Below are 57527 nucleotides of genomic sequence, written 5' to 3'. Positions count from 1 at the left end.
GGGCGATTGTCGTCTCCCGGCGAGCCGGCGAAGGACGGGCCGGTTGCCCACCAAGTCGCGCACCGCCTGCGCTGGTGAAAGTCGAAAAGCCCGTACGACCGAACCGGCACACTGACGTGTCTCCCTCGCCTGCCACTGGCTGCGGGCCTTGATTAGCTCCCCCATGGCACCGTACCGGCGTGCCCACTCGAGCCCTTCCCGTGCGGCGTCCGCATCCGAGCCGCGGCCGTTCAGCACCGCCCACTCGAGGTGGACCGACAGGATGCGTTCCAGATTGATGCCTGCCTGGACCTGGTCACCCGACGCATTGGAGCCGTGGCGGCGATACTCAGTCAACACCTCGGCGCAGTAGCCAAGCGTGCTCTCACGCGCGACGCGATAGATCACATCAAGATCCTGACCGGTTCGAAGAGTCGAGTTGAAGGTACCGACCGCTTCGAGCACGGATTTTCGAACCATCAACGTGGGCATCAGAATCCTGACGTCGCCTCTGAGTAGACCAGCGTACTGAACGTCCCCGGACCGACCGGGCTGGGCTTTTGCTCCGTCCTGGTCGATGACGACGAACTGTGTGTGGCAGAGGCCGATCTCCGGCCGCGATCGCATCAGCTCGAGTTGACGTTGAAGCCGCTGAGGCAGCATGCGATCGTCGTCGTCCACGAACGCCACAACGTCCGATCGACATGCAGCAAGGCCGTTGTTGCGCGCCACGGACTCGCCACGGTGCGCCTGACGGACCGTGCGGACGCGAGGATCGGCGAGCCACCGGACGTCCAGCTCCGCGTCGCATCCGTCAAAGACGACAATCAGTTCCCAACTCGTGAGTGTCTGGGCGAACACCGACGCGATCGCCTCGTCCAGGTACGGCCCACCTCGACGCGTCGGTATGACCACGCTGACGTCTGGCGGCTGCTCGTGCTCCATCCGAGATCTCTCCTGTCACGGCGCCTTCGTCGGGGCGCCCTCGTTGTGTGTGGTCCTGTGTGCGCCAGAACCGTCCAGGCTGAACCGTCCGACGCCCAAAGCAGGTGAGGTGGGGTGAGGCGATGGTCGCCGAGTCTGGTCGCACTCGGCGCCTCGGCATGAAGTACTCGCCACCCGCGGTGCCGCCCCAATGGCTGCCGGGAGCCAGACCCCAAACCACGTCTCCGAAATGGGTGATACCGGACGAGCATGTCGCCTCAGGTTCGGTTGAGAACTCACCGCTGACCGCCAGGCGCGGCCTCGGGCGAGACCGAGCGTCCGAGGACCTCATGCCACACCGCTGCGTGGCCCGCCGCGCTGCGGTCCCACGTGAACTTGGCTGCTCGGACACGCCCCGCCTCCACGAGCGGACCGACATCAGCGCCGTCGTCGAGCACGTGGACGAGCCCGTCCGCGATCCCGGGCCCGTCCGGGTCGACGAGCACCGCGCACCCACCGCACACCTCGGGCAGCGCGCTCCGGTCCGCGGCGACCACGGGTGTCCCGCACGCCATCGCCTGCAGGGCTGGCAGGCCGAACCCCTCATGCAGCGACGGCACGACGACGGCGCGCGCCCCCGCCATGAGCCCGACCAGCGTCGCCTCGTCCACCTTGCCGAGCCGGTGCGTCCCGGCCAGCGGACCGAACAGCCGGTCACGGCGCTCCGAGGGAGGCCCGCACAGCACGAGATCGACGTCTGGGTACGCCGCTCGCACGCGCTGCCAAGCCGCTGCGAGGCCCTCGAGGTTCTTTCGCAGCGTCGATCCTCCCGCAGTGAGGATGTACGGACGACTGACCCCCAGCTCCCGGAACCTTGCCTCCGGGAGCGGCCGCGCATCGAAGAACACGTCGTCGACGCCATTGGGCACCACGTGCACGCGGTCGAGCCCGAGGAGCTCGGCGGCGTCGTCCGCGGAGTACTGCGAGACGGCGACGACGGCCGCCGCTGACCGCGTCTCCTCGGCGGCGAACGACGGCGGCGCCGACTCGTCCGGGAAACGCCACGCAACGGTGTCGTGGACGGTGACGATCTCCGGCACCGATGCGGGTGGCAGCGACAGGCTCATCCGGTGCACCACGTCGTTACGTCCGTATACCACCGCACCGATCGCGCGTCGCACCGATCGTGGCGCACCGTCGAGCGCCCAGTGCGGCAGGCGAGCAGTCCCCGGAAGCGGCGAACGCAACGTTCGCACGACAGCCTCGCGCACTTCGATCTCGGGCCCGGCCACTCGGGACGCGCGTTCGGCGATCCGCGCCTCGTAAGCCTGCTGGCCCATCGGGTTCGCCGATGCGAACGTCGCGAGGGCGAGCCGGGAGGTCATGCCGCCACCCTAGGTCGGACAGGCACGCATCCGACCCCCGTGACCGGGCGAAATACTGATCGTTTGGCACCGGCCGCGCATCCGCCCCTCTACGATCGCGAACGTGTCCGTCGTGGCCCTGGTCGCCAGCTCCTTCCTCCCTCGCGTCGGCGGGGTCGAGGAGCACGTTTACCGTCTGGCACCTCGGCTACAAGCCCTAGGGCACGACGTCGTGATCTGGACCGTCGACCGCGGCGACCCACCCGTCACACTCCCCGGGATCACGATCCGCTACCTCCCGACCCCCCTGCCCGCAGCGAACGTCCGGTCCACCGCGCGGTTCGCGTGGGACGGACGACGGGCGCTCGCCGCCTGGATCCGGGCGGCCCGCGCCGACCGCCCCGACGTCCTCCACGTCCAATGCTTCGGCCCTAACGGGACCTGGGCGACAGTAACGTCGCGCCTGCTGGGGATCCCGCTCGTCGTGGGGACGCACGGGGAGACGTTCATGGACGCCGACCGGGTCTTCGAGACATCGGTCGTGCAGCGCCGGGCCCTGCGGTCCGCTCTCAATCGCGCCGCAGCCGTGACCGCGTGCTCGAAGTTCGCCGCGGACGACCTTGTACGGTTCGGCCAAGATCCTGACCAGGTCGACGTCGTGTTCAACGGGGTCGATGCCGACGAGCCCGCCGGTCCCGAACCCGACTGGCTCCCCGCGCGGTATGTGCTGGGAACCGGGCGGCTCGTCCCGGTGAAGGGCTTCGACCTGCTGGTCCGGGCGTTCGCCAAAGCGGACCTCGGCGACGCCGTCCAGCTCGTCATTGCCGGCGCCGGCCCCGAGCAGGGCGCCTTGCTCTCGCTCGCCGCCGACCTCGGAATGGGCGAGCGGGTGGTGCTGCCCGGGTCGCTGCCGCGCGACCAGGTCGTCACCGTGATGCGGCGCGCGGAGGCGCTCGTGGTGCCGAGTCGTGTCGAGGCGTTCGGGATCGTCGTGCTCGAGGGCCTACGGGCCGGGGTGCCGGTGGTCGCCACGTCGCGCGGTGGTGCGGGCGAGATCCTCACCGACGGGGTCGACGGTCTCCTGGTCGACCCCGTGGACCCGCGCGCACTGGCGGGCGCGCTGCGCCGGGCCATCGACGATCCGTCCCTGCGCGCACGGCTCGCTGCCGCAGGGCCCCAGACCGCGGCCCACTTCACCTGGGAGCGTGTCGCACGGCTCGACGACGCCGTGTATCGCAGCCTGCCCTTCCGTCGCCCGCGCTAACCCGCGGCGCGGCTGTGCGCGGTCAGATCACGTCGGCGAAGTTGCGTTCCCAGGACTGGAAGAACAGCGCACCCAGGTAGAACGCGGCAACCGCAACGACAGCGAACCCACCGATCTGCCAGAGCGGCGGCTGGTCGAGCCCGAGCAGCGACCAGCGGAACATCCCGAGCATCCAGGTCAGCGGGTTGGCGTTGAACAGGCCCTGGAGATTCTCAGGGACCACGGAGATCGCGTACGCGACCGGCGACGCGTATAGGAGGATCTGCAACAGCCACGGCAGGACGTACCCGACATCGCGGTACTTCACCTGAAGCGCCGAGGCGATCAGCCCCAGGCCGGAGGCAAGCAGGACGACGAGCACCACCCAGATCGGCACGAGCAGTACCGGCCACCCTGGGTTGATCCCGTACACGATCAGCAGGACGACGCCGAGCACCAGTGCGACCAAGAAGTCGAGCAGCACCGACGCGGCACTTGAGAGCGGCACGATCATGCGCGGGAAGAACACCTTCGACACGAGCGACTGGTTCGACACCAGCGACGGAGCCGAGCGGCCGAGCACGTTGTTGAAGAGGTTCCAGGCCAGCATCCCCATGAACGAAAAGATGAAGTACGGGACTCCGTCCGAGCTAAGGTTCGCGACCTGACCGAACACGATCGAGAAGATCCCCGCGGACGCAAGCGGCTGCAGGACGACCCACGCCACGCCGACCACAGTCTGGCGGTAGCGCAGCAGCACGTCACGCTGCGCGAAGCGGTACGCGACCTCCCGGGCTTCCCACAGCTCCGACCACCGCGGCAGCGAGAAACGGCCCGGCGGAATGATGACGGTGACACGGGAACGACGCGCGGCTGCCCGGGCGGACGCTGCCGTCCCACGCCCGTGCCGTGCTCCCGTGCTCAAGGCGAGCTCGTCACGGTTCACGGGGCCCCCAGCGTGGAGCCCGGGCCCACCTGGTAGGAAAAGTCGGACAGGACCGTGCCGACCGACATCGCATCTTCGCCCGCGAGCTCCGGGTACGGGGAGACAGGCAGTACCTCGAACACCGCGGCGCCCTCCCACGAATCGAGAATCCCGGTCTTGCAGACGTACACGTCAACCGTGTAGCGACCCGGCTTGAGCCACAGGTCACAGATGGAGAGGGTGAGCGACTGCGGCGTGCCCGGTTCCAGCCAGACACCGACGTTGCGCGAGTCGCACTGGACGACGACCACCCCGTTGTCGTCGTTGAGGTGCACGGATACGAAGTACTGCCCGATCATCTCCGGGTTCGCGTCGAGGTCGATCTCAATCAGCTTGTCCTCCGCCGGCTCGTAACTCTCCTCAGACAGGCGAACGACACGCGCCCGCAGCTCGCCCGTGCCCGACCGTCGCGACGCGTCGGACTGCGCCGTGGCGAACGTCGCGAAGCTCGCCCGGTACCGCTCGAGCGCACCGTCGACGCCGCCGTAATACTCCAGGCGGCCCCGCTCGAGGTAGATCGCTGAGGTACACAGCGACGTTACGGTCTGCATCTGGTGGCTCACGTAGAGGACCGTCCGACCGTCCTTCGCGACATCGCGCATCTTGGCGAGCGACTTGGCTTGGAACTCGGCGTCCCCGACCGCAAGGACCTCATCGATTGCGAGGATCTCCGTCTCGAGGTGAGCGGCAACAGCGAACGCCAGCCGCACGTACATGCCGGACGAGTATCGCTTCACGGGCGTGTCGAGGAATTTTTCAACCCCGGAGAACTCGACGATGCTGTCGAACTGACGCCGGATCTCCGCGCGGTTCATCCCCAGCAGCGAGCCGGACAGGAAGATGTTCTCCCGGCCCGTGAGCTCCGGGTGGAAACCCGTCCCGACTTCCAGGAGGCTCCCGATTCGTCCGGCGAGCTCGATCCGACCGCGGGTGGGGGCGGTGATCCGCGTTAGGAGCTTGAGGAGTGTCGACTTCCCCGCCCCGTTCCGCCCGACGATCCCGACTGCCTCGCCCCACGGCACCTCGAACGAGACGTCGTCGAGCGCACGGAACTCCTCGTAGACCGTCCGGCGCAGCGGGTGCCGCAACCGTTCGGTCGCCGCCTCGACCGCACTGTTCGGCCGGTACCCGCGCCGACCGACCCGGTACGACTTCCCGAGACCCGCGACCACGACCGCCTTCCCGACGGCGCGGCTCACGCGCAACCTCGCGCGGGGCGGTTGCGGTCGAGCAACGTAACGGAGAGCATCCGCCCATTATCCGGGCCGGACCTTCCCGGACGGGCACCTCCGTAGCAATTCACCCAGCCGCGCAGGCTGAAGTCTCCGGCCCCTCGATAGGCTCGTGGCCACCGGAACCGGCCTCGGGGACAGGGGGGTGAATCGAATGGCGCGACGCCTCGTCCACGTCATCACCCCCGGCGACCACTTCTCGCCCAGCACCGGCAGCGCGGTCCCGACCGTCGTCCACGGGTTGTCGTCGGCGACACCGGCCGGCGGTCCCCGGCCGGCGGTCGCCGTGGCACGGGGCACCTATTCTGACCGGTACCCGAGCGCCGACGTCCTCGAGTATGACGAACGCCGGCCGCGACGACTTGACCGCTACGGCGACGTCCTGGCGGCCCGGACCATCGGCCGCCGGCCGTTTGTAACCGCACGGTTCGCAGCCGCCCTCACCGACCAGGCCGAGTGGCCTCCCGCCGTCGTGCTCGTCCACAATGGCCCGCAGGGCATCCATGTCGTCGACTCCCGGCACGTCCCGGTGCTCTACGCGCACAACGAGGTCCTGCGCACCTATGGCCGGCGCGAGGTCGCCCGCACCCTCGGCGCGGCGGCGCGCATCGTCTGCGTGAGCGACTTCCTCGCCGATCGCACCTCGGACCATCTGCCGCCCGAGCTGCGTGACCGCGTCGCCGTCGTCCGCAACGGAGTCGACACCGATGCGTTCCAGCCGCCGGGCCGCTGGGAGCGTGGCGACCGGCTCGAGGTCACGTTCGTCGGACGGATGCTCCGCGACAAGGGCGCCGACGTGCTGCTCGACGCCCTCGCGCTGCTCGACCGCCCCGACATCCACGCCACGGTGGTCGGGAGCGCCGGGTTCGACCCTCGAGCGGCCCCCACAGCGTTCGAGACGGAGATCGCGCGCGCCGCCGAAGCGTTGGGCGACCGGGTGACGCGCCGCCCGTTCGTCCCGAGGGCCGACGTCGCGGAACTCCTGCGTAGCGCCGACGTCGTCGTCGTCCCGTCCCGGTGGTCGGACCCTTGCCCCCTCACCGTGCTGGAAGGGATGGGGTCAGGGGCGGCGCTCGTCGCGTCGGCAGTCGGCGGGATCCCCGAACAGCTGGGAGGAGCCGGAATCGCGGTACCGCCCGGCGACGCCCGGGCGCTCGCGGAAGTCCTGTCGGCCCTTGCAGGCGACGCGGGACTGCTCGCGCGCACCCGGACGGCGTCGCGAGCGCACGCCCTCGACCACTCGTGGCAGCGCAGCAACGCCGACCTGGCGTCAGCTCTTGCTGGCGTCGCGTAGATCCCGGCGCGCAGCACGAGACCGTTCTACGCGTGCGCGCAGCGAGGGAACAGCCGCCCCGAGCGCGCCCGCCACAGCGGCTACGGCGTCGGGTGACCCCACTGGCACGTCCTCGTGCTCGGTACCCACCCAAGGACTCGCTCTGTCGCGCACCCGCTCTTGCGGGTAGAGCGCGATCGGGGGGACCGGAGCGGCGCGGGACGGTCGGGCGGCCGGCGCCGCCCCGAAGTGCGGCGCGAGAAGGTCGAGGAGCCGCTGCCCCGAAGCGGTAGGCAGGTGCGCCGTCGGGGTCGCGCGGGGGTTGAGCTCGAGGAATGACATCCGGCCGTCCCACTGGATGTGGAAGTCGAGCCCGCATAGGCCAGACAAGCCCAATGCCTTGACGACCACGCGCGCCGTCTCTCCCATCTCACCGGGTGAGGCCGGCTCCACCACGGTGGCAGGTCCGCTGCCGAGGTCCGCTGTGGGAACAACACGCAATGCCACCTCCCCGAGCACCTCGCCCTCCCAGCACGCCACCGAGATCGTCGCGGGGGCCCCAGGCACGAACACCTGGGCGGAGACACGGGGCTTCGTCCACGGGTCGGCGACGTACCCCCCGTCATCGTCCTTCCACCAACGGACCAGCCCGCGCGGCAGCGACGGGCGGGCACAGAGCCTCGCGAAGGCATGGTGCGCCTCGTCGCGGTCCCGCACGACGGCTACGCCCTGCCCCGCCCAGCTGCCGTCGGTCTTGAGCACCGCGGGAAGCCCGAGCCTCTGCAGGACGGCATCGAGGCGATCTGCGGCCGGCACGGCAAGTGTGCGCGCGGCGCGGACGCCCGCGTCGCGAGCGAGAGCCGAGTTCGAGACCCGGTCGACGCGACGCTCCAGCGTTTCGGAGCTTCCCAGCGAGCGCACGACGGCAACCGCGGCCGCGGGGCCGAGGAGTCCGTCTCGCCAAGCCTCCGCGATCGCGCGGGCCGCGACGTCGTCGACGGGCACCACTGCTGCGCCGTGCCCGATCCCGTCGAGTGCCCGCGCAAGCGACCTGGCACGGCGAAGCGGCGAGAGCAGACCTGGAGTGGCCACCCAGTCGAGTCCCGCCACCGCATGCCCCGCCGGTCCCACGAGCGCCACGTCGAAACCCGCGTCGCGCGCTGCGAGCGCGAGGTGGACCGTATGGAGCCATCGGTGTGCCGTCACGAGCACGAGCCACGGGCGGCCGCCTCTCGACGAGCGCCTCATCCGATCGGCGCTCTGCCAACAGCCCGCGATACGTGCGACGCGACACGCGGCGCAGCGAACTCGGCGCCGACCATGAATCGCATAAGCGGGCCGAACGATCCGGCGGCTGCGTTTCCGACGTAGTACAGGCCCGGGACCGACGACTCGAAGTACCGGCTCAGCTCGGGCATCGTTCCCACGCGCCTCGTCACGGCACGCAGGTCGTCAGCGAGGAATGGTAACCGATCGAGGTCAGCGCGGTACCCGGTAGCTGCGATGACGTGGTCCACCCGCTTCTGGGTGTCGTCGCCGTGGTGTGACTTCAACTGAAGGACCGCCTCCTCGCCGATGAGCTCCACACCCGCGAGGTCGACGCCCGTGACGAGATTCGCCCCACCGAGCACCTTGTCCTTCATCCACGCCCCTGACACCGGCCCGAGAAAGTTCCGGACAATCCCGAGTCGGCGCTCCGGCGACAGCCTCCGAAAAGCGTCCGGAAGGTCCTCGCAGAACTTCTGGCGCCAACCCGGGCCGAGCCCGGTCGACGGGTTCTGTACCCGTTGCCGCACCGTTCTGGGGCGCCCGTCGTCGGCGCCCCAGAACGGGATGTCGGGACGCCGTGTCACGAGGTCCACCTGCGAACCGACATCGATCAGCGACGCCGCGATCTCGACGGCTGACGAGCCCGCCCCCACGACCGCGACGCGCCGCCCCTCGAACTGGTCGAAGCGACGATGCTGGCTGCTGTGGCTGACGCAGCCGCCGAGCGCGCCGAGCTGGTCTGGCACCCATGCGAAATGCGTGATCCCCGCCGCCACGACGACGCGGTGGGCAGTCAGCTCCGTGCCGTCGGCCAGAGTGAGTGCGAACCCCTCGCCAGCACCCTCGAGCGACGAGACGGATCGGGTGTCGAGCCCGGGAACCAACGCCCCTTGAAATGCCAGCCCATACTGCACGAAGTTCTCGAGGCTCACACGAGGGGTGCGATCCCCGTACGGAATGCCCGTCCGCGCCGCGTAATCGGCGAGCCGCCATCCGCCCGTCGGCGCGTCGAGGCTCGACGCGAAACCGTCGGACTTCAGCAGCATCCCCGCAGGCATGTGCTCCCGCCAAGTCACCATCGGATCGCCGAAGATCCTCGTCTCGACTCCCCGGTGGATCAGGTGGGCGGCCGTCGACAGGCCGTAGGGCCCTGCGCCTATGACCGCGACTTCAGCGTCCATCTCATCTCGTCTCATGGCGCGGGGACTCGGCACGATCGACATCCTGCGACCCGTCGTAGACGCCCCGATACCGTCCACGCGCCAGACGCACGGCGTTGCGCTTGACATCGAACGCGAGCAGCCGCCAGTTCGGCGCACTCCAGAGCCGTACGACGGCGACGGCGGCCGCGGCCCGCTGGGCCGCCGAGCCAGGCCCGGCGAGCGCTGCCCCGTACATGCGCGCTGCGACGTACCACTGCGGAAAAGCCACCGGCCTGCGCCACTCGGGGCGGAAGGTCCGTACCTGATCGATGACGTCCTTTCCCTGGTCCTTGCTGAACTGCCCGTCGTGACGACGCGCTTGGAAGAGCACGGCGGGAACCTGGATCCACCTCCCCCGCAGCGCCATCTGGATCCCGAGCACGTTGTCGCTCCCGTAGTAGTTCCCCAGCCCGCCCATGGCCCGCAGTGTCGCCGTCCGCAGCACACCGCCGTATCCAATCGCCTCGTACAGGTCGTCACGGACGAACCGAGCAACCCTCTCGGAAGGTGAGTCCGCCGCGAGCTCGTCGTGGACGTCCCGCGAGAGTTCGATCATCCGGCCGTCGCCGTCGATCCAGCGCACCCGCGAGAAGGCGACGATGGCCTCAGGATCGTCCGTCAGCGCATCGACGCATGAACATAGATGGCCCGGCTCCGCTAGGTCGTCGACCGCATGCCACATGAAGAAGGGCGCACTCGCCGCGGCCAGTGTGCGGTTGAAGTTTCGTGCGATCCCGCGATTCTGTGTTGAGGTCAGTAGGCGGAAACGTGGGTCGGTACCGACGACGTCGCGGATGAGTTCGAGCGAGCCGTCAGTCGACGCATTGTCACTGACGACGACCTCGAGCCCGGCCACGTCCTGACGCTGCAGCGCGCGCAACGCGCCCTCAAGGTACTGCTCGCCGTTGTAGACCGGCACGCCTACCGTGACGCGGGGCGCGCCGGCTGGGACAGCGGTCACCGCAGGACGACCTTGTCCGCGACGAAGCCCTCCGCGTAACGGGTACCGGCCTCGATCCCGCGCAGCCGCAGGATGCTCCGGAACGTTTCCTCGTCCCACCATCCGCGCCCGTGCTGCGACGGGTAGGACCGCTGGAGCAGCTCGACCTTCCGCTGCACGACCTCGTCGGGCAGCGGAAGGTACAGCTGCACGGGCCCAAGGTCGCCGTCCCACTTGGGGATCTCGTATCGCAGGACGTTCGCGCCCCGGAAGACGGGCTTCACGAGCTCCGCGACGACACGATGGTCCTGGTGGGCATCGTCGAGGCGGGGCGCTATGACCAGGTCGGGCTGTCCGACCTCGTCGGCGAGTGCATGGAGGAATCGCTTAGCGTCGTCCCAAGCGGCAGGGAAGCGCCCGTCGGTCAAATCTGCGAACCGCACCGTCGCGCTCGACGCCACCGTCGTGGCGGCCGTGCGCGCCTCGGCCCGCCGGGTGTCGTCTCCGCTCAACACCGCGAACGTGAGCTCGACTCCGGCGTCGGCCAACATGAGCAGCGTGCCGCCGGCCCCGAGCTCGATGTCGTCCGGGTGGGCGCCGACGCACATCACCTTGCCCGCGCCCTGGAGAAGGTCAAGCACGAGGCGCACGCTTGCTGCTCGATCCGCTCATCTGGCCGATGCCGTCGACGCGCGGCAGCTCGGGAGCGTCGACGACCAAAACCGGTCGACGTCCCCGGTTGCCGGGCTCCCAGACGGCCCACGGGCGGTCTCCTCGTCGGTTCATCTCTTCGAGCGCGAACCGCTCCTTGAGCGTGTCCATCGGCGCCCAGAAGCCCCCGTGGCGCCGAGCCCGGAACCGACCGTCGCGCGCGGCACGCACGCACGCGTCCATCACGAGGTCCTCATCCTCCTCCAGGTAGTCGAAGATGCCCTGCCGCAAGACGAAGTAGCCCCCGTTGATGCACATCTCCATGCCGCCGACAGGCTCGAGGTCGGTCATGCGACCCTGGCCGTCTACCCGCACGACGTGGAACGAATCCTGGGGCGGCACGGCGAGCAGGCTCCCGACGGCATCGGTGGCGAGGAACTCGTCGACGATCTCGTCCATCGGCGCGTCCGTGAGCACGTCGCCGTAGTTGGCGAGAAACACGTCGTCCCCGTCGAGGTACTGGCGCACACGGCGCAGACGCTCGCCGATCGCCGTCTCCATCCCGGTGTCGACGAACGTGATCCGCCACTCACTGATGTCGCTCGACAGCAGCTCGATTTCCCGGCCACCCTTGGTGAGTACGAAGTCGTTCGAGTAGGTCTCGCGGTAGTTGAGGAAGTAGTCCTTGACGGCATTCGCGCCGTAGCCGAGGCAGAGGATGAAGTCCGTATGACCGAAGTGCGCGTAGTACTTCATGATGTGCCACAGCACGGGACGCGAGCCGATCGGCATCATCGGTTTGGGCAGGGAGTCGGGGCCCGACCGCATCCGCATGCCGAGCCCACCGCAGAAGAGCACCACCTTCACCGTTACGCCCTCGTCTCTCAGTACTCGAACACCGTCATTCTGGCAGTCAGGCCGCGTCCGCATCACCGCCGTGTGGAGAGTTCACCCGGCCGATCCCTCACGTCCGCCAGGTCCGGACCGCCCGATCTCGAGTTCACCCGGATAGTCCGGCCAACACGGTCTTCGATCTTGCTACAGTCTCGGCCACGACGACCACACTTGCCCCGCCGGTGGTGTCCGGTCCGCGAAGCCAGGAGTCCCATGATCACCGAGGCCAACAGCACCGAGGCACACTACGAGGCGGACGTCTGTCTCGTCGGGTCAGGCGCAGCTGGGATCGCCCTTGCCGTCCTGCTCGCCAGGGAGGGGCAGCGTGTCATTCTGCTTGAGCAGGGCGGCGCAGCAGCGGAACGGAGCGACCGCCCGATTCACCAGGTGCTTCCCGGACAGCCCGTCACACTCGGCCCGTCCTGCGAGTTCGGATCCTTTCTCGGTGGGAACACGAACCATTGGTACGGGAATTGCCGGCCCCTTGATCCAACGGACCTCGAACGACGCGATCAGATCGGCCTCAACGGGTGGCCGTTCGAACTGGACGAGCTCGAGGACGACTACCGGGAGGCGCAGTCGCTACTCGGCCTCGGCAGCGTCGACGCCTACGACGCCTGGCACTCCGCGACATTGCTCGACGCCGAACACAAGCCGATCGACTCCTCGATCCTCGAGACGCGAGTCGTGCAGACTACGCCCGAGTTCAGCATGGCCGTTCGCCACCGGGAAGCTCTCGCCGCTTCGGAGGACATCCAAGTCCTGCTGGGCGTGCGTGTGCACGGGGTTCGGAGTACGGGTTCGACCGTGACCGGCGTCGTCGCCTCCCGAGCCGACGGCACGCCGTTGTCCGTCGACGCGCGCCACTACGTTCTCGCGGGCGGCGGCGTCGAGAACGCACGCATGCTCATGGAGTCCGACGACCTGCTGGCTGGCGAAATGCGTCCATCTGCCGATGTCGTCGGCCGCTATTTCCAGGAGCACTGGTATTACGCGTTCGAGACGCGGCGGACGCATCGCCGACACGGGGGAGGCTCGCTTCGACTGTACGACGTCGGCAACAGCCGCGACCTCGGGTCGCTCGGTGACTACCGGCAGGACGTCGACGGGGCTCACGTGTGGGCGCAGCTCGTACTCTCACCTTCCGAGGCTGAGCGGCTCGCGACACCCGGCCTGGCCCTTTGGTTCCAGCCCAGCTGGATCGCTCCGCCGGAACTGACCGACCTCAAGAACTCCCGTGGAAACCCCGCCGCAGTCTGGGCCGCGCTCAAGAAGGGCGTCCGTCACCCCCTGCAGAACACGGAGTACGTCGCACGCAAGCTGCTGCGCGATCCGAGACCATCTCGATTCCTGACCCTGATCGTCCAGGTCGAGCAGCTGCCTGATCCGACGAACCGCCTCACCTTCTCCGGTAACGACGCGACGCTCCATCTGGACCTGGACGAGCAGCAACGCGACGCCCACGCACGGGCGATACGCCACGCTGCAAACGAGCTCGGATTCGACGGCCCGGCTCTCGCTGCGGAAATGGAGCGCAAGTACCTCCTCGGCGACTTCGACTACTTCTGGCACCACATGGGCACCACCCGCATGGGAGTCGATCCGACGACAAGCGTGGTCGACGCCGACTGCCGCGTGCATGGCTTCACCAACCTCTTCGTCGCGGGCTCTTCCGTCTTCCCCACAAGCGGGACGGCGGGACCGACGCTCACGATCGTGGCGCTCGCGTCTCGACTCACTCGGCACATCGCCTCTCTCGAGGCCGGCGCGGTTGGCGGAGACGCCGAAGCGTCTGCAGGATCGCGGTAGCCGCAAGCCCGCGGCCGCAGACCGACGCATCGATTCTTACGCCGGGGGCTCCTCCACGAAGGACGCCGCTCGGAGGGTGAGCTCCGACAGGTGAACACTGGACGGCAACTCGGCGAGCATGACGATCACGCGAGCCAGGTCGTCGGGCGCCATCGCCTCGACCTTCTGGCCGGTCGCCTCCGCGTCCGTGACCTCACGATGCATGGGGGTCGCAATGCGCCCCGCATGCAGGGTCGTCACCTGAATCCCGTGCCTGCGCTCTTCTTCGTGCAACCCGACGAGGAACGCATCCAGGGCGGCCTTGCTCGCGACGTAGGCGGCCCTCCCGCGCGGCGAACCGTCGACGGCCGTCGAGCTCAGCGCTATCACTCGGCCGTGCGCGCGGCGAAGGTGCGGGAGGAGCAACTGGGTCAGAGCGATCTGCCCAATCACGTTCACGGCCAGAACGTCGGCCCATTCCTTGGGCGTGCCCTCCGCGATCGTTCCCGAGGACCATTTCCCGGCAGCAAGCACGAGGAGATCGACCGGACCGAGATCCGAGGGAGGGGCGAGCTCTGCGAGATCACCCTCGAAGTCCAGGGACCAGTACTGAGCTGCCCGCGGGCCGCGCCCGCGGTTCGGACCGGCCGAGCTTCTCCTGCCCACGAGCCAGATCCGATGAGTGACACGCAGGAGCTCGACGACAGATCGACCGACGCCCCCTGTCGCCCCGACCACAACTGCCGTCGGCAGGCTGGCTCGATCATCACGCGGATCCGGCACGGACATGGCACAATTCTGCCGACTCGGTCACTGGGCGACGCGGCCGGCGCGACAAGTTCACCCGCACGATGAGGCCGCTGTTGGCGAGTTCCAACAAGTACGCTCGGGCCATGGAGATCCGGCCCGCGTCGCTGCTTGACGGCCCGTTCCTCCTCGTCCCCGAGCCGCACCGCGACGAGCGCGGTTTCTTCACGCGCACGTTCGACGCCGACGACGCGCGGCGGGCGGGGCTTGACCCCGACGCCTTCCTGCAGGACAGCCAGTCGCGTTCGGTCGAGGGCGTCGTCCGCGGGATGCACGGTCGGGTGGGCGGGGGCGAGGCGAAGCTCGTGCGGGTCGCGCACGGCGCCGTGCTCGACGTCCTCGTGGACGCCCGCCCCGGCTCGCCGACGTTCGGTCGGCACGAGACCTTCCGGCTCGACGACGAGGACCTCCACGTCCTCTACGTTCCCCGCGGGTTCCTCCACGGCCACCAGACGCTCACACCGACCGCGGACGTCTGCTACCGGATCGACGCGCTGCACGACCCGTCCGAGGACGTGGGCGTCCACTTCCTCGACCCGGACCTGGCGATCGACTGGCCGGCGCCGGTGACGATCGTGAGCGACCGGGACCAGGCCGCTGGTTCCTGGGCCGACCTGGCGGCACGCCTCACGGTGTGAGGGGCTGGACCTCGCGCGGGCGAGGCTCCACGACGACCCACCGACCGCCGCCGGCCTCGACGTCGGGCAGCGCGGCGCGCACCTCGTCGAGCAGGTCGGGGACGAACAGCAGCACCCGGTCGGCGCGCAGCGCGACCACCTCGTCCGGCCCGACGATCGGCACCCGGCTGCCGGGCAGCGCACGTCCGTGCTTCGACGTGGAGGCATCCCCGACCGCGAGGACGTCGTCGCGCGTCACGCCCGCCACGCCGAGGAGGGCGACGGCCCGCGACGCCGCACCGTAGCCCGCGACGCGCAGCCCGCCGGCGCGCGCCCGGTCGAGGTAGGCGCGCAGCGCGGTCGCGGACTCGCCGACGGCGTCGCCCAGCTCCGCGACCCGTCGGGGGTCCGTGACCCCCAGGCCACGCTCCCGGCGCACCACCCGCCGGACGAGGTCCGCCCCGGCCGCGTGCTCCGCGGCGGTCCGCGAGCCCGCCCGCGCGAACGCCACCACGACCGTTCCGCCGTAGAGCCCGTATTCCCACGCACCGACGGGCTGGAGCCCGAGCTCTTCGGCCATGTCGACCAGGACGGGCAGCGAGTAGTACGCGTAGTGCCCGTGGCGCAGCGCGTTCCACGTGCCGTCGCGCAGGATCGTCGCGAGCGTGTGCACGTGCAGCGCGAGGACGCCGCCCGGGGCAAGGCGTGAGACGCGGTCCTCGAGCGCTGCCCGCTGGTCGGCGTCGTGCATCATGCCGAGCGAGTCGACGACGAGGTCCACCCGGCGCGCCGCCGCCCCGGCCGGGAGCCCGCGTTCGACGACCAGACCCGCGTCCTCGAGCAGCCCCAGCCAGGACCCGCCGTGCGGGCTCGGGAACTCGGCGACCGTCGCGCCGGGCCGGGCGAGGCCGGCCCGCACCAGGTCGGCCACGGCCTCGGACGCCTGCCGGACGAGCGCCGCGGGCTCGACGCCTCGCGGCTCCTCGGCGTCTGTCGGGTCGTCCTCGAGCTGGGCAAGCCCGCACGAAGCGCACAGCACCATCCGCAGCGGGTAGACGGGATCGGGGCCGTCGTCGTCGGGCAGCGGGAAGTGGTCCCCCGCCGGCTGCTCCCCCAGGTCGAGCACGACGGTCCCGGCGTCGCCCCGGCACCAGCGGCACCGCCACCCGGCCACCGGCCGGCCCTCGAGAGCCACCGCGTCAGGCACCGGGCTCGAAGACCTCGAGGCTCGGCAGCGCGACGACGAGCTTGCCGCCCCAGTCCGCCACGTACGCGAGCTGGGCAGCGATCTCCTTGCGCAGGTTCCACGGCATGATCACGACGTAGTCGGGCCTCGCATCCGCGAGCGCCTCGACGGGGTGGATCGGGATGTGCGTGCCGGGCAGGAAGCGGCCGTGCTTGTAGGGGTTCCGGTCGACCGAGAACCGGATCAGGTCGGACCGGATGGCGCAGTGGTTGAGCAGCGTGTTGCCCTTGCCCGGCGCGCCGTACGCGACGACGCTCTTCCCCTCACGCTTCGCCTGGAACAGGAAGCCCATGAGGTCCTCGCGGACCTTCTCGACCTGCGGCGCGAAGCCGTCGTGGCCGTCGAGGGTGTCGAGCCCGGCGGCGGCCTCGTCGGCGAGGACCTTCGCGACCGCGGGCGACGGCTCGGGCGCGGTCTCGGTGGGCGCGGACCACGTGCGCAGCGAGCCGCCGTGGCTGGGCAGCTCCTCGACGTCGACGACGGTCAGCCCCGCCGCCGCGAGGACGCGCTGGGTGGTCAGCAGCGACAGGTAGGAGAAGTGCTCGTGGTAGATCGTGTCGTACTCGTTGCCGTCGATGAGGCGCAGCAGGTGCGGGATCTCGATGCTCACGCGGCCGTCGTCGGCGAGCAGGGCACGCAGGCCCTTGCTGAAGTCGACGATGTCGGGGACGTGGGCGAAGACGTTGTTCGCGACGACGAGGTCGGCCCTGCCGTGCTCGGCGGCGACCTTCGTCCCCGTCTCCTCACCCAGGAACTCGACGACCGTCTCGATCCCCTTGTCGATCGCCGCCTGCGCGACGTTCGCGGCGGGCTCGATGCCGAGGCACCGGATGCCCTTCGCGACGACGTGCTGGAGGAGGTAGCCGTCGTTGCTCGCGATCTCGACGACGAACGCGTCCGGTCCGAGCCCGAGGCGAGCGACGGCGTCGTCGACGAACCGGCGCGCGTGCTCGACCCACGAGTCCGAGTACGACGAGAAGTACGCGTAGTCGCTGAAGATGTCCTCCGCCGGGATGTAGGCCGGCAGCTGGACGAGCAGGCACTGCGAGCACACCCGGACGTGCAGCGGGTAGAACGTCTCGCCCTGATCAACCTGGTCCGGCGTCAGGTACGTCTCGCACGGCGGCGACATGCCGAGGTCGACGAACGTGTGCTCGAGCGGGGCACCGCAGAGGCGGCAGGCGGGGGCGCTCACCGGGACGCTCCGTCCGACGACGCCGCCACCGGCGTGAGCCGCAGCGTCGCCAGGTCGAGGCGCCCAGCGTCGGCCAGCTCCTGGATCTTCTTCAGGCGGACGAACCTGGGCCCTTCGAAGTCGTCCGTCGTGAGTCCGCGCTCGTTCGCGTCGCTCCAGATCTCCCTGATCCCGTCGGGGATGGTCCATGCCGGCTGGTAGGCCGGCAGGGTCCGGCGGATCTTCGTGAAGTCGACCTGGTAGTTGCGCGTGTCCGGGCCGGCGCCCGCCGCGAAGGTCACGGGGGCTCCCGTGATCTCGGCGACCTCGTTCGCGATCGTCCGGACCTGGACGACGTCCTCGTCGCGGCCCACGTTGAAGGCCTGGTCGCGGACGACGTCGGCGGGGGCCTCCAGCACCGCCAGGAAGGCGCGCGAGATGTCCTCGATGTGCACGAGGGGACGCCACGGCGAGCCGTCCGACTGCAGCCTCACCTCGCCCTGCGTGAACGCGGTGCCGGTGAGGCTGTTGACGACGATGTCGGCGCGGAGGCGCGGCGACGACCCGTACGCCGTCGCGTTCCGCAGATAGCTGGGCGAGAAGTCGTCGTCGGCGAGCTGGGCGATGCCCTGCTCGGCCAGTACCTTCGACTCGCCGTAGGGCGTCACGGGGTTGAACGCGCTCGTCTCGTCCACCGGCGCGTCGCCCGCCGCGCCGTACAGGGAGCACGACGACGAGAACAGGAAGCGGGGGACGCCCGCCTCTTTCGCGACCCTCGCCATGTGGACGGCGCCGTCCGCGTTGACGGAGTACGTCGCACCCGGGCTGAGGTGCCCGATCGGGTCGTTGGAGATCGCGGCCAGGTGCACCACGGCGTCGAACCCCTCGAGATCCTCGGGCCGGGTGTCGCGGATGTCGCCGGTCCGCTGCTCGTAGCCGCCCGGCTGGGGGCCGAAGTCGCAGCCGTCGTACCAGCCCACGTCGAGGCCCACGACCTCGTGCCCGGCGGCCTGGAAGAACGGCACCAGGACCGCCCCGATGTACCCGCGGTCTCCGTCTACCAGCACACGCATCGACAGCTCCGTCCTTCGCCGCGCACGGTTGGACGCGTCGTCGGCAAACCTACCCAACGACGGCAGGCGGGGAGAGGGCCCGGCGTGGGTGATTTAGCCGCGCAGCCGGCGGCGCAGCCAGAGGAACGGCGCCCAGGGGGCGAAGGTCGCGGCCCATCCGACATCACCTAGCGCGCTCCCGAGCTTCCGCGCGCCCAGCGCCTCGCGCGCGGAACGTGCGGCCGACCACGCGGCGAACCGGTCGTTCGCGCGGTCCCGCTCACGCAGGGCGACGACGAGCTCGCGGTCCCCGGCCTGCTTCGCGGCGTCGCGCTGTTGCCGCACGATCTCGCGGATGCTCACCGCGAGGGCGCGGTACCGCGAGGTCGTGTTGTCCGCGTGGTGGCGATAGTCGACGAGCGACGTAGGCACCAGCACGAAGTCGCCGACCGCCACGAGCCTGAGGACCAGGTCGAGGTCCTCAGCCATCCGGAGCCGCGGGCTGAACTCGCCCACCTCGTTCAGCGCGGACCGCCGCAGCAGGAGGTTCGGCAGCAGGATCCCACCCCGACCGCGCGCTACGTCGAGACCCGACGCGACCGGCACCTGGTCCGCCTGCACCAGGACGACGCCGTCGGCGTCGATCGTGCGCAGCCCGCAGTACGTCGCGACGACGGCGTCGTCGCCGAACGGCGCGATCCCCAGCTCGAGGCGCCGTGCGTCCCAGCGGTCGTCGTCGTCGAGAAACGCGAGGATCGCTCCGCTGGTCTGCGCGACGCCGTGGTTGCGCGCCCGTGACACGCCGGACGCCGGGATGCGCAGGAGCCGCACCCGCGCGTCGCCGACCGCCTCGACGGCCCGGCGCACGGCGCCCGCGTCGGTCGCACCGTCGTCCACGACGACGAGCTCCCAGTCCGTGAGGGTCTGGGCGACGACCGACCGCAGGGCCTCCTCGAGGAAGGGGCCGCCGCGGTTCGTCGCGACGACGACGGCCACGCGCGGCGACGCTCGTGCGGGCTCGGGCACCGGCGCCCCCTTCCGCATCGTCCGCGGCCGCTGACGACGCGGCCTCGCCGCCTACCGTAGTGAAGCGGGACCAGGACGGAAACCACGCGCCGACGGGCGGGCGGCCGCGCGGCGGGTGATTTGCTGCGACGGCCCCCGGCGACAGGCTCTCCGTGATGGAGAATCGCACGCATGAAGGTCCTGCGCGTCTCGCACAGCGCGGTCGTCGACGCGTGGCGCGAGCGGGAGCGCGAACTGCGCCGCCGCGGCGTCGACATCCGGCTGGTCTCGGCGCGCGCGTGGGACGAGGCGGGCCGGGTCGTCGCGCTCGTGTCCCGTCCCGGCGAGGACGTCGTCGGCGTCCGGACGTTCGGTTCCCACCCGGCCCTGTTCCTGTTCAATCCCGTCGCGCTCTGGCGCGAGCTGGGCCGCGACGTCGACGTGCTCGACGTCCACGAGGAGCCGTACGCCCTCGCGACGCTCGAGATCCTGGCGCTGCGGCGGCTGCGGCGCCTGCTCACCGGCCGGCCGCGACACCTGGCACCGTTCGCGCTGTACTCGGCGCAGAACATCGAGAAGCGCTACCCGCCTCCCTTCCGCTGGTTCGAGCGTGCGGCGCTCCGGCGGGCGGCGGCGCTCTCGGTGTGCAACGCCGCGGCGGGCGAGATCGCCGTCCGCAAGGGGTTCCGGGGCGAGATGCACTGGATCCCCTTGGGCTTCGACCCCCAGGTCTTCCGTGCGGCCGACGACACCAGGGCCGACGTGGCCGACGTACTGCACCACGGCTCCGTGCGAGTCGGGTATGCGGGCCGGCTGGTCGACTACAAGGGCGTCCGTGTGCTCCTCGACGCCGTCGAAGCGTCCGACGACCTCCGCCTCGACCTGGTGGGCGACGGCCCGCTCCGTGACGAGGTCGCCGCGCGCGCCGCACGCTCGGACGGTCGCGTGACGCTCCATCCGGGCACGGACGCGGAGGGCCTCGCAGCGTTCTACCGGTCCATCGACGTGCTGGCCGTGCCGTCGCTGGTCACGCCCGGGTGGGTCGAACAGTTCGGCCGGGTGGTGGTCGAGGCCATGGCCTGCGGCACGCCGGTGGTCGCAACGTCGACGGGCGCGCTCCGGGACGTCGTCGGCGACGCGGGGCTGCTGGTCGAGCCTGACGATCCCGCGGCCCTGCGCGAGGCGCTAGAGCGGGTTGGCCGCGACCCGGAGTTCGCAGCGCGGCTGCGCGTGGCCAGTATCGAGCGAGCCACGGCGTGCACCTGGGCGTCCGTCGCCGACGACTACGAGGCCATGTACGGATCGATGAACGGCAGTCACACGGCAGCTGAGACGCCCTCCGACGTCGACCGTCAGGGCCGCGACGTCGAGGTCGTCGTCGTCGCGTACCACCGCCCCGACCTGCTCGAGCAGGCCCTCGCGCCGGTCGTCGGCCGGTTCCCGGTGACTGTCGTGGACAACTCCTCGTCGCCCGAGGTGAAGGACATCGCCGTCGCGGCCGGCGCCCGCTACCTCGACCCGGGCCGCAACGGCGGGTTCGCTGCCGGGGTCAACCACGCGCTCGCGGACCGCCTCGCGCCCGACGCCGACGTCCTTCTGCTGAACCCCGACGCCGTCGTTCAGCCGGACGACGTCCAGCGTCTGTCCGCCGCGCTCGCCGCCGACCCTGGGCTAGCGAGCGTCGGACCTTCCCAGGTCGACGACGACGGCACTCCTGCGCGGGTAGCGTGGCCGTTTCCCACCCCGGGCGGAGCGTGGCTCGAGGCCGTCGGCCTGGGGCGCCTGCGCACCCGCGGGGACTTCGTCATCGGGTCGGTGCTCCTCCTCCGTGCCGAGGCCGTCGCCGACGTTGGGGAGTTCGACGAGACGTTCTTCCTCTACGCGGAGGAGACAGACTGGGCGCGGCGAGCAGCGACGCGCGGGTGGCGCCACGCCGTCGTGCCCGACGCCGTAGCGACGCACGCGGGAGGCGCGACGAGCGCGGACGAGACCCGACGCGAACGGGCGTTCCACGCCTCGCAGGAGCGCTACTACCGCAAGCACTTCGGGGCCCTCGGCTGGCAGGCCGCGCGGGGCGCCGCGCTCACGGGCTCGGCCGTGCGCGGCGTCGTCCTGCCGGGCGAGCGCGGGGCGGCCGCTCGCCGCAGGGCTGCGCTCTACGCGCATGGCCCGGCGTCACGGCTCGACCGCCCGGACGGAGCCGCATGAGCGGGCAGGGCACGGCGCTGCGTGGGCGTATGCGACTCCTCGCTGCGGCCGACCGGGCCGCGGTCGGTCGCCGCTGGCTCGCCGCGGCCTTCGGTGCCGTCGCGGTCCTCGCGCTGCTCGCCGGGATCGGGATCGCCGTCCCGGGCTACGGCGTGTACGCGCTGGCCGGCGCCGCCGCCGTCCTCATCACGGGCGCGACCATCTACAACCCCGTCGCGATCCCGGTCCTGGCGATGCCGGCGCTCGTCGTCGTGCAACGCGTGGGCGGGGCGAGCACCAATCTGTCGTTCAGCGACTTCGCCCTCTTCGGAGCGTTCTGGGCCGCGCTGCTCCTCGGCCCCCGGCCCTACTCGCACACCATGCGCAGCCTCCTGTGGCTGTCCGCCGTCTACCAGCTCGCGACCCTCTTCACCGTCGTCGCCAACCCCTATCGTGCCAACACGGTCGAGTGGTTCCACGCCTGGCTGTCGGTCGGTGGGGCGCTCGTCGTCGGCTGGGCGGTCGGCCGCTCGGGTCACGCACGCCTGGGCGTCGGCCTCTACCTCGGCGCGTGCGCCGTGCTCGCCGCCGCGACCTGCCTGCAGGGGCTCACCCAGCTCGCCAAGGGCGACACGGGCGCCGTCTACCTGAGCTGGCCGTACGGGATGCACAAGAACTTCGTCGGCGATCTGCTCGGCATCGCGGCGCTCGTGGTCTACGCGCGGCCACCCTGGCTCGGACTTCCGCGGCGGATCACCTACCCCGCCTTCTGGCTGTTCGTGATCGCGATCGCCGCGACGCAGTCCCGGCAGGCGATCGTCGGGCTGGGGCTGTTCGTCCTCGTCGTCGCGCTCCGTCCCCGCCAGGCCGTCCGCCACTCGAAGCTCGTCCTGCTGGCCGTGATCCCCGCCGTCTTCTTCGTCGTGCAAGTCCTCGTCGACCAGCTCCAGTCGAACAACGAGTTCAACTCCGCCTACCAACGGATCAGCTGGTACCAGGACTCTCTCGTCGTCTGGAACCTCAACCAGTGGTTCGGCGCCGGACTGCGGTGGTGGTACTCGGGTCGGACGCCGTACTCGTTCCAGCCGCCCAACGCCGAGCTCGAGGTCCTCTCGTCCGCCGGCACGATCGGCCTCGTCGGGTTCCTGCTGCTCATGATCGGGGGGATGGTCGTCCTGTGGCGGATCTCGCCGGTCTACGGCACGCTCGGCTTCGCGGTCGTCGCTTCGCGGCTCGTGCAGGGCCAGCTCGACCTGTTCTGGGTCTCCGTCCAGACCTCCATCCCGTTCGTCCTTGTCGGGGTGTGCGTCGGGGCGCTCGCTCGACACGAAGCCGACTCGCCGCCGCGACCAAACGACAGCACCGAAACGCGGCCCGCCGACACAGATGTCGGGCCGGGCGTAGTCGCCGATGCCGCGAAGCCGGTCCCCGCGTGAGAGTCCTGCACGTCGTCGACTCCGATGCGTTCGCCGGCGTCGAGAGGCACGTCGCCCGGCTCGCGCGCGCGCAGGCGTCCGCGGGCCACCAGGTCCGCGTGCTCGGCGGCGAGCCCCGCGCCATGGGCCACGAGTCCGGCGGGGACGTCACCGTCGAGCCGGTCCGCGGCCTCGTCGCGACCGCGTACGCCGTCGCGCGCCTCGGCGTGGCCGCCGACGTCGTCCACGTGCACATGACGGCGGCCGAGGTCGCCGCCTCGCTCGCCCGCCCGCTCGCCGCGCTCCGGGGAACCCGCGTCGCGGCCGTCGTCACCACCCGGCACTTCGCCCGCGTCCGCGGCTCGGGGCCGACAGGGGGCCTGAGCGCGGCCGTCGCGCGCCTGGGGCTTCGCGCGCAGATCGCGATCAGCGACTACGTGGCGGCCCACGTCGACGGCCCGACAACCGTCGTGCATCCCGGCGTGGACACCGCCGACGACGGGGGTCCGGCCGAGGAGCGCAGCGCTGTCGTCCTGCTCGCCCAGCGCCTCGAGGCCGAGAAGGACGGCGACGTCGGGCTGCGGGCCTTCGCCGCCTCCGGACTCGCCGACGACGGCTGGCAGCTCCATGTCGCCGGTGACGGCGCCCACCGCGGCGGCCTCGAGGCGCTCGCTGTGGAGCTCGGCGTCTCCGGCGCGACCAGGTTTCTCGGGCACCGGTCCGACGTCCCCGCGCTCATGGACGACGCCGCGCTCCTCCTCGCGCCGTGCCGGGTCGAAGGCCTCGGCCTGAGCGTGCTCGAGGCGATGTCGCGGGGGCTGCCCGTCGTCGCGGCGGACGCCGGGGGCCACACCGAGCTGCTCGCCGGACTCGCCGACGCAGCCCTGTTCCGTCCGGGCGACGCTCGCGCGGCTGGTACCGCGATCCGCACCCTCGCCGCCGATCCCGACGCCCGCGACGCCTACGCACGAGCCGAGCAGGCCCGCCAACGGACCGCCTTCACGCTCGACGCACAGGTGGCCGCGACGGATGCGGTCTACCGTTCGGTGTTGTGAGCGCGAGCCCTGCACCAGCCGGCGTCCCGTCCGGCGCCCTGTCCCTCGTCGTCGTCTCACTCGAGCCCTGGGACGAGGTGTGGCGGCGCAACCAGTACCTCGTCTCGGAGCTGCTGCGCGGCGACCCGTCGCTGCGGGTCCTGTTCGTCGAACCGCCGTCCGACCTGACGTACGCGGCACTGAGGCGGACCACGCCACGTCCGGGGCGTGGCCTGCGCCGCGGCCCCGAGCTAGACGGCGTCGGCCCTGATCGCCTCTGGCTGTACGAGCCGACCAAGACGTTACCCCGCCGTGTCGCGCCGCACTACGACGAGCACCGCGCGGCCCGGATCCTGCGCGCGGCCCGGCACGCAGGCCTCGAGCGGCCGACGCTGTGGATCAACGACGCGGGCGTCGCGCCCCTGCTCGACGCCGGCTTCCCCGTCCTGTACGACGTCACGGACGACTGGCTGGCCGCGGACCGGCCCCCGGCGGAGCGTGACCGCCTGCGGCGCGACGAGGCGGCGGTGCTCGCCCGCGCAGGCGCTGTGACAGTGTGCTCCCCGGCCCTCGCCCTGTCGAAGGGCGCCAAGCGGCCCGCCGGGATGCCACCGGTGACGCTCGTGACCAACGGCGTCGACGTCGAGCGGTACCGGACGATCGCGGCCCGGCCGCACGACCTCCCGCCCGGACGGACCGCCGTCTACGTCGGCACGCTCCACCCCGACCGGCTCGACATCACCCTCTGCGTCGCCACGAGCGAGGCGATGGACGGCGACGGCACCGTGGTGCTCGTCGGCCCCGTCGCGCTCGATCCCGACGACGTGCGCCGCCTGCGCGAGGCCGGCGTCGTGCTGCTGGGCCCCCGCCCGCGCGACGCGGTCCCGGCCTACCTGCAGCACGCCGACGTGCTCGTCGTGCCGCACGTCGTGGACGCCTTCACGGACAGCCTGGATCCCATCAAGCTGTACGAGTACCTCGCGGTCGGCAGGCCCGTTGTCTCGACGCCGGTCGCGGGCTTCCGTGACACGGGCGGCACCGTGGAGGTCGCCAAGGCCGAAGACTTCCCGGACGCCGTCGTCGGACTCGTGCGGGCGCCCCGGGTCGCGAGCGGCGAGGCGCCGGGAGACCTGCCCACCTGGACGCGCCAGGCCGGGCTGTTCCGCGCGGCGCTCGACGGCGCCCGGACCGCGGCGACGGGCGGGGTCGCCTAACGTCCCCGGCGGTCCGCGACGCGGCGCCACGTCGCCGTGACGACGTCCGCCGTGGTCCCGACGTCGAAGCGACGGGTGGCCAGCCGGTACGCGTCCTGCGCCCGCAGGTGACTCCCGGCGGGGTCGTCCAGCACGTCGACGATGGCCGCCGCCAGCGCGTCGCTGTCGCCCGGTGGCACGAGCACGCCGAGCGGGCCGCGGTCGCCGCGGAGGATCTCGGGCACGCCGCCCGCGTCCGTCGCGACCACGGGAACACCGCGCACCATGCCCTCGACGACCACCTGCCCGAACGGCTCCGGCACGGGGGACGCATGCACGAGCACGGTCAGCCCGTCGAGGACGGCCGTGACGTCGTCGACATGTCCCGTCACCCGGACGGCGTCACCGAGCCCCAGACGCTCGATCTCGCCGTCCACCCGGGCCGCGTAGGCCTCGCCGCCGAACAGCGGCGCACCCACGAGCCGGAACCTGATCCCCGGGTGGGCTGCGAGCACCGTGGGCGCGGCCCGGACGAGCTCGAGCTGACCCTTGGTCGGGCTGATCCGCCCGACGAGCCCCACGACCGGCGGGCTCGGGTCCACCCGGTCGCGCGCGCCGTCGGGTAGCGCCTGCTCGGGAGCGAATCCCGGGTACGCGACCACGACGTCCGGGCGGCCGAGCGTCGCCGCGGTGGCCTCGGAGTTCGCGACGACGACCCGCGGGACGTGCCGCGCGAGCCAGCGGAAGATACGAGCCACCCGGGGCGGGAGGTAGTCGTCGGCGATCCGGTCGTGGACGTGCCACACGACGGGCGTCCGGGCGAGGCCGGCCGCCGCCGACCCGAGAACGTCGGCCTTGAGCGACTGCGTGTGGACCAGGTCCGGCCGGAGCGCCCGGAGGCGCCGCGCGAGCCGGAGGACGAACGGCACCGCCGCCCACGCCGCCCGCACACTGCCCCAGGTGCCGAGCGCCTCGCGCGACCGGGCGCGCACGCCGTCCCCGAGTCGCACGACCTCGACCGCCGTGCCCTGAGCGCGGAGCCGCCCTACCAGCGGCCCGTCGGAGAAGACGATCACCCTCACCCGGACGGCTGCCGGGTCGAGCGCGGCGCAGAGGCGCGCTAGCGCCAGCTCGCCTCCCCCGAGCTCCGCCGTGTGGTCGAGCACGACGACGCGCAGCAGTCCGTCGTCGTGGACGCGTCGGGTCACCGCGCCTCAGGTGCTGCCGGCCGGTCCGGGTGTGCCTCGTCGTCGACGACGGCGACCGCGCCCGTCCGGGGCCGATTCTGCACGGGGCTCCACGCCGGCTGGATCCGTGGCCGCCCCTGGCGCAGCGACGGCGCCGCCGTGCGCACCGCTCCGGTCGTCGTAGCGACGGGGTGCGCCGCCGTGCTCGGCTGCGCCGCGGGCGCATGGACCGGCACGTGCGCGGCAGGGCCCTGGGGCCGGCCGTTCTGCTGACCCGCAGGTCCCGGTTGCACGGCGACGTCGCGCTGCGGGACCACGCTCCGGCGGTCGGCTCGTCCGGCGGTCGTCGGTACGACGGTCGTCGAGGTCGCAGGCGGCGCGGTCGTCGTGGCCGCAGTTGTCGCCGAAGCCTCGCCGTACGTCGCGGCGTACGCCATGCGCCTGCTGCCCTTGACCCCGGCGACGGCGAGCCCCGACAGGTGCACGTGGTTGACGCGAAGGCGCTTCACGGCCTCGGCAAGGACGAGCTGGTCCGTCTTCCCGACGCTCGCGACCAGGACGACGCCGTCGGTGTAGCTGCCGAGGATGGTGGCGTCCGCGGCGGCGAGGACCGGCGGCGCGTCGATGACGAGGACGTCGGCCTGCCCACGCAGGGACGCGACCAGCTCGCGTGCCTGCGCGGTGGCGAGGAAGTCGGCCGGGTCGAGGGGCTGCTCGGGGACCGGGAACAGGGAGAGGTTGGGGACGCGCGTCGGCCGCAGGGCGCGCGGGTCACCCTTCCAGTCGTCGGGGGCGGGGAGGATCTCGTCCAGCTCCGGCCGGCGCATGTCCCCGGACATCGCGATGGTCCGTCGCCCGGACAGCGCCCACGACGCCGCGAGGTTGGCCGCGATGAAGGAGCGCGGCGCGCTCGGGTCGGCGGCCGTGACGACGACGGCGATCTGGTCCCGGTGCGCGCCCGACACCTGCACCGCGGTACGCAGCTCACGGATGGACTCGGTGTATGGGGTGGCGACGCGGCTCGCGACGGGGAGGTGCCCGTGGTGGGTCGCATCCTTCAAGGCCCTCTTGACGCCGTCGATCTCGGCCAGGACGGGCGCGTCCGCGATCTCGGCGGCCTGGGTGACCGCGCGCAGCCGGAAGTCCACCCCACGACGGGCGAACGCGAGGCCGACGCCGGCGGCAAGCCCGGCGAGCAGCGACAGCGCGAAGACGCTGGAACGGCCCAGCCCCAGGGGCACGCCCGACGTCGCCGGCTTGGCGATCTGCCCGGGCGGGCTCAGCGAGCCGTAGGCCGACCACGTCCGCGTCAGCGAGTTCAGCGTGTCGGTGCCGGACGCCTGCAAGGCCTTGGCCTTGGGGTCGTTCTTGGTCTTCCGGAGCGTCGCCTGGGCGTCGGTGATCTGCTTGCTCGCCGCGTCCATCTGCTTGGAGACCTTGTCGGCCTGCTGCCCGACCACGGTCGGCAGGTAGTCCACGTACGCCTTCGCGAACGCGTTGGCGAGCGTCGCTGCCTGGACCGGTCCGGCGTCCTTGGCCTCGATCGTCATGACGAGCGCCGTGGAGTCGTAACTCGCGGAGATCCGGGACGCGAGGTCCTGCGGCCGCGCGCCTCCGCCGACCTCCTGAGCGACGGCCTGGGCGACCGGCGCCGACGTGACGTACGTGGGGTCGGCGTTGGCCGTCACCGCCGCACTCTGGTCGCTCCCGCTGCTCTGTACCGAGTTCAGCTGCACCGTGGCCGTCGCCTGATACGTCGTGACCTGACGGTTCAGGTAGAACAGCGCGGCAAGCATCACGATCACGACGGCGGCGAGCACGTACCACTTGCCGTCCCACACGGTGCGGAGGAACTCGCGGACTGTCACGCGCAGCCTCGCCTTCTGGAGCCTCTGGACGAGCCCTGGCGGCCCCGTCTACCCATCATGACGCTCGTGGTCCACGATCGTGCGGATCCGGTCCAGAAATCGCCCGGTCCCGAAGCGGTCCACGTGGGCCGCGAGCGCCTGATCGTCCCACGAAGTCACGGCGGCTTCCTCGACCGCGCGCGCGATCTGCACAGGATCCGGCGCATCGAAGAAGGTGCCGGTGACGCCGTCGGCGACGGTGTCCAGGTACCCGCCGTCCCGCAGGACGACGGACGGCGCCCCGAACGCCCCCGCCTCCAGGGGCGAGAGCCCGTAGTCCTCGTACGACGCGGCGACGAGCGCCGCGGCGTTGGCGTAGAGCCAGCGCAGTGCCGGGTCGTCGACCCGGCCGAGCAGCCGCACCCGGGGTTCGCCGGCGCCGTCGGGCGAGCCTCCCCCGTCGGACGACGACGGCACGGTCCCCGCGGCGCGGGCGAGCCCTTCGAGCCGCGCCCGGTCGGGTCCGTCGCCGACGACGACGAGCCGCCGGTCCCCGAGCTCGCACACCGCGCCGATCACGGCGTCGACGTTCTTGTAGGGCAGCAGCCGCGCCACGCAGAGCAGGAAGCCGGGGGCGACGTCGTCGACCGGACGGGAGGCGCCGTCGTCGGGCAGGAGCGCGGGGGGCGGAGGCACCACCTCCGCCTCGATCCCGTACGCCGCCCGCACGGCGCGTGCGGTCACGGTCGAGTTCGCGAGGTACCGGTCGGCCCGGTGGGCGGCGCGCCGGTCCCAGGCGCGCAGGCCGGGCGCGAGGAGGCCGAGCGCGGCACCGGCGGCGGCACGGCGCGCCCGGTCGGCGGCCCGGGCCCCCTCCTCCCCGGACAGATAGCGCTCGCGCTGGTACAGCCAGCGGGCGGGCGCGTGGCAGTAGACGACGGTGCGCCGCGCGCCCCGGTAGCCGTGCGCCCAGCCGGTCGAGCTCGCCAGGAGCACGTCGGCGTCGACGCGGTGCGTGGCGACGGCGGACGCCAGCAGCGGCAACGCCATCCGGTGCGAGCGGCGCAGCGGGCCGACCCGGTTGAGGTACGACGTGCGCACGTCGAGCGCGGCGAACTCGGGGAACGTGCCCGCCGGGTCGTAGAGCGTCGTGTACAGCGGCGACCCGGGGAACGCCCGAGCCAGGAGCAGCGCGACCCGCTCGGCCCCGCCCCGCTGGGTCGCGTAGTCGTGCGCGATCGCCACGCCGTCGGTCATGGGGTCCTCCTCGCGGGCCCCCGACGCGGCGGGAGGCTCAGCTCTTGGTGTGGAACTTCCCCTGCGCCGCGAGCAGCCCCTCGGTGAGGATCATCTCGACGGCGTCCGCGGCGTCGTCGAGCAGGAACGGGAGCTCCTTCTTCTCCGCCGCGGAGAAGTCCTTGAGCACGTAGTCTGCCGGGTCCGTGCGCCCCGGAGGGCGTCCGACGCCAACTCTCACCCGCAGGTAGTCCTTGGTGCCGAGCGCCTTGGTGGTGTCGCGCAGGCCGTTGTGCCCGCCCTCGCCGCCGCCGATCTTGAGCTTGAGGTCCCCGAACGGGATGTCGAGCTCGTCGTGGACCATGACGACGTTCTCGGGCGCGACGTCGTAGTACTTCGCGAGCGCGCTGACCGCGCCGCCCGACGTGTTCATGTACGACGTCGGCTTCGCGAGCACGACGCGCGGGCCGGGCGCTCCCCCGGGCAGGGTCCCGAGCCGTCCCTCACCGGCGAGGGCGAGCCCGTGGGAGCCCTTGTGCGCGGCGAACGTCGTGCCGACGCGGCGCGCGAGCTCGTCGAGCACCATCTGGCCGACGTTGTGCCGGTTGCCCGCGTAGCGGGTCCCGGGGTTCCCGAGCCCGACGACGAGCCAGCGGTCCGCCATGCGTTCTTCCTCCTGGTCTGCGTGTGGGTGCCCGTCCGGGCGTCCCGCCTGCCCCGGGACGCACGACGGCGCCCGGACCCTCGCAGGGTAACCGGGCGCCGTCGGGCGTGGTGCGTGTGAGGTGGGGAGGCTCAGGCCTCCTCGGACTCCTCGGCCGGGGCGGCCTCGCCCTCGGCGGACTCCTCGGTCTCCTCCGTCTCGGCCGCACGGGCCTCGTTGACGGCGACGACGAGCGTCTCCGGGTCGGAGACCAGGCTCGCGCCCTGCGGGAGGGTCACGTCGGAGGCGTGGACCTTCGCGCCGATCTCGAGCCCCTCGATCGAGACCGTGACGGACTCGGGGATGTTCGTGGCCTCGACCTCGAGCTGGAGGTGCGTGGCGTCCTGCAGGTGCGTGGTGCCGGGGGCCGACTCGCCCTCGACGATGACCTGGATCTCGACGGTGATCTTCTCGCCGCGCTTCACGGTGATGAGGTCGACGTGCTCGATGACGTTCTTGACCGGGTCGCGCTGGACCTCCTTGGCGACCGCGAGGTGCTCGGCACCGTCGATGTCGATCTCGAGGAGGGCGTTCGAGTGCTTGAGCGCGAGCATGGTGTCGTGGCCCGGGAGGGCGACGTGCAGCGGGTCGGCGCCGTGGCCGTAGATGACGGCGGGAACCTGGCCGGCGCGGCGCAGTCGGCGGGCGGCACCCTTGCCGAACTCGGAACGGGTCTGGGCGACGAGCTTCGTCTCGGACATGAGGTTCTTCTCTCCAGTGGCTGAGCGGGCCGACCGACAGTGGGGTGCGGACGGCTTCGTCCGGAGGCCGATGGACCGGGCCGCAGAGAGGGCTGCTGCGACGGGTCGTCCGTCCGGACGGCGGCTGCATCGGCGCGGGACGCATGACGGACGCGCGCGTGCACGCCGCCTGTGTCGATCACGGACGCCGGAGAGCCCCGAACAGTTCCGGGGAATCCGATGTTGTGGATGACGGGCGCTTCTCGCTCTCGCGAGCTGCCGGCCCGTCAGACGTCCCTCGCCGAGGCAACCTCACCAGGGTACCCGCCAGCTGCCGCGACACGAAACCGGTGCCCGCCGAACACGGGGCCCGCGCCCGTCTGCTCGAACAGACGGGCGCGGAGCTCGTGGTCGGCGGGCGGGGATCGCGTGCTCGACGACGCGGAGTCTGCGGACGACAGGTCACCGGCGGGCCGCGCCGACCGTCAGCCGGTGCCGCAGGGATCGGGCGCGCCCTGCCACGTCGAGGGCGGGTCGCAGACGAACTGGTACTGGAAGCGGGCGTGCAGGTCGTCGGAGAGGCGGACCGTCGAGCCGTGCGGGTCCCAGCGCGCGGGCACGACGAACGTCGCGTCCGGCCCGCGCACGAGGACCCGCAGCCCCGTGTAGCGGTAACGCGGCCCGCCGGCCTTCACGCACGCCCGGTCCGGATCCTCGCCGGCGCGCTCGACGCACAGGTCCCGCGGGGCGCGGACGGTGTTCGTCAGGTGCAGGTCGACGGGACTGTCCACGACGACGGCGGGCAGGTCGGAGAAGTCGGCGGCGAGGTCACGGGCGGCGCCCCGCCCGAGCGCGTCCGCGACCGTGGAGGTCGCCCAGAAGGCGGCGGCCGCCACCACGACCCACACGCCGACCGCCGTGACCGTGGTGCGCAGCCGCGAGTACCGCAGCCCGAGGCCCGCCACCGTCCCGCCGACAGCGAGGAGGACCGGCGTCACGAGCGGGTACGCGAACCAGCCGTCGAACGCCCCGGCGCCCACGAGCAGCACGAGCCCGGCCGCCACGAGCCCGGCCCCCGCGAGGACGACGGCGGTGCCCCGGCGTTCGAGACGCGCGGCGGCCGCCGGGTCGGTCGCCGCCGCGGCGAGCCGGGCGTCCGCGCGTCGGCGGACCGCGACCACCAGCACCACGACCAGCACGATCCCCACGAGCGGCAGGAACAGCGGCAGCGGGCTGCGCTGGATCACCTCGCGCGTCGACAGCCCGACGAGCTCCACCTCCAGCCCGAAGTACCAGAAGTACGCCTGGGTGTAGACGTAGCCGAAGTAGAACAGCAGCGCGCTCAGCAGCGTGGCGGGCGCGGCGACCTGGAAGACCAGGCCCAGCCACGGCGGGAGGGCCGGGCGATCGGCGTCGTCAGCCATCGTCGGGGGTCCCGCTGGACCCGTCGCCCGACGGCGCGGCCGCGCCCTCGCCCGACGGCGCGGACGATGTGGCGTCCGTCGGGCTGCTCGAGCCCTCGTCGCCGCCCGAGCCGTCCTCCGTGCCTGGCGGCGGGTCGATCGAGGCGCCGGTGGTCGGCTGGGCCCGGATGGTGGCCACGGCCTCCGCGCAGCGCTGCTCCGTCGCCTGCGAGCAGTCGATCGTGCCGTGCACGACCGCGGTGAAGGCCGTGTCCACGCCGGGCTCTGCCTCCACGCCGAACTGGCACGACGAGCTGTCGGACGTGAGCCGCGTCCCCTGCTCGCACCACGGTGAGCCACCAGGCTCGCAGCCCGACCGGGACGCGGTCGCGATGCCCTGCGGGTCGAACCAGACGCCGGTGACCACGAACGCCACCCCACCGCTCAGGATCCCGGCGCTGTCCCCGTTCCACTGCCAGCTCACGCAGTCGCCGGCGACCCCGGCCCCGTTGCCCGGCCCCGCACCTTGGAAGGACAGCTTCTTGTCGGGCGCGGCCTGCGGCTCGAGGAGCCCGTCGTCCCCGCCCGTCGCAGTGTCGCTCACCGCGGGGCCGGGGGCGGCGTCGGGCGGGCCGCCGCCGTTCCCGCCGCACCCGGACACGAGGAGCACCAGCCCGCCCAGGACGAGGCCGAGCGCACCGGCGCGCCACGACGTCCTGCGCACCCGACGGCCCACGCGCACGTCCTCCATGACGATCGCCTCCACCCGGAAGGAGTCGTCGCCGCGCCGCTTCGTACGTCGGCGGGCACGCGAGGTGCGCCGGGGCTCAGTCCGCGAACGCCCAGCGGACGGTGACCGACGCGCGGACCTCCTGCTGCCCCGGCTCGACGACGAGCGCCGCCGCCCTCAGCGCGCCGGGCGCCGGGGCGCCGGCGTCCGCCTCCTCACGGACCTCGAGGACGTCGCCGAGCGCCTTGCCGGCGAGCCGCGCGTACTGCTCCGCGCGGGCCCGAGCGTCCTCGAACGCTGCCTCGCGCGCCCGCTCGGCCAGCGGCGCGAGGTCGGACAGCGCCGTGGTCAGGGACTCGAGCCGGGCCGCGAGACCGGCCGCCGCGAGCGCGTCGCGGACGACGGCGCCCGCGCCGTCCACGTCTCGCAGCACCACGCGCAGGGTCGCCCGGGCGGTGGTGCGGCTCGGCGCGTCGTCGCCGGCGGACGTCCCGGGCCCCGGCCGCTCCGTCCACGTGGACGTCTGGGCGGTCCGGACATCGGCGTCGGCGACCCCCGCGGACGCGAGCGACGCACGCAGCGCCGCGAGCCCCGTGGTCGCGGCGTCGAGCGCCGCCTGCACGTCGGGCGCGGCAGCCTCCGCGCCGAGCTCAGCCAGCACGACGTCGGGCACGCCCTCGGCGCCGCCCTCGCCCGTCACGGTCACGCTGCGGCGCGGCCCGCGTGCGCCGGGACGCGCCGCACGCTCCTCACGTCCGTCGGGCCAGGGCATGTGTCCTCCGTCAGGAGTTGCCGTCGAAGAGCGAGGTCACCGAGCCGTCGTCGAAGACCTCGCGGATGGCCCGCGCGATCACCGGGGCGATCGACAGGACCGTGAGCTGCCCGAACTGCTTGTCCGCGGTGATGGGCAGCGTGTCGGTCACGACGACCTCGCGCGCCCCGCACTCGGACAGCCGCTGGGCGGCCGGGTCGGACAGGACACCGTGCGTCGCGGCGACGATGACGCTCTTCGCGCCCGCAGCGAGGACGACCTTGACGGCCTCCGCGATGGTGCCGCCGGTGTCGATGAGGTCGTCGACGAGCACGCAGTCGCGGCCCTCGACGTCGCCGACCACGCGGTTCGCGACCGACTGGTTGGGGCGGGTGACGTCGCGCGTCTTGTGGACGAACGCCAGCGGGCCCCCACCGAGCTTCGCCGCCCACTGCTCGGCCACGCGGATGCGACCGGCGTCGGGCGAGACGACCGTGACGTTGCCGAGGTCCACGCGGCCCCGGACGTAGTCCGTGAGGATCGGCATGGCCCACAGGTGGTCGACCGGGCCGTCGAAGAAGCCCTGCGCCTGCGCCGAGTGCAGGTCGACGCTCATGATCCGGTCCGCGCCCGCCGTCTTGAACATGTCGGCCATGAGGCGGGCCGAGATCGGCTCACGACCGCGGTGCTTCTTGTCCTGACGCGCGTACCCGTAGAACGGGACGACGACCGTGATGGTCCGCGCGGACGCCCGCTTGGCGGCGTCGACCATGAGCAGCTGCTCCATGATCCACTGGTTGATCGGCGCGGTGTGGCTCTGCAGCAGGAACACGTCCGTGCCGCGCACCGACTCCCCGAACCGCACGTAGATCTCGCCGTTCGCGAAGTCGTACGCCGACGTCGGCAGGAGGTCGACCCCCAGCTCGCGGGCGACGTCCTTCGCGAGCTCCGGGTGCGCGCGGCCGGAGGCCAGCACGAGCGTCTTCGTGTTCTTCTGGCCGGTGAGCAGCGTGGTCATCGGTCGGTCCCCTCGGTGCGGCTGGTGCGGATCGTGAGCGTGTCGTCCAGCGCCTCCGAGTGGGGCGAGGTCGGGCGAGGCTGGTCCGCGGCGTCGGCGTGCTTCGCGAGCTCGCGCAGCGCCTGGGCGCCGAGCGCGGGCATCGCGCCCGTCAGCGTGGCAGGCTCGGTCGCCGGCACGACCGCGTCGTCCGAGGAGTCGTCGTCACCCGTCGGCTCCTTGCCCTCGCCGCGGGCCGCGGCGGCGGCCTGCGCGGCGGCGGTGCCCGGACGACGGCGCTCGACCCAGCCCTCGATGTTGCGCTGCGCCCCCGCGCTCACGCCCAGCGCGCCCGACGGCACGTCCTGGCGGATGACCGACCCGGCGCCCGTGTAGGCGCCGTCGCCGACCGTCACCGGGGCCACGAAGAGGTTGTCGGCGCCCGTGCGGGCGTGCGACCCGATGGTCGTGTGGTGCTTGTGGACGCCGTCGTAGTTCACGAAGACGGTGGCCGCGCCGATGTTGGTGCCCTCGCCGACCGTCGCGTCCCCGACGTACGAGAGGTGCGGGACCTTGGAGCCCGCGCCGATCTGCGCGTTCTTGGTCTCGACGAACGTGCCGATCTTGCCCTTCTCGCCGAGCACGCTGCCTGGCCGCAGGTAGGCGAACGGGCCGACGTTCGCGCCGGCGCCGATCACGGCGAGCGTCGCGTGCGTCCGCGAGACCACCGCGCCCTCACCGACCTCCACGTCCGTGAGCGTAGTGTCCGGGCCGATGGTCGCGCCCGTCGAGACGACCGTCGCCCCGTGGAGCTGCGTGCCCGGAAGGATCGTGACGTCCGGCGCCAGGTCGACGTCGACGTCGATCCAGGTGGTGGCCGGGTCGACCACCGTGACCCCGGCGCGCATCCAGTCCTCGACCGTGCGGTCGTTGAGGATCCGGCCGAGCGTGGCCAGCTGCAGACGGTCGTTGACGCCCTCGACGGCGTACGGGTCCTCCGACACGATCGCCCGGACCTGCCCGCCGTCCTCGCGGGCCAGCGCCACGACGTCGGTCAGGTACAGCTCGCCCTGCGCGTTGTGCTGCGTGATGCGGGCGAGCCCGGAGCGCAGCACCTCCGCGTCGAACACGTAGACCGACGTGTTGATCTCCGCGACCGCCAGCTCCTCGGCGCTCGCGTCCCGGTGCTCGACGATGCGCAGGACGTCGCCCGTGCCCTCCTCGCGGACCACCCGGCCGTAGCCCGTCGGGTCCTCGACCACCGTGGTCAGGACCGTGACGGCGTTGCCGTCCGTGACGTGCGCGGCGACCAGCTGGCCGAGCGTGCCCGCGTCGAGCAGGGGCAGGTCCCCCGCGACGACCAGCACCGCGCCCTCCAGCCCGGCGCCCAGCACCTGGCCCTCCTGACCCAGCGGGACCCCGTGCGCCGCACGGTCCGCGTGGGCCGCGGCGTCGAGCACCGACAGCGCCGACCGGACGGCTGCACCCGTGCCGGGGAGCTCGTCCTGCTCGACGACCAGGATCCCCTCCGCGACCGAGCGCGCGTGCTCCGCCACCCGCTCCGCCTGGTGACGCACCACGACGGCCGTGCGACGCGCGTCGAGCTCCCGCGTCGCTGCCAGCACGTGGCCCAGCAGGGTGCGCCCGCCGATCGCGTGCAGCACCTTCGGCGTCGTCGAGCGCATGCGCGTGCCCTCGCCCGCGGCGAGAACCACCGCCGCTGAGAGTTGCGGTCTGTCCTGCATGGATCCGGAGTCGTCGGTGGTCGGTGCGGTCTGGGCCGTCACGTGAGCTCCCGTCGTCGTTCGTCGCGCTCGCTCCGCCCCCAGGACTCGAACCTGGACCAAGGGCACCAAAAACCCGTGTGCTGCCGATTACACCAAGGCGGACTGCCGGCGGAGGGCCCGCCGGGCGGCCGTGCGAGAGGTGGCGCGTCGGGCCCTAGTCTGCCAGGTCCGCGTGACCCGTCCGTGACATCGGCGCCCCGCCCGTGGTCGAGCGCTCCGTGGCCGGGACGGTCGGGGCGGGAGGGTTGAGCAGCCGTGTGACCCCGGCCCGCGGCGGCCGAGATACCGAGCTTGGGTCGAGATACCGCGTCTGCATCGGTATCTCGAGCGCATCTCGGTATCTCGCGTCCGACGACGGCACGCTTGCCCGCGGACCCGGCCACAGGCGCGCGGCGTCGCCGTCGGCGAACGCGACGTCACCGTCGGCGAACCGGGTGCGCGGCACAATGGGGCGATGACGCCCGAACCGAAGCGGCCCGTACGCTCCCGCATGACCGCGAGCCAGCGGCGCGAGCAGCTGCTGGCCGTCAGCCGGGGCCTGTTCGCGGAGAAGGGCTTCGACGGGACGAGCGTGGAGGAGATCGCCCAGCGGGCCGAGGTGTCGAAGCCGGTGGTCTACGAGCACTTCGGGGGCAAGGAGGGCATCTACGCGGTGGTGGTGGACCGCGAGATCCAGGCGCTCACGGCGGCCCTCACGGGCGCCCTGACGTCGCGCGGCCACCCGAAGGTGCTGCTGGAGCGGGCGTCGCTCGCCCTCCTCACGTACATCGAGAGCTCCGAGGACGGCTTCCGGATCCTCGTCCGCGACTCCCCCGTCGCGCAGGCGACCGGGACGTTCTCGAGCCTGATCGGCGACGTCGCGACCCAGGTGGCGACGCTGCTCCGCAGCCAGTTCCGCGACCGCGGGCTCGACCCGAAGTTCGCGGCGCTGTACGCGCAGATGCTCGTGGGGAGCGTGGCGCTGACGGGGCAGTACTGGGTCGACGCGCGGCGGCCGCCCAAGGCGGAGGTCGCGGCACACCTGGTCAACCTGGCCTGGAACGGGCTGTCGCACCTGGAGAAGCGGCCGACGCTGCACGAGCCGCCGGCCGCGCGCTGAGGCTGCGCCGTCGAGCGGGTGTGAAGGCTGTGTGAGGCGGGCCTCACCGTGGGGCGACATCTCGGGCCGTTCACCTCGAACCGGCCAGGGACACGCCGTACCGTGTCGGGGTCATGTCCCGCGAGACCGCGCCGCGGTCGCCAAGGAGCAGCACCCCATGCACCACGTCACCCGTCCCCGGACCGCACGCCTCGGCGCGACCGCCGTGACCCTCGGAGTGGTGGGCGCCCTCGGCGTCGCGGGCGCCCTGAGCGCGAGCGCGGCGACCGGGACCGCGGCAGAGCCGTCGCCCGCGCCGGTCTGCACGGGCTACGACACGGACGGCTTCACGATCTTCGTGCAGCACGACGTCGACCTCGGCAACTCCGAGACCGAGGGCTCCCTGGCCCTGGGCGGGGACCTCACCCTGCCGACCGACACGAACCTCATCCACAGCTCGGGCCTCACGCCGGACGGGTACGCGCTGCCGGTCGTCGACGGCGACCCGACGCGTCTGCTCGTGGGCGGCACCCTCGACCTCGCCTCGACGGGGAGCCTGCAGGTCACGTCCCACAACGGCGTCACGGGCACGATCGCGCCCGACCAGCTCGGCGCGATCAAGGTCGGCGAGACCGCCGGGCTGACGCTCGCCCCCCGGTCCGGGGTGGACCGCCTGCACGCGGCCGCGACCGACGAGAACACCAGGCCGTGGATCGACGTGAGCTCCGACGCGAACCAGACGTTCGACGGCGACCACGCGGTCACGTACCCGGCCGCGGCGTCCGTGGTCGACAGCCGCTTCCCGACGCTGGCCGCCCAGGGCGAGGCGCTGCGCTCCGTGGGCGGGGACGACGCCGCGACGGCGACGCTCGACGCGAACGGCTCGGACGGCGTCATCACCCTGACCGAGGGCAGGCTCAACGTCCTCACGGTCGACGCCGCCACCCTGGGCCGCCTCGCCTCGCTGACGTTCGCGGACGTCGCACCGGGCGCCGACACGCAGCTCGTCGTCGACGTCACGGGCATCGCGGGCGACGTCAGGACCCCGCCGCTGCGGGGCGCCGGCATGCCCGGCAACCCGACCGCCGACGACCCCAACCCCTGGGCCCCCTACGTCACCTGGAACCTCACCGGCGCGGGCGCCGCGACCGTGACCGGCGAGCTGATCACCGGCACGATCCTCGCGCCCGACGTCGACCTCACGACCGACGCGAGCAGCCGGATCGAGGGACAGGTCATCGCGAAGTCGCTGGTCACGCGGGGCGGCGAGATCCACCAGTACGCGTCGGCGTCGTCGTGCGCCACGCCCACCCCGACCCCGTCGCCGACCGAGAGCACGGCCACCCCGACGCCGTCGCCGACGCAGAGCACCGCGACGCCCACGCCGTCGCCCACCCACAGCACGAGCACGCCGACGCCGTCGCAGACGACGACCAGCCCCGCCCCGGTCGTCCCGACGACGACGACCACCCCGACCACCCAGGTGCTCGGAACGGGCGGGACCGCCTCGCCGAGCGGCGGGGCGTCGGCGACCGGCCCGCTCGCGACGACGGGCGCGTCCCTGGTCGGCCCGTTCGTGGCCGGCCTCGCCCTCGTTGCTGCGGGCGTCGTCCTCCTCGTCGTCCGGCGTCGCGTGGCTCGCGGCTGACCGCGGGTCCCGGCCCCGCGCCGTCCGGCCCGGCACCCCGACCGGCGGTGCCGGGCCGGACCCCGTCGACGTGTGCCCCGGCGTATGGTTCCGTGTGACCTGAAATACTGGTGACCTGAACTGCACCGATATCGGACAGCCGACCGCGGCGGGAGCGACGATGCCCACCCTCGAGATCGACCACCTCGACAAGACCTACGGCGACGTCCGTGCGCTCCGCGACATGACGTTCCAGGTCCACTCGGGCGAGATCTTCGGCTTCGTCGGCTCCAACGGCGCCGGCAAGACGACGACCATGCGGATCGCGCTCGGCGTCCTCGCCCCGGACTCCGGCCAGGTCCGGTGGGCCGGGCGCCCGGTCGACCTCGAGGTGCGCCGCCGCATCGGCTACATGCCGGAGGAGCGCGGCCTCTACCCGCGGATGCGCGTCGACCAGCAGCTCGTCTACCTCGCGCGCCTGCACGGCAAGTCGCCCGACGACGCCAAGGACGCGATGGAGCGCTGGACGGAGATCCTCGGCGTCGCGCACCGCCGCACCGACGAGGTCCAGAAGCTCTCGCTCGGCAACCAGCAGCGCGTCCAGCTCGCGGCCGCCCTCGTCCACGACCCCGAGATCCTCGTCCTCGACGAGCCGTTCTCGGGCCTCGACCCGGTCGCGGTGGACGTCATGAGCGGCGTCCTGCGCGAGCGTGCCGCCGCCGGCGTCCCCGTGCTGTTCTCGTCCCACCAGCTCGACCTCGTCGAGCGGCTGTGCGACCGGGTCGGGATCATCAAGGACGGCCAGATGGTCGCCGAGGGCGCGATCGACGACCTGCGCACCGCCGCGCGGCCGCAGTGGTTCGTCGACGGCGCCGCCGCGAGCGCCTGGGCGCCCTCGCTGGCATCGGGCAGCGGGCTCCGCGTCGTCAGCTCCGACGGCCCCCGGACGGTCGTCGAGCTCGACGGCGTCCCCGGGGCCGGGCCGCTCCCGCCCGACGACGCCGCCCAGGCCGTCCTCGCGGCCGCGCTCGCCGCGGGCCCCGTCCGCACCTTCACGCCCGTCCGCCACTCGCTCGTCGACCTGTACCGCGACGTGGTGTCCGCCCCGACCGAGGAGCCCGCCGCGTGAGCACCCCTCCTGCCCCCTCGTCCGGCTGGGGCACCGTGCGCCTCGTCGCCGGCCGCGAGCTCACCACGCGGCTGCGGTCGCGCGCGTACATCGTGACGACGCTCGTCATGTTCGTCGCGGTCGTCGTCGGCGGGATCGTGCTGCACCTCGCCCAGGGTTCGTCGTCGGCGAAGGTCGTGGGCCTCACGCCCCAGACGGCGTCCCTCGCGCAGCCGCTCGAGGCGTCCGCACAGGCGGCGGGGGACGACGTCGAGGTCAAGAACGTCGCCGACGACGCCGCCGCGAAGAAGGGCGTCGACGACGGCTCCCTCGACGCCGCGCTCACGGGCGACCCGGCGTCGTTCACGGTCGTCGTGAAGAAGGAGCTCGACCCGACGAGCGCGGCCGTGCTCACCAGCCTGCGCCAGCAGACGGCGCTCGCGGGCGCGGTCAAGGAGCTGGGCGGCGACCCGACCAAGGTCTCGCAGCAGCTCAGCAGCACCACGCTCGACGTGACGCCCCTCGAGCCCGAGGCCAAGCGCGACGGCGCCCAGATCGTCGCCGGGTACGTCGCCGGCATCCTGCTGTTCATCACGCTCCAGACGTGCGCGCAGCTCGTCGCGCAGGGCGTCGTCGAGGAGAAGTCGAGCCGCGTCGTCGAGCTCCTGCTCGCGACCGTGCGGCCCTGGCAGCTCATGGCCGGCAAGGTGCTCGGCATCGGCGTCGTCGGGCTGGTGCAGGTGGCCGTCGTCGTGATCGGCGGGGCGGGGACCGCGGCCGTGCTGGGGCTCGTCAAGACCAGCGACATCGACCTGGGCACGACGGCGGCGTGGGCTCTCGTGTGGTTCGTCGTCGGGTTCGTCATGTACTCCCTCGCCCTGGCGGCGCTCGCGGCGCTCGTCTCGCGGCAGGAGGACATCGGCTCGGTCACCGCGCCCGTCGTGATGCTCATGATCGTGCCGTACGTCATCGGGATCTCCATCGCGCCGTGGAACCCGGACAGCCCGATCGTCCAGTGGCTCAGCTACCTGCCCTTCTGCGCGCCGCTCGTGATGCCGATCCGGATCGCTCTCGGCACCGTCGAGACGTGGCAGGCGGTCGCGTCCGTGCTGATCTCGCTCGCCTGCGTGCCCGCGCTCGTGTGGCTCGCGGGGCGCGTCTACTCCAACGCCGTCCTGCGCACGGGCGCGCGCGTGAAGCTCCGGGACGCGCTGCGCGCCGCCTGAGGATGCTGAGCGCCGCGCGGATGACGACGCCGCCCCCGCGCGTTGTCCCGACGTGACCACCCTCCCCACGCTCGCGCCGGGCACCGTCGACGCGGTCGTCGTCGGCGCCGGGCAGGCGGGCCTCTCGGCGGCGTGGCACCTGCGCCGCCGCGGCTTCGTCGGCCCGTGGGAGCCGGGTGCCGCGGCCGGCCGGCGCACCTTCGTCGTGCTCGACGGCGAGGAAGGCCCGGGCGGCGCGTGGCGGCACCGGTGGAGGTCGCTGCGCATGGCGACCGTCAACAAGGTCCACGACCTGCCCGGCATGGCGCTGCCGACCGTCGACCCGGCGGAGCCGTCCCGCGTCGCCGTACCCCGCTACTACGCGGCGTACGAGCGCGAGGCGGACCTGCCCGTCGTGCGGCCCGCGCGCGTGACGCGCGTCGAGCCGGTCGCCGACGACGACGCGGCGCCCCTCCGCGTGACCCTCGCCGACGGCCGCACGCTGCTCGCGCGGACGGTGGTCAACGCGACGGGGACGTGGACCAAGCCGTTCTGGCCGCACTACCCCGGCCAGGAGACCTTCCGGGGCCGTCAGCTCCACACCGTCGACTACGTGCGGGCGGAGGAGTTCGCCGGGCAGCACGTGGTCGTCGTCGGGGGCGGGATCAGCGCGGTCCAGCTGCTCGCGGAGATCAGCGAGGTCGCCTCGACCACGTGGGTCACGCGCCGGGAGCCGGTCTGGCGCGACGACGAGTTCACGTCCCGAGCCGGGCACGACGCCGTCGCGCTCGTCGACGAGCGGGTCCGGGCCGGGCTGCCGCCCGGGTCGGTCGTGAGCGTGACCGGGCTGATCCTGACCCCCGCCCTGCGCGACGCCGCCGCGCGGGGCGTGCTCGTGCGCCGGCCGATGTTCGAGCGGATCACGCCCGACGGCGTGGCCTGGGCCGACGGCACCGAGCAGCACGCCGACGCGATCCTGTGGGCGACCGGCTTCCGCGCGGCGCTCGACCACCTCGCCCCGCTGCACCTGCGCGGGCCGGGCGGCGGGATCGTCATGGACGGCCCGCGCGTCGTCGGCGAGCCGCGGGTGCAGCTCGTGGGGTACGGGCCGTCGGCGTCGACGATCGGCGCGAACCGGGCCGGCCGCGACGCCGCCCGCGGGGTCGCGCGGTACCTCGACGCCCTCCCCTCCCCCGCGAGGTAGACGGGCGGCCCGTCTACCTCGCGAGGTACCTCCGCCTCGGGGTCAGGCGGCCTTGCCGCCCAGGTACCCGTTCGCGTCGATGACGTACTTGTGCGCCGCCCCCTGGTCGAACTCGGCGTAGCCCCGGGGTGCGTCGTCGAGCGAGATGGCGGTCGCGCCGACGTTCTTCGCAATGTGCACGCGGTCGTGGAGGATCGCCTGCATGAGCCCGTAGTTGTACTTCATGACCGGACACTGGCCGGTCGTGAAGGACAGGGACTTCGCCCACCCCGTGCCGAGGCTGAGGGACAGCGAGCCCTTCTTGGCAGCCTCGTCGATCCCGCCCGGGTCACCGGTGACGTAGAGCCCGGGGATGCCGAGCGCGCCGCCCGCGGCGGTGAGGTCCATGAGGTCGTTGAGCACCGTCGCGGGCGCCTCCTTCGCCCCCGCGCCGTGTCCCTTGGCCTCGAAGCCGACGGCGTCGACGCCGCAGTCCACCTCGGGCACGCCGAGGATCTGCTCGATCTGGTCGACGGGGTCGCCCTTCGTCAGGTCGACGGTCTCGCAGCCGAACGACCGGGCCTGCGCGAGGCGGTCGGCGTTCATGTCCCCGACGATCACGGCGCCCGCACCGAGCAGCAGCGCGCCCGTCGCCGCGGCGAGGCCCACCGGCCCGGCGCCCGCCACGTACACCGTCGAGCCGACGCCCACGCCCGCGGTCACGGCGCCGTGGAAGCCGGTCGGGAAGATGTCCGACAGCATCGCCAGGTCGAGGATCTTCTCCATCGCCCGGTCCTTGTCCGGGAAGACGAGCGCGTTGAAGTCCGCGTACGGGACGAGCACGTAGTTGGCCTGTCCGCCGACCCAGCCGCCCATGTCCACGTACCCGTACGCGCTCCCGGGCCGGTCGGGGTTGACGTTGAGGCAGATCCCGGTCTTGCGCTCCTTGCAGTTCTTGCACCGCCCGCACGCGATGTTGAACGGCACCGAGACGAGGTCGCCGACCTTCACGAACTCCACGTCGGGCCCGACCTCGACCACCTCGCCGGTGATCTCGTGGCCCAGCACGAGGTTCTGCGGGGCCGTCGTGCGGCCGCGGACCATGTGCTGGTCCGAGCCGCAGATGTTCGTCGCCACCGTCTTGACGATCGCGCCGTGGGGCACCTTGCGCCCGACGTTCGCGGGGTTGACGCCCGGCCCGTCCTTGAGCTCGAAGGTCGGGTAGTCGATGTCGATCACCTGGACCTTGCCGGGGCCCTCGTACGCGACTGCGCGGTTCTTCTCGGCCATCGTGGATCCTCCTTGATCACGATTCCCCCCGAGGGTCTCCCGGGGGCTTCCCCGACCGTAGGCACGGACGGTCGACCGGCGCAGGAGGGGGCCCGAACCCGGGCCCGTCAAGACTCTTGATGTCAAGAGACGGGTACCCTCGAACCATGCCCGCCACCGACCCGCGCCCGATCCCCGGGGACCAGCCGGAGCCCCTGGACCGCGCGGGGCACGAGGACCCCGCCGGGCACGAAGACCGGTCCGGGCACGAGGACCACCCCGACGAGGTCGACCGCATCGTCGCCGCGTGGCAGCGCGTCCGCCCGGACCTCGACGTGGAGCCGCTCACCGTGTTCTCCCGGGTGAGCCGCCTGGGCCGCCACCTCGACCTCGCCCGCCGCGGCGCGTTCGCGCGCTCGGGCCTCGAGCCGTGGGAGTTCGACGTCCTGTCGGCGCTGCGCCGCGCGGGCCAGCCGTACCGGCTCTCGCCCGGCGCGCTCGTCACCCAGACGCTCGTGACGAGCGGCACCATGACCAACCGCATCGACCGGCTCGAGGAGCGCGACCTCGTCCAGCGGCACCGCTCGCCCGACGACCGCCGCGGCGTCCTCGTCGAGCTCACCGACGAGGGCCTGCGCCGCGTCGACGCCGCCATGACGGAGCTGCTGCAGGTCGAGGCCAGCATCCTCGACGTCCTCCCCGCGGCGGACCGGCCGCGCCTCGCGGCGCTGCTGCGCGTCGTCGTCGGCCCGTTCGAGGGCTGAGCATGAGCACCCCGTCCACTCCCAGAAGACTGCCCGCCGGTGGCGCGTCCGGCCTGCTGCTGACCGCCGTCGTGCTGGTCGCGCTCAACCTGCGCACCCCGATCGTGGCCCTCGCGCCCGTGACCGGCGACGTGCGGGCCGACCTCGCCCTGTCGGCCGCGGCCGTCGGCGTGCTCACCGGCCTGCCGGTGCTGTGCTTCGCCGTCGCGTCGCCGCTCGCGTCGGCCCTGATCGCGCGGCTCGGCATCGAGCGCGTCGTGCAGCTCGCGCTCGCGACCATCCTGCTCGGGACCGTCGTGCGCTCCGCGGGGTCGTTCGCCGCCGCCCTGGCGGGGACCGTCCTCATCGGCCTCGCCATCACCGCCGGCAACATCGCCGTGCCGCTCGTCGTCGCCCGCGACTTCGCGGGAAGCGCGGCCCGCGTCACCGGGATCTACTCGGCCGCGCTCAACGGCGGGTCCGTCCTCGCGACCGCGTTCACCGCGCCCGTCGCCGACGCCGTCGGCTGGCAGTGGGCCCTGGCGGGCTGGGCCGTGCTCGTCCCGGTCGCGTGGGTCGTGTGGCAGGCCGCGATCCGCCGCCGCGGCCCGGAGGCCACCCCCCGGACCGCACCCACCAGCGCCGCCGACGAGGTCCACGCGCTGCGGCGGCCGCTGACCTGGCTGCTCGTCGCGATGTTCGCGGGCCAGTCGTTCGGGTACTACGGCACGACGGCGTGGCTCCCCACGATCCTCCACGACACGATGGGCCTCGACCCGAGCGCGTCCGGCGGCGCGGCGTCGTTGTTCCAGCTCTTCGGCGCGATCGGCTCGCTGCTGATCCCCCTGGTCCTGGGGTGGCGGGTCACGCCGCGGGGGGCGTTCGTCGTGATCGCCGTCTGCTGGCTCGCGCTCCCGCTCGGCCTGCTGCTCGCGCCGGGCCTCTGGCCGGTCTGGGCGTCGTCGGCGGGCGCGGCGCAGGGCGCGAACTTCACCGTCATCTTCACGATCGTCGCCCTCCGCGCGACGACGCTGCGCGAGGCCAGGACCACCTCGACCGCCGTGCAGACGTTCGGGTACGTGATCGCCGCGCTCGCGCCGTCCGTGATGGGCGCCGTCCACACCGCGACCGGCGGCTGGACCGCCCCGCTCGTCGTGCTGCTCTGCGTGATCGCCGTCATGGTCGTCGCCGGGCTCCTCGCGACGGCCCCGCGCACGCCGGACGCACGGGGCACAGCGACGTAGGCCTCGCCGACGTCGGCGTCCTAGACTGCGAGACGTCGAGGCGGGCACGTCCCGCCGGCGCTCTCCAAAGGGGCGCGCGCGGGCGCAGGACGCCCCGGGGCACATACGGCAGCGCATCCGTCCGTGTCACCGTGAGGTCCCCATGTCCGCCACCACCGTCTCCGCCCACGTCGCCCGCACCCTGGCCCGGCACGTCGACCACGTGTTCGGCGTCATGGGCAACGGCAACGCCTGGTTCCTCGACGCGCTCGAGCGCGAGACCACCACCGCCTTCCACGCCGTCCGGCACGAGTCGGGCGCGGTCGTCGCCGCGGACGCCCACTTCCGCGCGTCGGGCAGGATCGCCGCGGCCACGGCGACCTACGGGGCGGGGTTCACCAACACGCTCACCGCGCTGGCCGAGGCCGCGCAGGCGCGCGTGCCGCTGGTCCTGCTGACGGGCGACGAGCCGACGTCGGGCCCGCGGCCCTGGGACGTGGACCAGATCGCGCTCGCCGCCGCCGTCGGTGCCCGCACCTACACCGTCGGACGCGCGGACGCGGCCGCCACGACGATCATCGCGATCGAGCACTCGCTGGCCTACCGCGTGCCCGTGGTGCTCGCGATCCCCTACGACGTCGCCGCCCTCGACGCCGGTCCGCTGCCCGAGCCGCCCGCTCCCGCCGTGCCCGGGCCGCTCGCCCCCTCCGGCCCGTTCGACGCCGCGGCGATCGCGGACCTCGCCCGCGCCCTCGCCGGCGCCGAGCGACCGCTCCTCCTCGCGGGCCGCGGCGCGTGGCTCGCGGGCGCCGGCGACGCGCTCGGCGAGCTCGCGGACGCGACCGGCGCCCTCACCGTCAGCACGGCGCTGGGTCGCGGCGTCTTCCCCGACGCCCGCTACGACCTCGGCGTCGCGGGCGGGTTCGGCGCGGACGGCGCGATGGCGCTCGTGCGCGAGGCGGACGTCGCCGTCGTCGTCGGGGCGTCGCTCAACCAGTTCACGATGCGGTTCGGCGAGCTGTTCGCGCCCGGGACGCGCGTCGTGCAGGTCGACACCGCGCCCGCCGCGACGCACCGGCACGTCGGGGCGTTCGTCCGCGGGGACGCCGCGATCGTGACCCGCGCGCTCGTCGACGCGCTGCGCGCGGCGCACGCCACGCCGTCGGGCTGGCGCGAGAGCGTCGACGCCGCCGCCGCCCGCGCGTACGAGCCGGGCCCCGCGGACGGCCTCGCCCCCGACGGGCGCCTCGACCCGCGCAGCGTCGCTCACCGGCTCGCCGGCCTGCTCCCGGAGGACCGCGTCGTCGTGTCCGACGGCGGCCACTTCATCGGCTGGGCCAACATGTACTGGCCCGTCGCGTCGCCCGACCGCATGCTCATGGTCGGCACCGCCTACCAGTCCATCGGTCTCGGGTTCCCGAGCGTCGCCGGCGCCGCCGCGGCTCGCCCGGGCTCCGCCATCGTCCTCACGACCGGCGACGGCGGCGGCCTCATGGCCCTCGCGGACCTCGAGACCGCGGTCCGCACCGCGGGCGGCCGGGGGCTGGCCGTCGTCTGGAACGACGCCGCCTACGGCGCCGAGGTGCACGTGTACGGGCGCCAGGGGCTCACCGACGGCCCCATGCGGATCCCCGAGGCCGACTTCGCGGCGCTCGCGAGCGCCGTCGGGGCCGAGGGCGTCGTGGTCCGGTCGCTCGCCGACCTGGACCGCGTGGCAGCCTGGCGCGACGAGCCCGCGGACGCCCGCCGGTTCCTGCTCCTCGACTGCCGGGTCTCGCCGGCCGTCGTCGCCCCCTACCAGGAGGAGATCCTGCGGGCGAACCGGCGTCACTGACGCGCGTCCCGCAGCCGGCGTCACAGCGGACCGATAGGTTGGGAGCCGACCGTCGGACGCAGGAGGGACGCATGGCCGAGCCGCGCTGGCTCACCGCCGATCAGATGCGCAGCTGGCTGCGCCTGCAGGCCGTCGTCGAGCTGCTCCCGGGCATCCTCGACCAACAGCTCCAGCACGACGCGCAGCTGACCCACTACGAGTACCTGACCCTCGCGATGCTGTCGGAGTCCGAGGACCGGTCGCTGCCCATGTCGGCCCTCGCCCGCCGGACGAACGCCACGCTGCCCCGCCTCTCGCACGTCGTGCGGCGGCTCGAGGAGCGCGGGTACGTGCGCCGGTCCCCCGCGCCGGACGACGGGCGGGTCACCGTCGCGGCGCTGACGGAGGCCGGGTGGGAGAAGGTCGTCGCGTCCGCGCCCGGGCACGCGCGCAACGTCCTGGAGCACGTGTACGACCAGCTCGACGACGCCGACGTCGCCGACCTGGTGCGCGTGCTCGGCAAGATCGTGCGCGGCATCGACCCGGCGGACCGGTTCGGCTCGCTGGCCGAGGAGCACCCGGCGATCCCGGCGGAGTCCCCCCGCGCCTGATCCCGGGGGTTTGTCAGAAGCTCGTGAGCCTCCGGCCGCACCACGTTCTGACAGCTCGCCCGGGCGCGTCCCGCACGCCCCCGTTGTGCGGAACACCCCCGCGCTGGTAGGCCTGAGGGATGGACGACGACGTCACTCCCCTCTCCCCCCGGGTCGCCCGATGAGCCGGCTCACCGCGCGGCGGCGGGTCCGCCGGATCCGAATCGACACCGACGGCCCCGCGAGCGTGTCGGTCCGCGAGGACGTGCTGGCCGTCGAGGAGCCGCTCGAGATCCGCGTGGGCGGCCGGTCGTTCGCGGTCACGATGCGCACGCCCGGGCACGACGTCGACCTGGCGGCCGGCTTCCTGGTCTCGGAGGGCATCCTGACCCGCGGCGCGGACGTCGCGGCGGCCCGCTACTGCGCGGGCGCCACCGCCACCGGACCCGCCGGGACGCCCGAGAACACGTACAACGTGCTCGACGTCGGGCTCGCGCCCGGCGTCCGCCCGCCCGATCCGGCGCTGGCTCGCGAGTTCTTCACCTCGAGCTCGTGCGGCCTGTGCGGCAAGGCGTCCGTCGACGCCGTGCGGACCCGGTCGGCGTTCACGGTCGCCGACGACCCGCTCGTCCTCGACCCCGAGCTCCTCGCGACGTTGCCGGACCGGCTGCGGGCTGCCCAGGCGATCTTCGACCGGACGGGCGGGCTGCACGCCGCCGGCCTGTTCGATGGCCGCACGGGCGAGCTCCTCGTGGCCCGCGAGGACGTGGGCCGCCACAACGCGGTCGACAAGGTCGTCGGGTGGGCGCTCCAGCGCGACCTCCTGCCGCTGCGCGGGACGGTCCTCATGGTGTCCGGCCGGGCCAGCTTCGAGCTGACCCAGAAGGCCCTGATGGCCGGCGTCCCGGTGCTCGCGGCGGTGTCGGCTCCCTCGTCGCTCGCCGCCGAGCTGGCCGACGACGCCGGGCTCACCCTCGTCGGGTTCCTGAGGGGCGCCTCCATGGTCGTCTACTCCGGGGCGGGACGGCTGCAGAGCGGAACCCAGGACGGTGCGGGCGGGGCGGGCGCCGTCGTCGGGCGGGAAGCACGACCGGGCAGGACGAGCGAGGCGGGGGCGGCATGAGCAACGTGGGAACGGGCGAGGGACGGGTGCCCGCCGGGGCGCCGCAGCACGACGTCGGCGCGGAGGACGACGGGCTGAAGGTCGGCCCTCCCAAGGAGTGGGCGGCGGGCGTCCCCGGCATCGTGCACGCGATGGAGCCCACGCTGCGCGGGATGGGTCCCGCCCGGACGGCGAAGCTGCTGCTGCGGATGAACCACAAGCACGGGTTCGACTGCATGAGCTGTGCGTGGCCCGACCCCGACCGCCGCAAGCCCGCGGAGTTCTGCGAGAACGGCGCCAAGGCGGTCGCGTGGGAGGCGTCGACGCTCACGGTCGACCAGGGCTTCTGGCGCGAGCATTCCCTGACCGAGCTGGCCGGGCGGTCGGAGTACTGGCTGGGGCAGCAGGGCCGCCTGGTCGACCCGGTGTACAAGGCCGCGGACTCCGACCACTACGCGCCGGTTTCGTGGGAGGAGGCGTTCCGGATCGTCGGCCAGCACCTCGCCGCCCTCGACTCGCCGGACGAGGCCTCGTTCTACACGAGCGGGCGCACGTCGAACGAGGCGGCCTTCGCATACCAGCTGTTCGCGCGCGCCTTCGGCACCAACAACCTGCCCGACTGCTCGAACATGTGCCACGAGTCCACCGGCTCGGCGCTCGGCGAGGTCATCGGCGTCGGGAAGTCCACGGTGACCTACGACGACTTCGCGCGGGCGGACCTCATCATCATCATGGGCCAGAACCCCGGCACCAACCATCCGCGCATGCTCACCGCGCTCGAGGAGGCCAAGCACGCCGGCGCGCAGATCGTCGCGATCAACCCGCTGCCCGAGGCCGGCCTCATGCGCTACAAGAACCCGCAGACGCCGCGCGGGATCGTGGGCCGCGGGACGGCGCTCGCGGACCAGTTCGTGCAGGTGCGGCTCGGGGGCGACATGGCGCTCCTGCAGGCGGTGAGCAAGCGCGTGCTCGACGCCGAGGCACGCCACCCGGGCGACGTGCTCGACCACGACTTCATCGACACGTACACGACGGGGCTCGACGCCTTCGCGTCGTCGCTCGCGGACCTCGACGAGGACGAGGTGCTGGCGGCGACCGGCGTCGCGAGCGCCGAGATCGACGAGCTCGCCGACCGCTACCTCACGGCGCAGCGCGTCATCGTCACGTGGGCGATGGGGCTGACGCAGCACAAGAAGGCCGTGCCCACCATCAAGGAGATCGTCAACCTCCTGCTGCTCCGGGGGAACATCGGCCGCCCCGGCGCGGGCGCGTCGCCGATCCGCGGCCACTCGAACGTCCAGGGCGACCGGACGATGGGGATCTGGGAGCAGATGCCCGACGCGTTCCTCGACGCGCTCGACGCCGAGTTCGGGACCAGCGTGCCCCGCGAGCACGGGCTCGACGCCGTCGGGACGATCGACGCGATGCGCGACGGCCGGATCCGTACGTTCGTCTCGCTGGGCGGCAACCTCGTGTCCGCGATCAGCGACACCGCCGTCGCGGAGCGCGCGATCGCCCGCACCGGGCTGAGCGTCCAGATCTCCACCAAGCTCAACCGGTCCCACACGATCACCGGCCGCGAGGCCCTGATCCTGCCCTGCCTGGGGCGCACCGAGATCGACCGGCAGGCGTCGGGCGAGCAGTTCGTGTCCGTCGAGGACACGGTCTGCGCGGTCCACGCGTCGCGCGGGTCCGTGGAGCCGTCGGGCCCGAACCTCCTGTCCGAGGTGACGATCGTCGCCCGGATCGCGCGCGCCGCCGCCGACGCCCGCCGCGAGCGGGGTGCCGACGCCCACGACCTCGACGCCGTCGACTGGGAGGGCTTCGAGCGCGACTACGACGTCGTCCGCGACCACATCGCCGCCGTCGTGCCCGGCTGCGAGGACTACAACGCGAAGATCCGGCGCGAGAGCGGGTTCGTCCTGCCGCACGGCCCGCGCGACTCCCGCACCTTCCCCACCTCCGACGGCAAGGCGCACCTCACGGTCAACGCGCTCGAGCACGTCGCGTGCCCGCCCGGCCGGCTCCTGCTGCAGACGGTCCGCGCGCACGACCAGTTCAACACCACGATCTACTCGCGCAACGACCGGTACCGGGGCGTCAAGGGCGGCCGCGACGTGATCTTCGTCCACCCCGACGACGTCGCCGACCTCGGGCTCCGGGACGGGCAGCAGGTCGACGTGCACAGCGAGTTCGAGGACGGCGTGGACCGCGTGCTCCCCGGCCTGCGCGTCGTGGCCTACCCGACCGCGCGCGGCTGCGCGGCCGCGTACTTCCCGGAGGCGAACGTCCTGGTGCCGCTCGGAGCCGTCGCCGAGCAGAGCAACACGCCGGTGTCCAAGGCGGTCGTGGTCCGGCTCGAGCCCGCGGAGGTCCCCGCCCCCGCCTGATACCCACGGCATCTCCGGGTCGGGGCCCCGCCTACCCTTGGACCCGATGGCACATCTCCTCGGGGCCGAGGCCCTGCACCTGGAATTCCCGACGCGCGTCGTCTTCGACAACGTGACGATCGGCATCAACGAGGGCGACCGCGTCGGCATCGTCGGCCGCAACGGCGACGGCAAGTCGTCCCTGCTGGGCATGCTCTCCGGCCGCATCCGGCCCGACGCCGGCCGCGTCACCCGCCGCGGCGGCGTCCGCATGGGCGTCCTCGACCAGTCCGACACGCTCGACGACGACGCCCTGGTCGGCCAGGCGATCGTCGGGGACCGCGCGGAGCACGAGTGGGCGGGCGACCCGAAGGTCCGCGACGTCATCGCCGGCCTCGTCCCCGACATCGGGTGGGACACCCGCATCGGCACCCTGAGCGGCGGCCAGCGTCGGCGGGTCGCGCTCGCGGCGCTGCTCGTCGGCGACTGGGACGTCGTCGCGCTCGACGAGCCCACCAACCACCTCGACGTCGAGGGCATCACCTGGCTCGCCGGGCACCTGCGCGGCCGGTGGCCCCGCAACGCGGGCGGCCTGCTGATCGTCACCCACGACCGCTGGTTCCTCGACGAGGTCGCCACGGCGACGTGGGAGGTCCACGACCGCGTGGTCGAGCCGTTCGAGGGCGGGTACGCCGCGTACGTGCTGCAGCGGGTCGAGCGGGACCGGCAGGCGGCCGCCGTCGAGGCCAAGCGGCAGAACCTCATGCGCAAGGAGCTCGCCTGGCTGCGCCGCGGCGCGCCCGCCCGCACCTCCAAGCCGAAGTTCCGCATCGACGCCGCGAACCAGCTCATCGAGGACGTCCCGCCGCCGCGCGACCGCCTCGAGCTCTCCCGGCTCGCGACCGCGCGGCTCGGCAAGGACGTCGTCGACCTCCTCGACGCCGGCGTCTCGTTCGACGGCCGCGAGATCCTGCACGACGTCGAGTGGCGCATCGCCCCTGGCGAGCGCACCGCCGTCCTCGGCGCCAACGGGGCGGGCAAGTCGACGCTCCTCGCGCTCGTCGCCGGCACCCTCCAGCCCACGGTGGGCCGGGTCAAGCGCGGCAAGTCCGTGCGGCTCGCCATGCTCGACCAGCAGTTCAGCGAGCTCGACGAGATCGCCGACGACCGCGTCCGCGACGTCCTGGCCCGCACCCGCACCAGCTACGTGATCGACGGCAAGGAGCTCACGCCCGCGCAGCTCCTCGAGCGCCTCGGCTTCGCGCGCGAGCACCTGTCCGCGCGCGTCCGCGAGCTCTCCGGCGGGCAGAAGCGGCGGCTGCAGCTTCTCCTCGTCCTGCTGTCCGAGCCCAACGTGCTGATCCTCGACGAGCCGTCGAACGACGTCGACACCGACATGCTCGCCGCCATGGAGGACCTGCTCGACTCCTGGCCCGGGACGCTGATCGTCGTCTCGCACGACCGGTACCTGCTCGAGCGCATCACCGACCAGCAGTACGCGATCCTCGACGGGAAGTTCCGGCACCTGCCCGGCGGGGTCGACGAGTACCTGCGGCTGCGTGCGGCGGGGGCTGGCTCGTCGGCTGGGTCGGGCGCCGTTGCTGGGTCCGGGGGCCACCAGGGGAACGCCGCCCCCGCTCCCGTCGAGTCCGCTTCGGCGGAACCTGCGCTCAGCGGGTCCGCGCTGCACGCTGCTCGCAAGGAGCTGGAGGCCGTGGACCGGCGGCTCGCGAAGCTCACCGGCCAGGTCGACACGCTGCACGCGCGGATGGCCGAGCACGACCAGTCCGACTACGGCTGGCTCGGCGAGCGCACCGAGGAGCTGCGCGGGCTCGAGGCCGAGGTCGCGTCGCTCGAGGAGCGGTGGCTGGAGCTGTCCGAGCTGGTCGGGTAGCGCACCCGTCCGGGCGGGGGCCGCTCCGTCAGCCGCCCGCGGCGCTCACGACGGCGGCGGCCAGACTCGGGACGCGGGGCAGCGGTGCGTTCGTCCCCGACTCGCGCAGCGCGTCGACCGCGAGAGCGGCGAAGCGGCGGGCGGCGGCCGCCCGGTCGGCGTCGGGCGCGGCGGCGAGGCCCCGGCCTGCGAGCAGGACGAGCAGGAGGTCGTCGAGCTCGTAGTCGCGACGCAGCTCGCCGCGGGCTTTCGCCCGCGCCCCCAGGGCGACGAGCTTGCGCAGCAGAGCGGCGCGGTGCGCGACGAAGACGTCGGCGTGCGGGTTCGCCGACATGAACGCGTCGACGAACCCGCGGTTGCGCGCGTTGAGCACCGTGAGCTCCTCGACCACGCTCCGGAACCCGCGCCACGGGTCGGGGTCGGCGCACGCGTCGTCGACGATCTGCTCGCAGGCGCGGAGCTCGTCGCCGAACGCCTCGTCGACGAGCTGCTGCTTGGTCGGGAACCGGCGGTACAGCGTCGCCGGGCCGACGCCGGCGCGCCGCGCGACCTCGCGCATGGTGGCGTCGAGCCCGCGCTCGGCGAAGACGAGCCGGGCGGCGTCGAGGATGCGGTCGCGGTTGTCCTGGGCGTCGGCGCGGAGCATCTGAGACAGCCTCTCCCGGTGTCGTTCTCACTTCGGCGAAGCGGACGGGTGCGTCCACTACCGTCACGACGGTATCGCGGACCCGCCACTCGCGAAGTACGCCTGCTTCGCGAGGCGGCGGGCGGGCACCAGGACACGAAGGAGACACGCATGAAGGCCGTCAAGATCGAACGGTTCGGAGACCCCAGCGGGATGGTCGTGACGGACGTCCCCGCCCCCACGCCCGGACCGGGCCAGATGGCCCTGAGGACCGCGGCGATCGGCGTCGGCGGCGTCGACGCGGTGATCCGCCGGGGAACGCTCGGCGGGTACGGCTTCACCGAGGGCCTGATCCCCGGGAGCGAGGTCGCGGGCACTGTCACCGAGGTCGGCCCGGGCGTCGACGACGCGTGGCTCGGCCGCCGCGTCTGGGCGTTCACGGGCACCGGCGGCGGGTACGTCGAGCAGGCGGTCGCGCGCGTGGGCGACGTGGTCGCGCTGCCCGACGACCTGTCGGCGATCGACGCGGTCACGCTCGGGAGCGCCGGGCCGGTCGCCCACTTCGCGCTCGCGCACGCGCGGTTCGAACCCGGGGACTCCGTCCTCGTGCGCGGCGCGGCGGGCAGCCTGGGCATCGCGGCCGTGGAGCTCGCCGCGCGCGGCGGGGCGAGCGCGGTCGCGGTCACGACGTCGTCGGCGGAGCGCGGCAGCCGCCTCCGCACGCTGGGGGCCACCCACGCGCTCGACCGCGCGGGCGCCGGCGACGGGGCAGCGCCGGCGTCGTACGACGTGGTCGTGGACATCGTCGGCGGGGCGGGGGTCCCGGCGTTCCTCGACCGGCTGGCCCCGAACGGCCGGATGGTGCTCGTCGGGGCGGTCGCGGGGATGCCGCCGGCGGACTTCGGGATGAGCCTCGTCCGCTCGTTCCAGCAGTCCCGCTCGTTCGCGACCTTCAGCCTCGACACGGTCCCCACCGCGACGAGGGACGCCGTCCGGGCCGACCTGTTCGCCGCCGCGGCGCGCGGCGAGCTCCACGCCGTCGTGCACGACGTCCTCCCGCTGAGCGCCGCCGCCGACGCGCACCGCGCGATGGACGCCGGCAGCGTGTTCGGGCGGATCGTCCTGGTTCCCTGAGCCGGGAGGGGGCACACAGGCAAGGGTGCAACGCTCGGGGAGCGGTCCCTCGAGCCGTCCGAGATGATCGAGGGGCAGCACCTTGCGCAGGGGATCGGTCCGCTGACCTGGGAGGTCTTGCGCGTGAGCACCCTTGTCCGTCGTCCCTCGCCCGCCACGAGGCGTCGCCCTGTGCGCGGCCTGAGCGCCGTCGTCGTCGGGGCCGTGGTGGCGCTCGCCGCCGGCTGTTCGGACGACGCACCACTCACGGACCCGACCGACCCGCCCGCCGACGCCCACGCCTACGTGACCCGGCCCGACCTGACTCCGCCGGTCATGCGGACGACGGTCGGCTCCCTCCCCCACGACCCGTCCGACGACGCCGCGGAGGGCAACGTCATCGCGCTCGGCCCCAAGGACGAGGACCAGGAGCCGGCCATGCAGGGCGCGCTCCTCGTGGACCCGACGGGCGAGCCCGTGTGGGTGTCGCCGATGAAGGTCGGCCCGTTCGACGTGCGCGTCCAGGAGTACAAGGGCGCACCGGTGCTCACCTACTGGGAGGGCACGTCGACGGAGTCGGGGTCGGGCGCGGGACGCGTCACGCTGCTGGACACGCACTACCGGCAGGTCGCGACGGTGACGACGGGCGGCGACGTCGGCGCCGGCAAGGCCGACATCCACGAGACGACCATCACGCCGGACGACACGATCCTCCTGACCGCGTACGTCCCCGCGCGGGCGGACCTCACCGCCGTCGGCGGCCCGAAGGACGGCTGGGTCCAGGAGGGCGTCGCGCAGGAGGTCGACATCGCCACCGGCAAGGTGCTGTGGGAGTGGCGCTCCCTCGACCACGTCCCCGTGGCGGAGACGTACTCGAGCCTGCCGAAGGACGAGGGCACGCAGGACAAGCCGTTCGACTACTTCCACCTCAACGCGGTCGCGCTCGACGGCGACGGTGCGTTCCTCCTCTCGGCCCGCAACACCCACACCGTGTACAAGGCGGACCGGTCGACGGGGAAGGTCGACTGGCACCTGGGCGGCAAGGAGGACGACTTCGTCCAGGGCGCGCAGTTCGCGTGGCAGCACGACATCCGCCTGCAGGACGACGGCACCCTCACGCTGTTCGACAACGAGGGCTCGCCGAGGGTCGGGCCGACGTCGCGGGGGCTGCGCCTCACCGTGGACGAGAAGGCGATGACGACGACGATGGTCGCCGAGTACCTGCCCCCCGCCGCCCGCCACTCCGACACGCAGGGGAACGTGCAGGTCCTCCCCGACGGCAACGTGCTCGTGGGCTGGGGGCAGCGCCCCTACCTGACCGAGTACGACGGCGGCGGGACGCTGATCGGCGAGCTCACCTTCTCGTCCGGGTCCAGCTACCGGGCGTACCGCCAGACGTGGCACGCGACCCCCACCGACCCGCCGGACGTCGTCGTGCAGGGGGACGCGGTGCACGTGAGCTGGAACGGAGCGACGGACGTCGCGAGCTGGCGGGTCGTGACCGGCGCGGACGAGGCCTCGGCGAAGCCCGTCGCCACGGCCGCGAAGAAGGGCTTCGAGACGACGGTCCACGCCTCCGGGCTCGGCGCGTACGTCGCGGTGCAGGCGCTCGACGCCGACGGCGCGGTGCTCGGCACCGGCACCCCCGCGAAGTAGGACGGCCGCCCGGATGCCTCGCGAAGACGGGATCCGGGCCCTGCCAGGACGGGGTGGGGGGGGGGGGGGGGGGGGGGGGGGGGGGCCGGGGCCCCGGCCGGGCGGGCGGGGGGGGGGGGGGGGGGGGGGGGGGC

The 57527-nt window shown here is 72.9% G+C and carries 48 protein-coding genes and 1 tRNA gene (1 of these 49 only partly in view); 22 read left to right on the top strand and 27 right to left on the bottom strand.

Annotated features, from left to right (window positions below):
- Window positions 1-924, bottom strand: the 5' portion of a protein-coding gene (locus tag ACLQ14_RS08550; RefSeq protein WP_425811923.1) for a glycosyltransferase family 2 protein. The gene continues 33 nt to the left of window position 1, outside the view; 924 of the gene's 957 nt are visible here — the first part of the coding sequence; the start codon lies at window positions 922-924; its stop codon lies off the left edge, out of view.
- A gap of 275 nt (window positions 925-1199) precedes the next feature.
- A complete protein-coding gene (locus ACLQ14_RS08545) occupies window positions 1200-2288 on the bottom strand; it encodes a glycosyltransferase family 4 protein (protein WP_425811921.1) in 1089 nt (362 codons plus the stop codon).
- Between the two features lie 103 nt (window positions 2289-2391).
- Here ACLQ14_RS08545 and ACLQ14_RS08540 point away from each other — a divergent pair, with 103 nt between their 5' ends.
- Window positions 2392-3531, top strand: coding sequence for a glycosyltransferase family 4 protein (locus ACLQ14_RS08540; protein WP_425811919.1), 1140 nt, complete (start codon window positions 2392-2394; stop codon window positions 3529-3531).
- 22 nt (window positions 3532-3553) lie between these two features.
- On the opposite strand, the gene ACLQ14_RS08535 is transcribed toward ACLQ14_RS08540, so the two are convergent.
- Together ACLQ14_RS08535 and ACLQ14_RS08530 are read right to left on the bottom strand one after the other, a co-directional pair.
- Window positions 3554-4456, bottom strand: a complete 903-nt coding sequence (locus ACLQ14_RS08535) for an ABC transporter permease (protein ID WP_425811917.1) — start codon at window positions 4454-4456, stop codon at window positions 3554-3556.
- Window positions 4453-5694, bottom strand: coding sequence for a polysaccharide ABC transporter ATP-binding protein (locus tag ACLQ14_RS08530; RefSeq protein WP_425811915.1), 1242 nt, complete (start codon window positions 5692-5694; stop codon window positions 4453-4455). The genes ACLQ14_RS08535 and ACLQ14_RS08530 overlap by 4 nt, the downstream gene beginning before the upstream one ends.
- Before the next feature lie 187 nt (window positions 5695-5881).
- Between ACLQ14_RS08530 and ACLQ14_RS08525 the strand changes: the two genes are divergently transcribed.
- Window positions 5882-7021, top strand: a complete 1140-nt coding sequence (locus ACLQ14_RS08525; protein ID WP_425811913.1) for a glycosyltransferase family 4 protein — start codon at window positions 5882-5884, stop codon at window positions 7019-7021.
- On the opposite strand, the gene ACLQ14_RS08520 is transcribed toward ACLQ14_RS08525, so the two are convergent.
- Genes ACLQ14_RS08520 through ACLQ14_RS08500 form a run of 5 tightly spaced genes read right to left on the bottom strand, consistent with a single transcriptional unit; the run spans window position 6998 to window position 11929 of the window.
- Complete coding sequence (locus tag ACLQ14_RS08520) at window positions 6998-8206, bottom strand: hypothetical protein (RefSeq protein WP_425811911.1); 1209 nt, start codon at window positions 8204-8206, stop codon at window positions 6998-7000. The two genes, ACLQ14_RS08525 and ACLQ14_RS08520, sit on opposite strands and share 24 nt — an antisense overlap.
- Window positions 8207-8244: 38 nt before the next feature.
- Window positions 8245-9450 (bottom strand): NAD(P)-binding domain-containing protein, encoded by a 1206-nt coding sequence (locus ACLQ14_RS08515; protein WP_425811909.1) that lies wholly within the window; start codon window positions 9448-9450, stop codon window positions 8245-8247.
- 1 nt (window position 9451) lies between these two features.
- Window positions 9452-10432: a glycosyltransferase family 2 protein gene (locus ACLQ14_RS08510; protein ID WP_425811907.1), complete on the bottom strand. Its 981-nt coding sequence runs from the start codon at window positions 10430-10432 to the stop codon at window positions 9452-9454.
- The gene (locus ACLQ14_RS08505) at window positions 10429-11052 is read right to left on the bottom strand and encodes a PIG-L deacetylase family protein (protein WP_425811905.1); all 624 of its coding nucleotides are present in this window, start codon (window positions 11050-11052) and stop codon (window positions 10429-10431) included. The genes ACLQ14_RS08510 and ACLQ14_RS08505 overlap by 4 nt, the downstream gene beginning before the upstream one ends.
- Window positions 11045-11929, bottom strand: a complete 885-nt coding sequence (locus ACLQ14_RS08500; RefSeq protein WP_425811904.1) for a sugar phosphate nucleotidyltransferase — start codon at window positions 11927-11929, stop codon at window positions 11045-11047. The genes ACLQ14_RS08505 and ACLQ14_RS08500 overlap by 8 nt, the downstream gene beginning before the upstream one ends.
- A gap of 240 nt (window positions 11930-12169) precedes the next feature.
- Here ACLQ14_RS08500 and ACLQ14_RS08495 point away from each other — a divergent pair, with 240 nt between their 5' ends.
- Window positions 12170-13765: an FAD-dependent oxidoreductase gene (locus ACLQ14_RS08495; RefSeq protein WP_425811902.1), complete on the top strand. Its 1596-nt coding sequence runs from the start codon at window positions 12170-12172 to the stop codon at window positions 13763-13765.
- A gap of 36 nt (window positions 13766-13801) precedes the next feature.
- Here the strand turns inward: ACLQ14_RS08495 and ACLQ14_RS08490 are convergent, their stop codons facing one another.
- Window positions 13802-14533, bottom strand: a complete 732-nt coding sequence (locus ACLQ14_RS08490; RefSeq protein WP_425811900.1) for an SDR family oxidoreductase — start codon at window positions 14531-14533, stop codon at window positions 13802-13804.
- A 104-nt stretch (window positions 14534-14637) separates the two neighbouring features.
- Between ACLQ14_RS08490 and ACLQ14_RS08485 the strand changes: the two genes are divergently transcribed.
- The gene (locus ACLQ14_RS08485; protein WP_425811898.1) at window positions 14638-15189 is read left to right on the top strand and encodes a dTDP-4-dehydrorhamnose 3,5-epimerase family protein; all 552 of its coding nucleotides are present in this window, start codon (window positions 14638-14640) and stop codon (window positions 15187-15189) included.
- Here ACLQ14_RS08485 and ACLQ14_RS08480 read toward each other — a convergent pair.
- The 4 genes from ACLQ14_RS08480 to ACLQ14_RS08465 all read right to left on the bottom strand — a co-directional run bounded on the left by ACLQ14_RS08480 (window position 15179) and on the right by ACLQ14_RS08465 (window position 19666).
- Window positions 15179-16363 carry a class I SAM-dependent methyltransferase gene (locus tag ACLQ14_RS08480; RefSeq protein WP_425811896.1) on the bottom strand — a complete coding sequence of 395 codons (1185 nt, stop codon included), beginning with the start codon at window positions 16361-16363 and terminating at the stop codon, window positions 15179-15181. The genes ACLQ14_RS08485 and ACLQ14_RS08480 overlap by 11 nt on opposite strands.
- A gap of 4 nt (window positions 16364-16367) precedes the next feature.
- Window positions 16368-17609 carry a methyltransferase domain-containing protein gene (locus tag ACLQ14_RS08475; protein WP_425811894.1) on the bottom strand — a complete coding sequence of 414 codons (1242 nt, stop codon included), beginning with the start codon at window positions 17607-17609 and terminating at the stop codon, window positions 16368-16370.
- Window positions 17606-18661, bottom strand: a complete 1056-nt coding sequence (locus ACLQ14_RS08470) for an NAD-dependent epimerase/dehydratase family protein (RefSeq protein ID WP_425811892.1) — start codon at window positions 18659-18661, stop codon at window positions 17606-17608. The genes ACLQ14_RS08475 and ACLQ14_RS08470 overlap by 4 nt, the downstream gene beginning before the upstream one ends.
- 93 nt (window positions 18662-18754) lie before the next feature.
- Window positions 18755-19666, bottom strand: a complete 912-nt coding sequence (locus ACLQ14_RS08465; RefSeq protein ID WP_425811890.1) for a glycosyltransferase family 2 protein — start codon at window positions 19664-19666, stop codon at window positions 18755-18757.
- Window positions 19667-19837: 171 nt separating this feature from the next.
- Between ACLQ14_RS08465 and ACLQ14_RS08460 the strand changes: the two genes are divergently transcribed.
- From ACLQ14_RS08460 to ACLQ14_RS08445, 4 genes are read left to right on the top strand one after another with little or no spacing between them, the layout of a single operon-like run.
- A complete protein-coding gene (locus ACLQ14_RS08460) occupies window positions 19838-21853 on the top strand; it encodes a glycosyltransferase (protein WP_425811888.1) in 2016 nt (671 codons plus the stop codon).
- 29 nt (window positions 21854-21882) lie between these two features.
- The gene (locus tag ACLQ14_RS08455) at window positions 21883-23268 is read left to right on the top strand and encodes an O-antigen ligase family protein (protein WP_425811886.1); all 1386 of its coding nucleotides are present in this window, start codon (window positions 21883-21885) and stop codon (window positions 23266-23268) included.
- On the top strand, window positions 23265-24302 hold the full coding sequence (locus ACLQ14_RS08450; RefSeq protein ID WP_425811884.1) for a glycosyltransferase family 4 protein: 1038 nt from the start codon (window positions 23265-23267) through the stop codon (window positions 24300-24302). Before ACLQ14_RS08455 ends, ACLQ14_RS08450 begins: the two co-directional genes overlap by 4 nt.
- Window positions 24299-25495, top strand: a complete 1197-nt coding sequence (locus tag ACLQ14_RS08445) for a glycosyltransferase (RefSeq protein ID WP_425811882.1) — start codon at window positions 24299-24301, stop codon at window positions 25493-25495. Before ACLQ14_RS08450 ends, ACLQ14_RS08445 begins: the two co-directional genes overlap by 4 nt.
- Here ACLQ14_RS08445 and ACLQ14_RS08440 read toward each other — a convergent pair.
- From ACLQ14_RS08440 to ACLQ14_RS08390, 11 genes are all read right to left on the bottom strand, one after another.
- Window positions 25492-26682 carry a glycosyltransferase family 4 protein gene (locus tag ACLQ14_RS08440; RefSeq protein ID WP_425811880.1) on the bottom strand — a complete coding sequence of 397 codons (1191 nt, stop codon included), beginning with the start codon at window positions 26680-26682 and terminating at the stop codon, window positions 25492-25494. The two genes, ACLQ14_RS08445 and ACLQ14_RS08440, sit on opposite strands and share 4 nt — an antisense overlap.
- The gene (locus tag ACLQ14_RS08435; protein WP_425811878.1) at window positions 26679-28529 is read right to left on the bottom strand and encodes a Wzz/FepE/Etk N-terminal domain-containing protein; all 1851 of its coding nucleotides are present in this window, start codon (window positions 28527-28529) and stop codon (window positions 26679-26681) included. Before ACLQ14_RS08435 ends, ACLQ14_RS08440 begins: the two co-directional genes overlap by 4 nt.
- 48 nt (window positions 28530-28577) lie before the next feature.
- On the bottom strand, window positions 28578-29765 hold the full coding sequence (locus ACLQ14_RS08430; RefSeq protein ID WP_425811876.1) for a glycosyltransferase: 1188 nt from the start codon (window positions 29763-29765) through the stop codon (window positions 28578-28580).
- A gap of 37 nt (window positions 29766-29802) precedes the next feature.
- Complete coding sequence (gene pth, locus ACLQ14_RS08425; protein ID WP_425811874.1) at window positions 29803-30408, bottom strand: aminoacyl-tRNA hydrolase; 606 nt, start codon at window positions 30406-30408, stop codon at window positions 29803-29805.
- 131 nt (window positions 30409-30539) lie between these two features.
- Window positions 30540-31148, bottom strand: coding sequence for a 50S ribosomal protein L25/general stress protein Ctc (locus ACLQ14_RS08420; protein ID WP_425811872.1), 609 nt, complete (start codon window positions 31146-31148; stop codon window positions 30540-30542).
- Between the two features lie 464 nt (window positions 31149-31612).
- On the bottom strand, window positions 31613-32551 hold the full coding sequence (locus ACLQ14_RS08415; RefSeq protein WP_425811870.1) for a hypothetical protein: 939 nt from the start codon (window positions 32549-32551) through the stop codon (window positions 31613-31615).
- The gene (locus tag ACLQ14_RS08410; protein WP_425811868.1) at window positions 32544-33281 is read right to left on the bottom strand and encodes a hypothetical protein; all 738 of its coding nucleotides are present in this window, start codon (window positions 33279-33281) and stop codon (window positions 32544-32546) included. Before ACLQ14_RS08410 ends, ACLQ14_RS08415 begins: the two co-directional genes overlap by 8 nt.
- A 76-nt stretch (window positions 33282-33357) precedes the next feature.
- Window positions 33358-34032, bottom strand: coding sequence for an SIMPL domain-containing protein (locus ACLQ14_RS08405; RefSeq protein ID WP_425811866.1), 675 nt, complete (start codon window positions 34030-34032; stop codon window positions 33358-33360).
- A gap of 10 nt (window positions 34033-34042) precedes the next feature.
- Window positions 34043-35029, bottom strand: coding sequence for a ribose-phosphate diphosphokinase (locus ACLQ14_RS08400; protein WP_425811864.1), 987 nt, complete (start codon window positions 35027-35029; stop codon window positions 34043-34045).
- The gene (gene glmU / locus ACLQ14_RS08395) at window positions 35026-36753 is read right to left on the bottom strand and encodes a bifunctional UDP-N-acetylglucosamine diphosphorylase/glucosamine-1-phosphate N-acetyltransferase GlmU (protein WP_425812859.1); all 1728 of its coding nucleotides are present in this window, start codon (window positions 36751-36753) and stop codon (window positions 35026-35028) included. The genes ACLQ14_RS08400 and glmU overlap by 4 nt, the downstream gene beginning before the upstream one ends.
- Before the next feature lie 72 nt (window positions 36754-36825).
- Window positions 36826-36897: transfer RNA gene (locus ACLQ14_RS08390), tRNA-Gln, on the bottom strand.
- Between the two features lie 388 nt (window positions 36898-37285).
- Here ACLQ14_RS08390 and ACLQ14_RS08385 point away from each other — a divergent pair.
- The 5 genes from ACLQ14_RS08385 (at window position 37286) to ACLQ14_RS08365 (ending at window position 43017) form a co-directional block, all read left to right on the top strand.
- Window positions 37286-37894: a TetR/AcrR family transcriptional regulator gene (locus tag ACLQ14_RS08385; RefSeq protein ID WP_425811862.1), complete on the top strand. Its 609-nt coding sequence runs from the start codon at window positions 37286-37288 to the stop codon at window positions 37892-37894.
- 157 nt (window positions 37895-38051) lie between these two features.
- Window positions 38052-39521: a collagen-binding domain-containing protein gene (locus ACLQ14_RS08380; RefSeq protein WP_425811860.1), complete on the top strand. Its 1470-nt coding sequence runs from the start codon at window positions 38052-38054 to the stop codon at window positions 39519-39521.
- A 160-nt stretch (window positions 39522-39681) separates the two neighbouring features.
- On the top strand, window positions 39682-40629 hold the full coding sequence (locus ACLQ14_RS08375) for an ABC transporter ATP-binding protein (RefSeq protein ID WP_425811858.1): 948 nt from the start codon (window positions 39682-39684) through the stop codon (window positions 40627-40629).
- Window positions 40626-41834, top strand: coding sequence for an ABC transporter permease (locus tag ACLQ14_RS08370; RefSeq protein ID WP_425811856.1), 1209 nt, complete (start codon window positions 40626-40628; stop codon window positions 41832-41834). Before ACLQ14_RS08375 ends, ACLQ14_RS08370 begins: the two co-directional genes overlap by 4 nt.
- 52 nt (window positions 41835-41886) lie before the next feature.
- Window positions 41887-43017 (top strand): NAD(P)-binding domain-containing protein, encoded by a 1131-nt coding sequence (locus ACLQ14_RS08365; protein WP_425811854.1) that lies wholly within the window; start codon window positions 41887-41889, stop codon window positions 43015-43017.
- Window positions 43018-43059: 42 nt separating this feature from the next.
- Here the strand turns inward: ACLQ14_RS08365 and fdhA are convergent, their stop codons facing one another.
- Complete coding sequence (gene fdhA / locus ACLQ14_RS08360) at window positions 43060-44286, bottom strand: formaldehyde dehydrogenase, glutathione-independent (RefSeq protein ID WP_425811852.1); 1227 nt, start codon at window positions 44284-44286, stop codon at window positions 43060-43062.
- Between the two features lie 146 nt (window positions 44287-44432).
- On the opposite strand from fdhA, the gene ACLQ14_RS08355 reads away from it, so the two are divergent.
- The 7 genes from ACLQ14_RS08355 to ACLQ14_RS08325 all read left to right on the top strand — a co-directional run bounded on the left by ACLQ14_RS08355 (window position 44433) and on the right by ACLQ14_RS08325 (window position 53999).
- A complete protein-coding gene (locus tag ACLQ14_RS08355; protein WP_425811850.1) occupies window positions 44433-45029 on the top strand; it encodes a MarR family winged helix-turn-helix transcriptional regulator in 597 nt (198 codons plus the stop codon).
- A gap of 2 nt (window positions 45030-45031) precedes the next feature.
- Window positions 45032-46252: a CynX/NimT family MFS transporter gene (locus ACLQ14_RS08350; RefSeq protein WP_425811848.1), complete on the top strand. Its 1221-nt coding sequence runs from the start codon at window positions 45032-45034 to the stop codon at window positions 46250-46252.
- 142 nt (window positions 46253-46394) lie between these two features.
- On the top strand, window positions 46395-48065 hold the full coding sequence (locus ACLQ14_RS08345; protein ID WP_425811846.1) for a thiamine pyrophosphate-binding protein: 1671 nt from the start codon (window positions 46395-46397) through the stop codon (window positions 48063-48065).
- A 71-nt stretch (window positions 48066-48136) separates the two neighbouring features.
- Window positions 48137-48655 (top strand): MarR family winged helix-turn-helix transcriptional regulator, encoded by a 519-nt coding sequence (locus ACLQ14_RS08340; protein WP_425811844.1) that lies wholly within the window; start codon window positions 48137-48139, stop codon window positions 48653-48655.
- A gap of 160 nt (window positions 48656-48815) precedes the next feature.
- Window positions 48816-49757 carry a formate dehydrogenase accessory sulfurtransferase FdhD gene (gene fdhD / locus ACLQ14_RS08335; protein WP_425811842.1) on the top strand — a complete coding sequence of 314 codons (942 nt, stop codon included), beginning with the start codon at window positions 48816-48818 and terminating at the stop codon, window positions 49755-49757.
- Window positions 49754-52126 (top strand): FdhF/YdeP family oxidoreductase, encoded by a 2373-nt coding sequence (locus ACLQ14_RS08330; protein WP_425811840.1) that lies wholly within the window; start codon window positions 49754-49756, stop codon window positions 52124-52126. Before fdhD ends, ACLQ14_RS08330 begins: the two co-directional genes overlap by 4 nt.
- A 46-nt stretch (window positions 52127-52172) precedes the next feature.
- Window positions 52173-53999, top strand: a complete 1827-nt coding sequence (locus ACLQ14_RS08325) for an ABC-F family ATP-binding cassette domain-containing protein (protein WP_425811838.1) — start codon at window positions 52173-52175, stop codon at window positions 53997-53999.
- A gap of 28 nt (window positions 54000-54027) precedes the next feature.
- Here the strand turns inward: ACLQ14_RS08325 and ACLQ14_RS08320 are convergent, their stop codons facing one another.
- The gene (locus ACLQ14_RS08320) at window positions 54028-54645 is read right to left on the bottom strand and encodes a TetR/AcrR family transcriptional regulator (RefSeq protein WP_425811836.1); all 618 of its coding nucleotides are present in this window, start codon (window positions 54643-54645) and stop codon (window positions 54028-54030) included.
- 150 nt (window positions 54646-54795) lie between these two features.
- Here ACLQ14_RS08320 and ACLQ14_RS08315 point away from each other — a divergent pair, with 150 nt between their 5' ends.
- Window positions 54796-55758: a zinc-binding dehydrogenase gene (locus tag ACLQ14_RS08315; protein ID WP_425811834.1), complete on the top strand. Its 963-nt coding sequence runs from the start codon at window positions 54796-54798 to the stop codon at window positions 55756-55758.
- A 171-nt stretch (window positions 55759-55929) separates the two neighbouring features.
- On the top strand, window positions 55930-57393 hold the full coding sequence (locus ACLQ14_RS08310; protein ID WP_425811832.1) for an arylsulfotransferase family protein: 1464 nt from the start codon (window positions 55930-55932) through the stop codon (window positions 57391-57393).
- The last annotated feature ends 134 nt before the right edge of the window (window positions 57394-57527 follow it).

Source organism: Luteimicrobium sp. DT211, assembly GCF_049844995.1.
GTDB lineage: Bacteria > Actinomycetota > Actinomycetes > Actinomycetales > Cellulomonadaceae > Luteimicrobium.
Note: the sequence above shows the minus strand (reverse complement) of the source record. Positions and strands in the feature narration are given on the sequence as shown.

Bases quoted from the DNA above. Each gene is read 5' to 3' on its own strand.
- ACLQ14_RS08470 (WP_425811892.1), bottom strand. From the start codon at position 18,661: ATGCGTGTGCTGGTAGACGGAGACCGCGGGTACATCGGGGCGGTCCTG.
- ACLQ14_RS08350 (WP_425811848.1), top strand. From the start codon at position 45,032: ATGAGCACCCCGTCCACTCCCAGAAGACTGCCCGCCGGTGGCGCGTCC.
- fdhA (WP_425811852.1), bottom strand. From the start codon at position 44,286: ATGGCCGAGAAGAACCGCGCAGTCGCGTACGAGGGCCCCGGCAAGGTC.
- ACLQ14_RS08340 (WP_425811844.1), top strand. From the start codon at position 48,137: ATGGCCGAGCCGCGCTGGCTCACCGCCGATCAGATGCGCAGCTGGCTG.
- ACLQ14_RS08330 (WP_425811840.1), top strand. From the start codon at position 49,754: ATGAGCAACGTGGGAACGGGCGAGGGACGGGTGCCCGCCGGGGCGCCG.
- ACLQ14_RS08430 (WP_425811876.1), bottom strand. From the start codon at position 29,765: ATGACCGACGGCGTGGCGATCGCGCACGACTACGCGACCCAGCGGGGC.
- ACLQ14_RS08385 (WP_425811862.1), top strand. From the start codon at position 37,286: ATGACCGCGAGCCAGCGGCGCGAGCAGCTGCTGGCCGTCAGCCGGGGC.
- ACLQ14_RS08315 (WP_425811834.1), top strand. From the start codon at position 54,796: ATGAAGGCCGTCAAGATCGAACGGTTCGGAGACCCCAGCGGGATGGTC.
- ACLQ14_RS08525 (WP_425811913.1), top strand. From the start codon at position 5,882: ATGGCGCGACGCCTCGTCCACGTCATCACCCCCGGCGACCACTTCTCG.
- ACLQ14_RS08410 (WP_425811868.1), bottom strand. From the start codon at position 33,281: ATGGAGGACGTGCGCGTGGGCCGTCGGGTGCGCAGGACGTCGTGGCGC.
- ACLQ14_RS08325 (WP_425811838.1), top strand. From the start codon at position 52,173: ATGGCACATCTCCTCGGGGCCGAGGCCCTGCACCTGGAATTCCCGACG.
- ACLQ14_RS08420 (WP_425811872.1), bottom strand. From the start codon at position 31,148: ATGTCCGAGACGAAGCTCGTCGCCCAGACCCGTTCCGAGTTCGGCAAG.
- fdhD (WP_425811842.1), top strand. From the start codon at position 48,816: ATGAGCCGGCTCACCGCGCGGCGGCGGGTCCGCCGGATCCGAATCGAC.
- ACLQ14_RS08380 (WP_425811860.1), top strand. From the start codon at position 38,052: ATGCACCACGTCACCCGTCCCCGGACCGCACGCCTCGGCGCGACCGCC.
- ACLQ14_RS08460 (WP_425811888.1), top strand. From the start codon at position 19,838: ATGAAGGTCCTGCGCGTCTCGCACAGCGCGGTCGTCGACGCGTGGCGC.
- ACLQ14_RS08400 (WP_425811864.1), bottom strand. From the start codon at position 35,029: ATGACCACGCTGCTCACCGGCCAGAAGAACACGAAGACGCTCGTGCTG.
- ACLQ14_RS08485 (WP_425811898.1), top strand. From the start codon at position 14,638: ATGGAGATCCGGCCCGCGTCGCTGCTTGACGGCCCGTTCCTCCTCGTC.
- ACLQ14_RS08355 (WP_425811850.1), top strand. From the start codon at position 44,433: ATGCCCGCCACCGACCCGCGCCCGATCCCCGGGGACCAGCCGGAGCCC.
- ACLQ14_RS08405 (WP_425811866.1), bottom strand. From the start codon at position 34,032: ATGCCCTGGCCCGACGGACGTGAGGAGCGTGCGGCGCGTCCCGGCGCA.
- ACLQ14_RS08490 (WP_425811900.1), bottom strand. From the start codon at position 14,533: ATGTCCGTGCCGGATCCGCGTGATGATCGAGCCAGCCTGCCGACGGCA.
- ACLQ14_RS08495 (WP_425811902.1), top strand. From the start codon at position 12,170: ATGATCACCGAGGCCAACAGCACCGAGGCACACTACGAGGCGGACGTC.
- glmU (WP_425812859.1), bottom strand. From the start codon at position 36,753: ATGCAGGACAGACCGCAACTCTCAGCGGCGGTGGTTCTCGCCGCGGGC.
- ACLQ14_RS08375 (WP_425811858.1), top strand. From the start codon at position 39,682: ATGCCCACCCTCGAGATCGACCACCTCGACAAGACCTACGGCGACGTC.
- ACLQ14_RS08455 (WP_425811886.1), top strand. From the start codon at position 21,883: ATGCGACTCCTCGCTGCGGCCGACCGGGCCGCGGTCGGTCGCCGCTGG.
- ACLQ14_RS08320 (WP_425811836.1), bottom strand. From the start codon at position 54,645: ATGCTCCGCGCCGACGCCCAGGACAACCGCGACCGCATCCTCGACGCC.
- ACLQ14_RS08515 (WP_425811909.1), bottom strand. From the start codon at position 9,450: ATGGACGCTGAAGTCGCGGTCATAGGCGCAGGGCCCTACGGCCTGTCG.
- pth (WP_425811874.1), bottom strand. From the start codon at position 30,408: ATGGCGGACCGCTGGCTCGTCGTCGGGCTCGGGAACCCCGGGACCCGC.
- ACLQ14_RS08415 (WP_425811870.1), bottom strand. From the start codon at position 32,551: ATGGCTGACGACGCCGATCGCCCGGCCCTCCCGCCGTGGCTGGGCCTG.
- ACLQ14_RS08545 (WP_425811921.1), bottom strand. From the start codon at position 2,288: ATGACCTCCCGGCTCGCCCTCGCGACGTTCGCATCGGCGAACCCGATG.
- ACLQ14_RS08345 (WP_425811846.1), top strand. From the start codon at position 46,395: ATGTCCGCCACCACCGTCTCCGCCCACGTCGCCCGCACCCTGGCCCGG.